General features: G+C 66.3%; 49 protein-coding genes and 1 tRNA gene (1 of these 50 running past the window's edge). 27 read left to right on the top strand and 23 right to left on the bottom strand.

Annotated features, from left to right (window positions below; translation table 11 throughout):
• A protein-coding gene (locus NNY25_RS00250) for an ATP-binding cassette domain-containing protein (RefSeq protein WP_265569354.1) crosses the window boundary here: on the bottom strand, positions 1–253 show its start. It extends 1397 nt beyond the left edge of the window; 253 of the gene's 1650 nt are visible here — the first part of the coding sequence; the start codon lies at positions 251–253; its stop codon lies off the left edge, out of view.
• Positions 250–540, bottom strand: a complete 291-nt coding sequence (locus NNY25_RS00245; protein WP_265569353.1) for a PqqD family protein — start codon at positions 538–540, stop codon at positions 250–252. The genes NNY25_RS00250 and NNY25_RS00245 overlap by 4 nt, the downstream gene beginning before the upstream one ends.
• A 47-nt stretch (positions 541–587) precedes the next feature.
• Here NNY25_RS00245 and NNY25_RS00240 point away from each other — a divergent pair, with 47 nt between their 5' ends.
• Positions 588–1466, top strand: a complete 879-nt coding sequence (locus NNY25_RS00240; protein ID WP_265569352.1) for a hypothetical protein — start codon at positions 588–590, stop codon at positions 1464–1466.
• Between the two features lie 66 nt (positions 1467–1532).
• On the opposite strand, the gene ykgO is transcribed toward NNY25_RS00240, so the two are convergent.
• Both ykgO and NNY25_RS00230 read right to left on the bottom strand, forming a co-directional pair.
• A complete protein-coding gene (gene ykgO, locus NNY25_RS00235; RefSeq protein ID WP_265569351.1) occupies positions 1533–1658 on the bottom strand; it encodes a type B 50S ribosomal protein L36 in 126 nt (41 codons plus the stop codon).
• A 108-nt stretch (positions 1659–1766) separates the two neighbouring features.
• Positions 1767–3425 carry a M20/M25/M40 family metallo-hydrolase gene (locus NNY25_RS00230; RefSeq protein WP_265569350.1) on the bottom strand — a complete coding sequence of 553 codons (1659 nt, stop codon included), beginning with the start codon at positions 3423–3425 and terminating at the stop codon, positions 1767–1769.
• A gap of 191 nt (positions 3426–3616) precedes the next feature.
• Here NNY25_RS00230 and NNY25_RS00225 point away from each other — a divergent pair, with 191 nt between their 5' ends.
• Together NNY25_RS00225 and gpmA are read left to right on the top strand one after the other, a co-directional pair.
• Entirely contained in the window at positions 3617–4759 is a 1143-nt protein-coding gene (locus NNY25_RS00225; protein WP_265569349.1) for a M14 family metallopeptidase, read from the top strand.
• 8 nt (positions 4760–4767) lie between these two features.
• Complete coding sequence (gene gpmA / locus NNY25_RS00220) at positions 4768–5454, top strand: 2,3-diphosphoglycerate-dependent phosphoglycerate mutase (RefSeq protein WP_265569348.1); 687 nt, start codon at positions 4768–4770, stop codon at positions 5452–5454.
• Here the strand turns inward: gpmA and NNY25_RS00215 are convergent.
• Positions 5451–5996, bottom strand: a complete 546-nt coding sequence (locus NNY25_RS00215; protein ID WP_265569347.1) for a GGDEF domain-containing protein — start codon at positions 5994–5996, stop codon at positions 5451–5453. The genes gpmA and NNY25_RS00215 overlap by 4 nt on opposite strands.
• Before the next feature lie 143 nt (positions 5997–6139).
• Between NNY25_RS00215 and purE the strand changes: the two genes are divergently transcribed.
• Both purE and NNY25_RS00205 read left to right on the top strand, forming a co-directional pair.
• On the top strand, positions 6140–6619 hold the full coding sequence (gene purE / locus NNY25_RS00210; RefSeq protein ID WP_265569346.1) for a 5-(carboxyamino)imidazole ribonucleotide mutase: 480 nt from the start codon (positions 6140–6142) through the stop codon (positions 6617–6619).
• Positions 6616–7674: a 5-(carboxyamino)imidazole ribonucleotide synthase gene (locus NNY25_RS00205; RefSeq protein ID WP_265569345.1), complete on the top strand. Its 1059-nt coding sequence runs from the start codon at positions 6616–6618 to the stop codon at positions 7672–7674. The genes purE and NNY25_RS00205 overlap by 4 nt, the downstream gene beginning before the upstream one ends.
• A gap of 117 nt (positions 7675–7791) precedes the next feature.
• On the opposite strand, the gene NNY25_RS00200 is transcribed toward NNY25_RS00205, so the two are convergent.
• Positions 7792–8556 carry a DUF1206 domain-containing protein gene (locus tag NNY25_RS00200; RefSeq protein WP_265569344.1) on the bottom strand — a complete coding sequence of 255 codons (765 nt, stop codon included), beginning with the start codon at positions 8554–8556 and terminating at the stop codon, positions 7792–7794.
• A gap of 142 nt (positions 8557–8698) precedes the next feature.
• Between NNY25_RS00200 and lepA the strand changes: the two genes are divergently transcribed.
• On the top strand, positions 8699–10522 hold the full coding sequence (gene lepA / locus NNY25_RS00195) for a translation elongation factor 4 (RefSeq protein ID WP_265569343.1): 1824 nt from the start codon (positions 8699–8701) through the stop codon (positions 10520–10522).
• A 164-nt stretch (positions 10523–10686) separates the two neighbouring features.
• On the opposite strand, the gene NNY25_RS00190 is transcribed toward lepA, so the two are convergent.
• A complete protein-coding gene (locus NNY25_RS00190; RefSeq protein ID WP_265569342.1) occupies positions 10687–12660 on the bottom strand; it encodes an ATP-binding protein in 1974 nt (657 codons plus the stop codon).
• Positions 12661–12933: 273 nt separating this feature from the next.
• Positions 12934–13851, bottom strand: a complete 918-nt coding sequence (locus NNY25_RS00185; RefSeq protein WP_265569341.1) for a hypothetical protein — start codon at positions 13849–13851, stop codon at positions 12934–12936.
• Positions 13852–13956: 105 nt separating this feature from the next.
• On the opposite strand from NNY25_RS00185, the gene NNY25_RS00180 reads away from it, so the two are divergent.
• The 4 genes from NNY25_RS00180 (at position 13957) to NNY25_RS00165 (ending at position 18676) form a co-directional block, all read left to right on the top strand.
• On the top strand, positions 13957–15360 hold the full coding sequence (locus NNY25_RS00180) for a sulfatase-like hydrolase/transferase (protein ID WP_265569340.1): 1404 nt from the start codon (positions 13957–13959) through the stop codon (positions 15358–15360).
• Positions 15357–16961 carry a hypothetical protein gene (locus NNY25_RS00175; protein ID WP_265569339.1) on the top strand — a complete coding sequence of 535 codons (1605 nt, stop codon included), beginning with the start codon at positions 15357–15359 and terminating at the stop codon, positions 16959–16961. Before NNY25_RS00180 ends, NNY25_RS00175 begins: the two co-directional genes overlap by 4 nt.
• Positions 16962–17031: 70 nt before the next feature.
• Entirely contained in the window at positions 17032–17274 is a 243-nt protein-coding gene (locus tag NNY25_RS00170; protein WP_265569338.1) for a hypothetical protein, read from the top strand.
• Positions 17275–17284: 10 nt separating this feature from the next.
• A complete protein-coding gene (locus NNY25_RS00165; protein WP_265569337.1) occupies positions 17285–18676 on the top strand; it encodes a class I SAM-dependent methyltransferase in 1392 nt (463 codons plus the stop codon).
• On the opposite strand, the gene NNY25_RS00160 is transcribed toward NNY25_RS00165, so the two are convergent.
• Positions 18673–19461, bottom strand: a complete 789-nt coding sequence (locus NNY25_RS00160; protein WP_265569336.1) for a cyclase family protein — start codon at positions 19459–19461, stop codon at positions 18673–18675. The genes NNY25_RS00165 and NNY25_RS00160 overlap by 4 nt on opposite strands.
• 127 nt (positions 19462–19588) lie before the next feature.
• Between NNY25_RS00160 and NNY25_RS00155 the strand changes: the two genes are divergently transcribed.
• Positions 19589–21952, top strand: a complete 2364-nt coding sequence (locus NNY25_RS00155) for a PAS domain-containing protein (RefSeq protein WP_265569335.1) — start codon at positions 19589–19591, stop codon at positions 21950–21952.
• Positions 21953–21956: 4 nt separating this feature from the next.
• On the opposite strand, the gene NNY25_RS00150 is transcribed toward NNY25_RS00155, so the two are convergent.
• From NNY25_RS00150 to NNY25_RS00140, 3 genes are all read right to left on the bottom strand, one after another.
• A complete protein-coding gene (locus NNY25_RS00150; protein WP_265569334.1) occupies positions 21957–23939 on the bottom strand; it encodes a TIR domain-containing protein in 1983 nt (660 codons plus the stop codon).
• 68 nt (positions 23940–24007) lie between these two features.
• Complete coding sequence (locus NNY25_RS00145; protein ID WP_265569333.1) at positions 24008–26311, bottom strand: putative bifunctional diguanylate cyclase/phosphodiesterase; 2304 nt, start codon at positions 26309–26311, stop codon at positions 24008–24010.
• A gap of 110 nt (positions 26312–26421) precedes the next feature.
• Complete coding sequence (locus tag NNY25_RS00140) at positions 26422–28341, bottom strand: M1 family metallopeptidase (RefSeq protein ID WP_265569332.1); 1920 nt, start codon at positions 28339–28341, stop codon at positions 26422–26424.
• Between the two features lie 176 nt (positions 28342–28517).
• Between NNY25_RS00140 and NNY25_RS00135 the strand changes: the two genes are divergently transcribed.
• Together NNY25_RS00135 and NNY25_RS00130 are read left to right on the top strand one after the other, a co-directional pair.
• Positions 28518–29726 (top strand): sensor histidine kinase, encoded by a 1209-nt coding sequence (locus NNY25_RS00135; RefSeq protein ID WP_265569331.1) that lies wholly within the window; start codon positions 28518–28520, stop codon positions 29724–29726.
• Positions 29723–30523, top strand: a complete 801-nt coding sequence (locus NNY25_RS00130; protein ID WP_265569330.1) for a LytR/AlgR family response regulator transcription factor — start codon at positions 29723–29725, stop codon at positions 30521–30523. Before NNY25_RS00135 ends, NNY25_RS00130 begins: the two co-directional genes overlap by 4 nt.
• Here the strand turns inward: NNY25_RS00130 and NNY25_RS00125 are convergent.
• Positions 30520–31854, bottom strand: a complete 1335-nt coding sequence (locus NNY25_RS00125) for an MATE family efflux transporter (protein WP_265569329.1) — start codon at positions 31852–31854, stop codon at positions 30520–30522. The two genes, NNY25_RS00130 and NNY25_RS00125, sit on opposite strands and share 4 nt — an antisense overlap.
• 117 nt (positions 31855–31971) lie before the next feature.
• Between NNY25_RS00125 and NNY25_RS00120 the strand changes: the two genes are divergently transcribed.
• Positions 31972–33642, top strand: coding sequence for a dipeptidyl-peptidase 3 family protein (locus NNY25_RS00120; RefSeq protein WP_265569328.1), 1671 nt, complete (start codon positions 31972–31974; stop codon positions 33640–33642).
• A gap of 53 nt (positions 33643–33695) precedes the next feature.
• Positions 33696–34076, top strand: coding sequence for a VOC family protein (locus NNY25_RS00115; protein ID WP_265569327.1), 381 nt, complete (start codon positions 33696–33698; stop codon positions 34074–34076).
• On the opposite strand, the gene NNY25_RS00110 is transcribed toward NNY25_RS00115, so the two are convergent.
• Both NNY25_RS00110 and NNY25_RS00105 read right to left on the bottom strand, forming a co-directional pair.
• Positions 34077–35297 (bottom strand): ABC transporter permease, encoded by a 1221-nt coding sequence (locus NNY25_RS00110; RefSeq protein ID WP_265569326.1) that lies wholly within the window; start codon positions 35295–35297, stop codon positions 34077–34079.
• Positions 35294–36223: an ABC transporter ATP-binding protein gene (locus NNY25_RS00105; RefSeq protein WP_265569325.1), complete on the bottom strand. Its 930-nt coding sequence runs from the start codon at positions 36221–36223 to the stop codon at positions 35294–35296. Before NNY25_RS00105 ends, NNY25_RS00110 begins: the two co-directional genes overlap by 4 nt.
• Positions 36224–36252: 29 nt before the next feature.
• Between NNY25_RS00105 and queG the strand changes: the two genes are divergently transcribed.
• Positions 36253–37284 carry a tRNA epoxyqueuosine(34) reductase QueG gene (queG, locus tag NNY25_RS00100; RefSeq protein WP_265569324.1) on the top strand — a complete coding sequence of 344 codons (1032 nt, stop codon included), beginning with the start codon at positions 36253–36255 and terminating at the stop codon, positions 37282–37284.
• Here the strand turns inward: queG and NNY25_RS00095 are convergent.
• A complete protein-coding gene (locus tag NNY25_RS00095; RefSeq protein ID WP_265569323.1) occupies positions 37281–37628 on the bottom strand; it encodes a hypothetical protein in 348 nt (115 codons plus the stop codon). The two genes, queG and NNY25_RS00095, sit on opposite strands and share 4 nt — an antisense overlap.
• A 114-nt stretch (positions 37629–37742) precedes the next feature.
• Between NNY25_RS00095 and NNY25_RS00090 the strand changes: the two genes are divergently transcribed.
• Complete coding sequence (locus NNY25_RS00090; RefSeq protein WP_265569322.1) at positions 37743–38735, top strand: adenosine kinase; 993 nt, start codon at positions 37743–37745, stop codon at positions 38733–38735.
• A gap of 79 nt (positions 38736–38814) precedes the next feature.
• Here the strand turns inward: NNY25_RS00090 and NNY25_RS00085 are convergent, their stop codons facing one another.
• The 3 genes from NNY25_RS00085 to NNY25_RS00075 form a co-directional block, all read right to left on the bottom strand.
• On the bottom strand, positions 38815–40395 hold the full coding sequence (locus NNY25_RS00085; RefSeq protein WP_265569321.1) for an amino acid permease: 1581 nt from the start codon (positions 40393–40395) through the stop codon (positions 38815–38817).
• A 91-nt stretch (positions 40396–40486) separates the two neighbouring features.
• Positions 40487–40864 (bottom strand): histidine triad nucleotide-binding protein, encoded by a 378-nt coding sequence (locus tag NNY25_RS00080; protein WP_265569320.1) that lies wholly within the window; start codon positions 40862–40864, stop codon positions 40487–40489.
• On the bottom strand, positions 40830–41201 hold the full coding sequence (locus NNY25_RS00075) for a cupin domain-containing protein (RefSeq protein WP_265569319.1): 372 nt from the start codon (positions 41199–41201) through the stop codon (positions 40830–40832). The genes NNY25_RS00080 and NNY25_RS00075 overlap by 35 nt, the downstream gene beginning before the upstream one ends.
• A 78-nt stretch (positions 41202–41279) precedes the next feature.
• Between NNY25_RS00075 and NNY25_RS00070 the strand changes: the two genes are divergently transcribed.
• The 4 genes from NNY25_RS00070 to NNY25_RS00055 all read left to right on the top strand — a co-directional run bounded on the left by NNY25_RS00070 (position 41280) and on the right by NNY25_RS00055 (position 44507).
• Complete coding sequence (locus tag NNY25_RS00070; protein ID WP_265569318.1) at positions 41280–41768, top strand: SspB family protein; 489 nt, start codon at positions 41280–41282, stop codon at positions 41766–41768.
• 79 nt (positions 41769–41847) lie between these two features.
• Positions 41848–43242 carry a class II fumarate hydratase gene (gene fumC, locus NNY25_RS00065; protein ID WP_265569317.1) on the top strand — a complete coding sequence of 465 codons (1395 nt, stop codon included), beginning with the start codon at positions 41848–41850 and terminating at the stop codon, positions 43240–43242.
• Between the two features lie 25 nt (positions 43243–43267).
• A complete protein-coding gene (locus NNY25_RS00060; protein ID WP_265569316.1) occupies positions 43268–43804 on the top strand; it encodes a DUF4142 domain-containing protein in 537 nt (178 codons plus the stop codon).
• Positions 43805–43976: 172 nt separating this feature from the next.
• Positions 43977–44507, top strand: a complete 531-nt coding sequence (locus NNY25_RS00055) for a DUF4142 domain-containing protein (RefSeq protein WP_265569315.1) — start codon at positions 43977–43979, stop codon at positions 44505–44507.
• A gap of 3 nt (positions 44508–44510) precedes the next feature.
• On the opposite strand, the gene NNY25_RS00050 is transcribed toward NNY25_RS00055, so the two are convergent.
• Positions 44511–45083 (bottom strand): DUF2585 family protein, encoded by a 573-nt coding sequence (locus tag NNY25_RS00050; RefSeq protein WP_265569314.1) that lies wholly within the window; start codon positions 45081–45083, stop codon positions 44511–44513.
• Positions 45084–45148: 65 nt separating this feature from the next.
• Between NNY25_RS00050 and NNY25_RS00045 the strand changes: the two genes are divergently transcribed.
• The gene (locus NNY25_RS00045; RefSeq protein ID WP_265569313.1) at positions 45149–46117 is read left to right on the top strand and encodes a magnesium transporter CorA family protein; all 969 of its coding nucleotides are present in this window, start codon (positions 45149–45151) and stop codon (positions 46115–46117) included.
• Here the strand turns inward: NNY25_RS00045 and NNY25_RS00040 are convergent.
• Positions 46114–46290 (bottom strand): hypothetical protein, encoded by a 177-nt coding sequence (locus NNY25_RS00040; RefSeq protein WP_265569312.1) that lies wholly within the window; start codon positions 46288–46290, stop codon positions 46114–46116. The genes NNY25_RS00045 and NNY25_RS00040 overlap by 4 nt on opposite strands.
• Before the next feature lie 223 nt (positions 46291–46513).
• Between NNY25_RS00040 and acnA the strand changes: the two genes are divergently transcribed.
• Positions 46514–49186 carry an aconitate hydratase AcnA gene (acnA, locus tag NNY25_RS00035; RefSeq protein WP_265569311.1) on the top strand — a complete coding sequence of 891 codons (2673 nt, stop codon included), beginning with the start codon at positions 46514–46516 and terminating at the stop codon, positions 49184–49186.
• A gap of 3 nt (positions 49187–49189) precedes the next feature.
• A complete protein-coding gene (locus NNY25_RS00030) occupies positions 49190–49603 on the top strand; it encodes a rhodanese-like domain-containing protein (RefSeq protein WP_265569310.1) in 414 nt (137 codons plus the stop codon).
• Here the strand turns inward: NNY25_RS00030 and ygfZ are convergent.
• Entirely contained in the window at positions 49600–50298 is a 699-nt protein-coding gene (gene ygfZ / locus NNY25_RS00025) for a CAF17-like 4Fe-4S cluster assembly/insertion protein YgfZ (RefSeq protein ID WP_265569309.1), read from the bottom strand. The two genes, NNY25_RS00030 and ygfZ, sit on opposite strands and share 4 nt — an antisense overlap.
• Before the next feature lie 45 nt (positions 50299–50343).
• Here ygfZ and pyrC point away from each other — a divergent pair, with 45 nt between their 5' ends.
• The gene (gene pyrC / locus NNY25_RS00020) at positions 50344–51387 is read left to right on the top strand and encodes a dihydroorotase (protein WP_265569308.1); all 1044 of its coding nucleotides are present in this window, start codon (positions 50344–50346) and stop codon (positions 51385–51387) included.
• Here pyrC and NNY25_RS00015 read toward each other — a convergent pair.
• Entirely contained in the window at positions 51384–52148 is a 765-nt protein-coding gene (locus tag NNY25_RS00015; protein WP_265569307.1) for a Crp/Fnr family transcriptional regulator, read from the bottom strand. The two genes, pyrC and NNY25_RS00015, sit on opposite strands and share 4 nt — an antisense overlap.
• 135 nt (positions 52149–52283) lie before the next feature.
• Here NNY25_RS00015 and NNY25_RS00010 point away from each other — a divergent pair.
• Positions 52284–52376, top strand: a tRNA-Ser gene (locus tag NNY25_RS00010).
• Positions 52377–52839: 463 nt separating this feature from the next.
• A partial coding sequence (locus NNY25_RS00005; protein WP_265569306.1) for a beta strand repeat-containing protein occupies positions 52840–57671 on the top strand: 4832 nt, incomplete at its 3' end.

Raw genomic sequence — 57671 nt, 5'->3', positions numbered from 1 at the left:
AGCGCAGCCCCATGGCGGCGAGGAAGAAAAATGCGGCGACGAACAGCGCGCGCTCGGGCGCGTCGAAAAATTTGGGCGCGAATGGCATCCAGGTCGGGGGCGGCGCCTCGCCTGCGGCGAGCGCGACGAGGGGCACGAGGAGGAGGATGCCGAGCCCTTCCACCAGCGCACCTGCGAGCAGCAGTGCGAACAGCAGCGGCGCAGCGCGGGTGCGCGCGAGAAAATCGGCGAGAAGCTCCCTCACGTCTTTCATGGCACGAGGTCGAGCAAACCCGCTTCGACCAGCTCGGCGACGAAAGGGAAGACGTCGGCGCGTGCCTCGTCCGGGGTCGCGTCATAGTCCTCGACCAGCTTCTCGATCAGCGTGGCGAGCGTGATCGGCTGCGCGGCAAGGCGCCAGATGTCGGTCCCGACCCGGTCGAGTCCGAGGCAGGTGCCGCGCTTGACGTCGAGTGCAAGCAGCTCGCCATCGATTTCCCCGCTGGGCAGGGTCTTTCGCTGGACGATGCGGCTGGTGTCGTCGAGGAGCGGCGCGGACATGACCCAAGGGGCTAGCCTCCTTGCGGGCGGCGGTGCAAGGAAGATGGATGCCGCTGACCCGCGCCTTCGGCCTCGTGATCGACAGCGACCTTGCGCTTCCCGAGCTGCCGCCGGGCGAAGGCCAGCCCGATGTCGTGGTGCGCACGAAGCGCGCATCGGCGCTGGCGCGGCCCGATTTCTACAACGTCGCGCGCGAAGGCGATACGCTGGTCGCCGAACTCGATGGCATTCGCTTCGAAGTCGAGGGCGGCGAGGCAGTGACCATCCATGCGCCGCCGGGCCGCGCGGGAGACGAGATCCGCGCCTGGCTGCTCGGCACTGTGTCGGCGGCACTGATCGTCCAGCGCGGCAGGTTGCCGCTTCATGCCAATGCGGTCGCGCTCGATGGCGGGGCGGCGGCCTTCGTCGGGCCGAGCGGGGCCGGCAAGTCGACCTTGGCCGCGATGCTGGCGGCGCGGGGGCACGATATCCTGTGCGACGATATCTGTGCGATCGACCCGGCAGGCCCCGCGGTCCATCGCGGTATTCCGAGGGTGAAATTGTGGGACGCGGCGGTCGACGCGCTGGGCGTCGATCGCGGAACCCTCGAACCGGTGGTCGCGGGCGAGGGCAAGTGGCAGATGCCGCTGGCGAAGGGCGAGGCGATGCGTCCGCCGCCGCCCTTGCAATTGAAGCGCATCTACCTGCTCGAGGTCGGGGAAGCGCGGATCGAGAAGGTCACGGGCGCCGAGGCCGCACGGCTGGTGCTCGACAATGCCTATCGCTGGGAGGTCGCCAACCAGTGGCATGGCGGCGACGCGTGGATCTTCGAACGCTGCCTCGATCTCGCGCGGCAGGCAGACGTCTACCGATTCGCACGCCCGCTCGATTTCGCGCGCTCCGGGGAGGCGCTCGACCTTCTCGAGGCGCACCTCGCACGCGGATGACGGGCACGAAAAAGGCGCGCCCTCGAAAGGACGCGCCCGTTTCACGCAACCGTGTGCCCGGGGCTGTTAGCCCTGGCGCGCCTTAAAGCGACGGTTGGTCTTGTTGATCACGTAAACGCGACCGCGGCGACGGATGACCCGGCAATCGCGGTGGCGCGACTTGAGCGACTTGAGAGAATTACGAACTTTCATGGCCGGAGCACCTTGCCTCGGAAAAAATGGGTTTCAAATGTCGGGGTTACCGAATCCGGCGCTCAACTAGGAAGAGGGCGCGCCAAAGTCAAGTCGCCACGCCTCGCGTCACGGCCTTTTCGCGCGCGCGGCGCCCGGGGCGAGCATCTCGCTCATCGGGCTGTCGGCGTACCAGAGGGGGCGACCGTTCGCATCGGCCAGCATGTTCGCGATTCGGTAGTTGATCGTCGCGAAGCGCGCCAGCATGTCCCATTTGATGGGCAGCGACAGGTCGTCGCACTGCTTGTGGTAGCAGCGCGAGAAGAAGTCGGCCCAGATTTCCTGACCGCCATTGCCGTAGCCGGTGAAAAGCAGCGTGGCGGGGATCCCCTTGCGCGCGAACTGGTAATGATCCGAGCGCGTAAAGATCGACTGCTCGGGCATCGGGTCGGGTGACAGGCTCACGCCCAGCGTCCCCGCCGCGGCGGCGATCGTCTCGGACAGCGTGTTGTGCTCCGTCCCGAACGCGACGATGTCGCCGAAATCGTAGAGCGGCACCGGCATGTCGGAACTGATCACGCCGATAATGTCCTCGACCGGCACGGTGGGATTGTCCGCGAAATAGCCCGCGCCGAGCAGGCCCTTTTCCTCCGCGGTGACCGCCATGAACAGCATCGAGCGCTGCTGCGGCCCTTCGCCTTCGACGAACATCCGCGCCGCCTCGAGCATCCCCGCGACGCCCGCCGCATTGTCGAGCGCGCCGTTGTAGACCTTGTCCTTCGTCTCCTTGTCGCCGAGACGCCCGTAACCGCCGTGCCCGTGGTCGCCCTCGCTGGTGCCGAGATGGTCGAGGTGGGCGACGATCGCGACATGCTCGTCGGCGAGGGCGGGATCGGTTCCGGGAAGACGCGCGACGACGTTCGGGCTGGTGAAGTCGTCCCAGGTGCTGACCGCGTGCGCCTTGAGCGTACCGGGCAGGGCGAAGCGGGGCAGTTGCGCCGCGTCGCCGCGCGCGAGGTCGTACAGCTTGTCGAGCGACACGTCGCTTCCCTCGAAGAGCGTTTCGGCTCCCTCGGGCGAGATCGAGACGCGCAGCTTGAGCCCGTCGGCGAGCGCGCCGGTGCTGCCGTCGGGCGAGATCCAGCTCGACGAGGGGTAGGTTTCGCCCATCTCGTAGAATCGGCGCGCGCGGTCGGCGGCCGAGGTCGAGACCGCGATGTAGCCGATCGCCCCGTGCGCCGCGGCCATGTCGCTGCGCGACTTGTCGAGGTGCGACTTGATGTCGGCGGGAAGCCCGGGAGGCGCCCCCTCCAGCACCACGACGATCTTGCCCTTCACGTCGAGCCCTTCATAGTCGTCGATCCCGAGCGAGGGCGCATCGAGCCCGTAGCCCGCGAAGACCAGCTCGCCTTCCATCGTGACGTCCGTGGCGCTGAGGCTCGGGCGCGGGCGCAGGAGGTTCGCGGGTAGCGTGCGCGCCTTGCCGCCGCGGGTCAGGACGACCGACGACTGCTCGGGGACGAGCGTCGCCGCGCGCAGCGTCACCTGCTGGAAATAGGTCCCCTCGTCACCCGCCGGTTCGAGCCCGAGCGCCTTGAACCGCGACGCGACGTAGAGCGCCGCGATCTCGTGTCCACGGGTCCCCGCCTCGCGGCCTTCGAGCAGGTCGTTGGCGAGGAACTCGACGTCGGCGCGCACGCGGTCGATAGACGCGACATCGGGCTCGGCGGCGAGCAGCGGGGTGGCGGACAGCGCCAGCGCGCACCCGGCAGTCAGGCGAAATTTCATGGGTCAGGGGTACTCCGAAAAGGGCGACAGGGACGCCCGTCTTGTATCGCCCTCGTCAATAATGCGAAGCCAGACCGAAGGACAGGGGGTTCGACGAGCGGGCTCGGGGCGTCGACCGGGGGGTTTCCACTTGCAGCGCCCGCGACTATCAGGACGCCACACACGACAATGCACACAGGGTTCCAGGTTCCATGAGCATCACCATTTCCAGCGCGTTCGACGCCGGCAACATCCGTCTCGTCTCGATCCAGGGAGACGAAGTCGAACTGGAAATCGTCAAGGATCACAAGTCGGACTTCCACCAGTGGTTCTACTTCCGCCTCGCCGGCGCCCAGGGCCGCGACGTGACGCTGAAGATCACCAATGCGGGGTCGGCCGCCTATCCCGACGGCTGGCCCGGCTATCGCGCGCTGATGACAGTCGACCGCGAGGAATGGGTACGCGTCGATGCGACGAGCTACGAGGACGGCGTTCTCACCATCCGCCTCGTGCCCGAGACGGACAGCATCTACCTTGCCTATTTCGTGCCCTACTCGATGGAGCGGCATCACGACCTCGTGGCCACTGTCGCCTCGCTGCCGGGTGTCGAATATCGCAGCCTCGGCAAGACCCTCGACGGGCAGGACATGGACTGCCTCACCATCGGCGAAGGCCCGCTCACCGTGTGGCTCTATGCCCGCCAGCATCCTGGCGAGAGCATGGCCGAGTGGTGGATGGAAGGCGCGCTCGAAAAGCTCACCGATCCCGACGATCCGGTGAGCCGCGCGCTGCGCCGCGACTGCACCTTCCACGTCATGCCCAACATGAACCCGGACGGCTCGCGCCGCGGGCACCTTCGGACCAACGCGGCGGGGGTCAACCTCAACCGCGTATGGCACGAGCCCAACGAGACCGAGTGCCCGGAAGTCCTCTACGTGCGTAATCGCATGGACGAAACCGGCGTCGATTTCGCGATGGACGTGCACGGCGACGAGGCAATCCCGGCCAACTTCCTTGCGGGCTTCGAGGGTATTCCCTCGTGGAACGAGGCGCAGGCTGCCCTGTTCGACAAGTTCGGCGAGACGCTCGAGGCGCTCTCGCCCGATTTCCAGACCGAGAAGGGCTACGAGATCGCCAAGCCGGGCGAGGCGAACCTTTCCATGTCGACCACCCAGGTCGCCGAGCGTTACGGCGCGATCGCGATGACGCTGGAAATGCCCTTCAAGGACAATGAGGACCTGCCCGACCCGATCTACGGCTGGTCGACCGAGCGCTGCAAGTATCTCGCCTACAGCTGCATGGACGCGCTCCACGCGCTGGTCCCCGACCTCCAGGCCCGCAAGAAGAAGGGCTGAACTACGCGATGCCGACCCTCGTCCTCGTCCGCCATGGCCAGTCGCAGTGGAACCTCGAGAACCGTTTCACCGGCTGGTGGGACGTCGACCTGACGGACAAGGGGATCGCCGAGGCGCGCTCGGCGGGCGCGGCATTGAAGGCGGCGGGCCACGAGTTCGACCGCTGTTTCACCTCGCTCCAGACGCGCGCGATCCGCACGCTCCACCTGATGCTCCATGAAATGGGTTCGCTGTGGCTGCCCGTGACCAAGGACTGGCACCTCAACGAGCGGCACTATGGCGGGCTGACCGGGCTCGACAAGCAGCAGATGATCGACAAGGTCGGGGCCGAACAGGTCAAGATCTGGCGCCGTTCGTTCGACACGCCGCCGCCGCCGCTCGAGAAGGGCAGCGAGTTCGATCTCTCGTCCGACCGCCGCTATGCCGGGGTCGACGTGCCTTCCACCGAGAGCCTCAAGGACACGATCGCGCGGGTCCTGCCGTTCTTCGAAGCGGAAATCGCGCCGGCGCTCCGGCGGGGCGAGCGGGTGATCGTCTCGGCGCACGGCAACAGCCTGCGCGCCCTCGTCAAGCACCTCTCGAACATCGGCGACGACGACATCGTCAACTTCGAGATCCCGACCGGCAAGCCGATCGTCTACAAGCTGGATGACGAGTTGAACGCGCTCGGTCGCGCCTACCTGGGCGAGGGCTAGGCCGCCCGCTTCTTCGCGTACATCGCCGCGTCGGCGCGCGCGAGCGCCTCGTTGGGACGGTCGCCCTTCTCGATCGGCGCGATGCCGATCGCGACCGACAGCGGCACCGGCTGACCCTCGTGGATCAACCCGTCGCCCGCAATTTCGTCGACCAGCCGCTGCGCGCTCGCGCACGCGTCCTCGGCATCGACATGGGTCAGAAGGACAACGAATTCGTCGCCGCCGAGCCGCGCTACCGTGTCGCCCGGACGCGTCCCCTCGACCAGTCGCCGGGCGACGTGGATCAGCGCGGCATCGCCTGCACCGTGGCCGAATCCGTCATTGATCATCTTGAGATTGTCGACGTCGACGTAGAGCAGCGCCGCGCCAACGCCATGCCGCTCGTTGGCGGCGATCGCCGCTTCGAGCGCGCGATCGAGGCCGCGCCGGTTGGGAAGGTCGACCAGACTGTCCGAATGGGCGAGATGATCGAGTTCGGCGACGCGGGTTTCGAGCCGCGCCACTTCCTGCCTGAGCCGCGCGATCTCCTCTTCGAGCTCCACGCGCTCCCCCCTCATTGTCTCGTCGCTCACGAATCACGGCATACCGCAAATTGAACGGCTGAGAAACATGGCAGCATGGCTTCAAGTTGCGTGGGCCCCCCGCTTTCGCCTACACGGCCCGTTCAACAGGCGAGGGGAATTTCATGGCCGCGAAGGTCGGGATCATTATGGGCAGCCAGTCGGACTGGGAAACGATGCGCCATGCCGCCGACGCGCTCGACGCGCTGGGCGTCGCGCATGAAGTGAAGATCGTGTCCGCGCACCGGACGCCCGACCGGCTGTTTTCCTATGCCGAGGAGGCGAAGGGACGCGGGCTCCACGTCATCATCGCGGGTGCAGGCGGCGCGGCGCACCTGCCGGGCATGGTCGCTTCGAAAACTCCGCTGCCGGTGCTCGGCGTGCCGGTCCGGTCCAAGGCGTTGAACGGCCTCGACAGCCTCCTGTCGATCGCGCAGATGCCCGGCGGCATTCCCGTCGGAACACTGGCCATCGGCGAGGCGGGCGCGAAGAATGCGGGGCTGCTCGCGGCCGCGATCCTCGCCACCACCGACGACGCGCTCGCGGCGCGGCTCGACGTGTGGCGTGCCGCCCAGACCGACAGCGTCGCGGAGACCCCGCGATGAGCCTCGCGCCAGGCTCGACGATCGGCATCGTCGGCGGCGGCCAGCTCGGACGCATGCTGTGCCAGGCGGCGAGCCAGCTTGGCTATCGCACGCACGTCTACGCGCCCGACCCGGCGCCGCCCGCGTCCGCGGTGGCGTCGATGTACGTATGCGCGGCCTACGACAATCACGATGCGCTCGCCGCGTTCGCGGCCGAATGCGACGTCGTCACCTACGAATTCGAGAATTTGCCGGTCGGCCCGCTCGAAGCGATGGGAGACAAGATGCGGCCCACGACCCGCTCGCTTGCCATCGCGCAGGACCGCGCGCACGAGAAGAGCTTCGTCGAGGAGCAGGGCGGGCGCGTCGCCGGTTGGCGCCAGATCGACAGCGTCGCGGACCTCGCCGACGCGGTCGAGGCGCTGGGGCTCCCGCTCGTGATCAAGAGCCGACGGCTGGGCTATGACGGCAAAGGCCAGGCCTGGCTGCGCGATGTCGACCATCTCGAGGATGCCTGGGATGCGATCGGGCGCGAACCGGCGATCGCCGAGCAGGCGATCGACTTCCAGGCGGAGTTCTCGGTGCTCGTGGCGCGCACCGCGAACGACGAGCTCAAGGTCTGGAACTGTCCGCGCAACATCCATGACGGCGGCATCCTGCGGCGCTCCGAAGTGCCGGCCGGCAAGCCGATCGACGAACAGGCGGCAGCCGCGGTGGACCTCGCCTGCGACCTTGCCTCAGCGATGGGGCATGTCGGGGTGATGGCCGTCGAATTCTTCGCGACGGCGGAAGGGCCGCTGGTCAACGAGATCGCGCCGCGCGTCCACAATAGCGGGCACTGGACGATCGAGGGATCGGTCACGAGCCAGTTCGAACAGCATATCCGCTGCATCGCGGGCCTGCCGCTCGGCGATACCTCGCTCGCCGCGCCGCGCGTGACGATGGACAACCTCATCGGCAATGACGTCGAGCGGTGGGAGGAATTGCTCGCAGAGCCCGGCGCGCATCTGCACCTCTACGGCAAGCGCGAAGCACGGGCCGGACGCAAGATGGGGCACGTCACCCGGCTTGGATGACGCGCCCCAACGCGTGACGAACGGTTGTTCCCCCGTTGGCCGCCGGGTGCGGTTATGAGCGGGCCGTCGCTCTGACGCGTCGGCTTCGACGAACGGTCGGGAAGCGCCGACGAACGGTCAGTGGCCGGGCCTGACATCTTCGTCGGGGACCGTCCGGTATTTCGCCTCGACCAGGCTGAACAGGCCGAACAGGATGAGGCCGACGCACAGCGCGGTGTAGAGCAGCCCGGTATCGCGCATGGTATCCAGCGTCTCGCCAAGGCCCTTCACTTCCTCGCCGCTGCCGAGCCCACCTTGGAAAACGTACCAGCCGGTCACCAGCAAGGTGATTCCCCGCGCGACATAGCCGCCGAGGCCCGCCCACTCGACACCGGGCGGCGTGCTGCCGACGAGCTTGCTCATATACTCCTTGGTCGCGGCTTTCTTGATTTGGAACGCGCCGGCAACGAGGAGGCCGAGGCCGAGACCGATAATGAGGAAATCGCCGCCCGCCTGGCTGACTGCCTCTGCCGCTTCCTCCTTGGACGTGCCGCCACCGTCGCTGCCGAACAGTTGCTTGAGCGCCAGGTAGGCCAGGATCCAGTAGCTCAGCCCGCCGACCGCAATGAAGGCGCGCTTGGCCTTGCCGGTCGCATCGTCGTCGTGATTTTCGAGATTCTTGGCCGCGTCATAGAGCTTGAACAGGCCGTAGCCGAACGCACCGACGGCAATGATCGCGAGGAGAAGCGTTCCCGAGGTCATGGTCTCGACGGTCTCGAACAGGTCCGACCCGCTTTTCGCCCGTGGCGACGTCAGCGCGACATAGCCGACGAGAATGAAGATCAGGCCGCGCGCGACATATCCGAGCCGGGCCCAGGTTCCCAGTTGCGTGGCCTTGGACATGCGCTGCTCCTTTTCCCTGTTCGCCTAGAGACGGGCGAAGTGAGCGGCTGGTTCCGGTAAATGGCTGACAGTGCGCGCGTTCCCTGCTAGCGGGCGGCTCGAACGCCCCGGTCGTGTGGGCGATATGTCCAATGTTGGCGAAATGAGCACCAAACTTTCTCGAATCCGGAATTTCTCGATTATCGCCCATATCGACCACGGGAAGTCGACGCTGGCGGACCGCTTGATCCAGACCACGGGCGGCCTGACCGCGCGCGAGATGCGCGAGCAGGTGCTCGACAACATGGACATCGAGAAGGAGCGCGGGATCACCATCAAGTCGCAGACGGTGCGGCTGAACTGGGTCGCTCAGGATGGGGAGACTTACGAGCTCAACTTGATGGATACGCCGGGTCACGTCGACTTCGCGTACGAGGTCTCGCGTTCGCTCGCAGCTTGCGAGGGCGCGCTGCTGGTGGTGGACGCGGCGCAGGGGGTCGAGGCGCAGACGCTCGCGAACGTCTACCAGTCGATCGAGCACGACCACGAGATCGTGCCGGTGATCAACAAGATCGACCTGCCCTCGGCCGACCCCGACAAGGTCAAGCTGGAGATCGAGGAAGTGATCGGGCTCGACGCGGAAAGCGCGGTCGAGGCGAGCGCGAAGTCGGGGATCGGCATCGAGGACATCCTCCAGGCGATCGTCGACCGCATCCCGCCTCCCAAGGGCGACCGCGACGCGCCCCTGAAGGCCATGCTCGTCGACAGCTGGTACGACCCCTATCTGGGCGTCGTCATCCTGGTGCGTGTCCAGGACGGCGTCCTCAAGAAGGGCCAGCAGATCAAGTTCATGAACGCGGGCACGCAGCACCTCGTCGACCGCGTCGGCTGCTTCACCCCCAAGCGCGTGGAGCTTTCCGAGCTGGGCCCGGGCGAAATCGGCTTCATCACCGCGCAGATCAAGGAAGTCAGCCAGACCGCGGTCGGCGACACGATCACCACGGTGAAGAACCCGACCGCAACCCCGCTGCCGGGCTTCAAGGAAGTCCAGCCGGTCGTGTTCTGCGGCCTGTTCCCGGTCGACGCCGCGGACTTCGAGAAATTGCGCGACAGCCTCTACAAATTGCGGCTCAACGACGCCTCGTTCAGCTTCGAGATGGAAACGTCGGCGGCCCTGGGCTTCGGCTTCCGCTGCGGCTTCCTCGGCCTGTTGCACCTCGAGATCATCCAGGAGCGGCTGACCCGCGAATACGACCTCGACCTCATCACCACCGCGCCGAGCGTGGTCTACCGGATGGACCTCGCGCACACCAAGACGGACGACGCGAAGGTGATCGAGCTGCACAACCCCGCGGACATGCCAGACGTCAACCGCATCAACTTCATCGAGGAGCCGTGGATCAAGGCGACGATCTACACCCCCGACGAGTATCTCGGCGGCATCCTCAAGCTGTGCCAGGATCGGCGCGGGGTGCAGAAAGAACTGACCTATGTCGGCGGGCGCGCGCAGGTGGTGTACGAGCTGCCCTTGAACGAAGTGGTGTTCGATTTCTACGACCGGCTGAAGTCGATTTCGAAGGGCTATGCGAGCTTCGATTACGAGCAGATCGGCTATCGCGAGGGCGACCTCGTCAAGATGAGCATCCTGGTCAACGAGGAGCCGGTCGACGCGCTCTCGATGATCGTCCACCGCGGCACCGCCGAGGAACGCGGGCGCGGCATGTGCGAGCGGCTGAAAGAGCTGATCCCGAGGCACCTCTTCAAGATCCCAATCCAGGCGGCGATCGGCGGCAAGATCATCGCGCGCGAAACGATCAGCGCGATGCGCAAGGACGTGACGGCCAAGTGCTACGGCGGCGACGCGACGCGCAAGCGCAAGCTTCTGGAGAAGCAGAAGAAGGGCAAGGCCAAGATGCGCGAGTACGGGAACGTCTCGATCCCGCAGGAGGCGTTTATCGCCGCCCTGAAGATGGGTGATGAGAGCTAAGGCGCGCCGAGGCTAGCGAAGCGATTGCGCCAGCAATCGTGAGTTAGTCCTAAGAGCGCGCCCCAGCCGGCCGGCGGATCGGGCGCTAGTCGCCCGAACCCGTTCGACGACGGCAGGCCGCCCTGCCGTCTACTACTTTTTGGAAAATCCCGACTGATGGTGTGCTAATCTTTGTACTTGGTTTTCTGCCGAGCTTCTTCGTCGGCGGGATTTTGAATGAACCGCAAAAGATCGCTCAAGATGCAGACCTCGAAAGCTAAAGTTTGTGATCCGCTGGCGTAGGCCTGATGAGTGGCCGCGTAAACCTGCCTGCCTGACCCCTCGTCGCCGACAAGTAGAGAGTTCAGAAAAAACTTCTCACTGAATTGCTTGGTGGCCTGCCAGCAAACTACCAGATTTATGTGGTTAGCGAACTTAACTTCATTGGCGAATTCACGTACCAAAGCATCAAGGTCGTATTTGTACTCTAGGACCCGCGGTTCTGAATTGTGGGGGAAACCGTAACTGCTGTTTACACCCAACGGATTTGTCGATTTCGAATATCGAAATGTCTCGTCTGCGTAGTCGAGGATGTAAAGCGAGTCATATCGGTCGCTCTGCGATGTAGCCAAAAAGTCTATGCCCTTAATTACTCCAAGACCAATCAGCTGGTGATACAGGGCAATCACATCCTGTTCTTGCTGCGGTTCTGATAGCAGCGTTACTCTTCCAGACGCGGTCTTTAAGGAGAGAGGAGACTTGTCCCGTAAAATTTCTTGTGACTTTTTCCACTCGTGCAGCTCCTTGTCGGGAGTTACAATTGTGGCGCCGGTATCTGGTTTGAGATGTTGCAGATATCTCTTGAACACCGTCACACACCGCACCGCCAGAATTTCGGCAAGCTCTTTCAGTTCTGGCTGGAAAACTTTCCGTCCCATGTCGGGGCTGCCGTCGGTAAAATGCACGATGACGTGAGAGTTTGCCTGATAGCCAATCGTGCTCGTGAGTGGGATGATTGAGAGATCGCCTTGAACCATGAAATCCGACGCCATTTGAAGGCCCCCATGGATTACACGAACACCTGGCCTCAGTTTCAAAGTCTGTTCGTTGAACTCATTCCAGAGCTTTGCAGACCGAAAAAAGGAAGCGTAAACGACTACATTGTGTCGTTCGATAAGACTACGGTGTTCGTCAGTTAGACTCGATGATGCAAAAGCGCCTTCTGGATCCAATATAGCTTGCTTTGGATAGATTTCCCACAACGCGTCAAGTCGCTTAAGTTCGGCCGGCAAGCGGGAGAACTTTTCTTCGGAACTACCTTGAATCTTTGAAAGTCCGGCTTCAATGTCTTTAACCGTTGCGACCTTGTCCGCAACAGGCATCTCATGAGGGTAATAGTATTCAGGCTTCGTGACATCTTTCTTTGAAGTGTCGCCATTGGCATCACGAACCTGAATATGGACCTCTGGGGAGAATGCGTCCGTGTGTAAGTAGACGCCACCGAGCGGTGTCTTAATTCGAAGTAAATCCAGCCACTGTTCGGCGGTTCGAGCTCCGATCCAGTCTAGCTTTCCGGGTTTTTCTCCGGCTATGCCAGTGATCAGAATTTCGACACTCGTACCATCTTCGTCGTTCCCCAATTCCGGGACGTTGAATTTCTCTTCTTCAAATACTGGCCGAGGAATACTGTCACTCTGATCTTGCGCCCATTGACGACCTTGCCGCATGATAGCCGCGACTTCAATTCCTTCGTTTCGAGTATGCACACGAAGAAACGAGAAGCCGTATGCCAGGAAAGTCGCGCCGACGCCTTTCTGGCCGCGACAATCTTTTGGGCGCTTAAAACTCACATTCGGTTTAAGGAAGTATTTGAACTCATCGGAGGAAAGTCCGGTGCCGTTGTCTACAACGCGGATTTTCCCAGCTTCGATATCTATGTAAATCCAAACTTTCGGCGTGAAAGAATCTCCTAAGTCGCGGAATTTATTCTCAGTCGCATCAAGTGCGTTCTGTATTAATTCCGAGAAGCCATCGTAATATCCAGTATACGACTTTAGGATGTTATTGATAATCCTCTTATTCGCTTCAGCGATTAACTTTTCGCTCTCCTCGTTTGAGAATGAAAGTGGATCTAGTCCGTCAATGCCGATTGATGTCATAATGATGCCCCTTCTCCCGATTTCTTATGTCGAGAGAGCAAGTGGTGGCAACCTGCTTTATGAAGATGTCGCCCAAGATTGCTTTTAGCCTACAATTTTCCTCGCTAGAGGTCCTTAATCCAAACCCCATCCGGCCTTGGTCGGCAGGGCGGCCTGCCTTCCCGTCGGACGGGTTCGCTAGCGCGACCCGCTGGCCGAGCTTTCGCGACTCTCGGACCAAGGGCGCTCCGCTGCGCTCGCCACCCTTGGCCTCGGCGCTCCAGCGCTACAGCGCTACAGCCGCTTCAACCAAACCCCGCCGGGCCCGCATACGAACCCCCGCTCCACCAGCTCCTCCGCGCTGCAGTCGCGATAGTCCTTGGGCGAGCGCTCGCCGGTGATCTGGGCGGCCTGGGCCTGTTCGATCGCCACCGCCGGATGGTCGGGGGCGGGGAGGGCCCTGGGTTCCCGCACCTGCTGCGTCTGCCGCTTCGCGTCCGGCTCCCCGTCCACCGTCACCTCTGCGTTCGCCAGCGCGACGACCATGTCGGGGGTGCGCAGGCTCGCCGTGGCGGGGGGCGGGGTGTTGCCCGCGGCGACCTCGTCCCAGTCGACGCGGCCGCATAACGTCTCCCACGCGGCGCGGCTGGCCGGGTCGTCGGCGATCCCCTCGAGGAACAGGCGGCGCGCGGCGGCGAGGCGCTGGGCGATGACGCGGCGGGCGTCGGCGAGCTGCTCGCGGCGGTCCTCGGCGTCGGGCTCGTCCCACCCCGCGCCCCCATTCGCGTCCTCGACCCGGCGGTCGTAGCTGATCGCGTCGACGACGTCCGCGTCGTGCGCGGCGCGTTCGCGATGGCCCGCGGCCAGCTCGCGCATCTTGCCGGCGAGGCCCGCCGCGAGCCGCTCGTCATAAAGGTCGAGCGCATTGTCCCACGCCTCGGCGAACCCCCGGCCGCCGGGCGTCTTGCGCAACCGCTGGGCGCCGTTGGCAAAGCGGCCGATGACCCGCGCGGCGGGCTTGACGTTGCCGAGCGTGGCGAGCGCGGCGATGAAGGCGCGCTGGTGGGCGGGGGTCCAGTTGTTGACGTGGCGGCGCACCGGGACCGGCTCGAAGTCGAGAAGGCCGGCAAGCTCGGCGAAGAGCGGGTCGCCGGCATAGCCCTCGGCGCGGCACTGGTCGCACAGGACCGGGATGGGGGGTTGGTTCTTCATGATCGACGCGAGTAACCTATCTGGTACGCAGTAGGAAAATGGTTTGTGGGCGGCGCGGCGCGGGCGGGGATTGCGCAGGGGCGCGAGGGGTTCCATGACAGATCGATGACAGGGTGGGATCCCGATCGCTCGCCGGTGGGCACGCGCTTTGCGTGGGTGCTGGCGGCGAACGCGATGGTGCTGCTGGGGCATTTCGCGACCTTCCTGCGCTATCGCGACTATCCGATGTGGCGAGCGGAGAGCCTGATCGTGGCGGGGCTGCTGGTGGCGTCGGCGGCGGCGGTGGCGTGGTTCTATGCGCGCGGGCCTCGGATGCTGCGGCTGGCGTGGGTGCTGCTGCTGGGGATCGCGATCGTCGACTTCGCCCAGCCCGAGAACGGCTGGTGGCTGCTGCTGGCGCTGGTCGCGGTGGCGGTGCACGAGAAGTTTGGGCTGGCGCTGTTCAAGTTCGCGACCGTGATGTTCGCGAGCGTGCTGCTGTTCGCGCTGGCGGGCTGGTCGGCGACGACGCGGCCGATGGAGAGCGCGGGCGCGATGAAGGCGGGCGACCGCTCACAGCGCGCGATCGTCCACTTCATCCTCGACGAGCAGGCGGGGCCCGACGGGCTCGCGCTGCTCGAGCCGAGCGCACCGGGGATCGCGCAGAAACTCGCGCCGTGGCGGGCGATGGGGTTCGCGATCGCGCCGCATCCGCGCAGCGACTATTCGCGGACCAAGGAGAGCATTCCGCAGCTGATGCGGCTGGGCGCGGCGCGCGACCTGACCGAGACGATGGCGGCGCCGGGGCGCAGCGTGCGGGTCGTGCAGTCGACCTTCTTCGATCTTTGCGCCGAGGCGCGGGCGGTCGACCGGTGCGACACGTACGGGTTCGACCGGCTCGACCTGGTGGCGGGGATGGAGGCGCCGCTGGGACACCGCGCGGCGTTCCTCGGCGGGAGCTTCCTCAAGCTGGCGCATAGCGGGCGCTGGGTGACGGGGCTGGTGCGCGACGGGCCGGCCTGGCCGGGGGCGCTGGCGCCCTATCGCGACCTCGTCACGCGGCCGCGCGCGAACACCGTCAACGCGAAGCGGGCGGCGGGCTGGCTCGAGGAAGAGCTGGCGCGGCTGCAGCCAGGCGAGGCGTGGGTGGTGCACCTGCTGCTGCCGCATTTTCCCTATGCGCTGCGCGAGGACTGCACGACGCGGCCGATCGCGCAGTGGCTGTCGGAGGACAGCGCGGTGCCGATCGAAATGCGCGCGCGCGCCTATTCGGCGCAGCTCGAGTGCACCAACCGCGTGATGGCGCGGCTGGTCGCGGCGATCGAGGCCAGCCCGGCGGGCCGCGACACGGTAATCCTCGCCTATGGCGATCACGGGGCGCGGATCCGCGGCGACCACAAGAGCCTTGCCGAACAGGAAGTGTCGATGCGCGCGCCGCTGGTCGCGGTGCGCGGGGTGGCGCTGCCCGAGGGCGAGAACCTCGCCGAGCTGGTCGCGGCCGCGACCGCCGAAGCGAGCGCACCGCGTTGAGCGAGGGCAAGACGACGGCGGCCGAGCGGGACGAGGGCCTGTTCCGGCTCGCCCTGAGCGCGGCGGTGGCCGGCTCGCTGGCGAGCCTTCTCAACCTGCTTCTCTATCACCGCTACCCGCTGCTGACGCCCGAAGTCGCGATGGTCACTTGCGTGCTGCTGGCGGCAAGCCTTGCCTTCGCGGCGGTCACCTCGAAGGTCCGCTTCGCTGTCCAGGCGCTGCTGGCGGGACTGCTCGTCTTCCTTCTCGCCGACTGGGCGGCGGACGAGTGGAAAGTGGCCGCAGCGATCGGCGTGGTGGCGGCCATCGCCTATTTCAGGATGGGCAAGGGCCTGTTCCGTTTCCTGGCCACCGCGGCGGTGGTGATCGGGCTGACCAGCCTGTTCGGCCTTACCGAGCGGCGCGATCCCGCGACCGTGACGACGCGCAAGGTCCCCGCCCCCGATCTCGCACGGCCGCTGATCGTGCACATCATCCTCGACGAGCAGGAGGGGCTGCGCGGGATGGCGGCGATGGACGGCGCGCCGGGACTGGCACACGAGGTCGACCGGCGGCTGCGCGGGGCCGGGTTCACGACCTTCGCCAACGCGCACGTGCGCTATCACCTGTCGGTCAACTCGATGCCCTCGATGCTCAATTTCGGGTTGCCCGACAGCGGACACGGAGACAGCCCGGACGGCGGCGCGACCGGCCCGGCGCGCTACCTGGCCCGCCTGTCCGACCAGGGATATCCGGTCCACTTCGTCCAGAGCAGCTACATCGACTTCTGCAGCGACAATCCGGTGGCGAGCTGCCGCACCTACTGGCGCGACGACCTCGCCGGGCTGCGCGAGGTCGACCTCGACGCGACGAGCCGTGCGCGCGCAATCCTCGTCAGCATCGGCCGCTCGATGCGCTCGGTGCTCTACACGGCCGCGCTCTGGGACGTCTATGCGGTGGGCAGATGGAAGCTGGTCGACGCCTCGCACCGCATCCAGCTGGTCAATCGCGGCGACGCCGGCGCGATCAACTCGCTGCTCGAGCTTCAACGGCTGCAGGCGCGGATCGAGGCCGAAGGACGTCCCGGCGAGGCCTATGTCGCCCACCTGCTGCTGCCCCATTTCCCGTTTGCACTCGGTCGGGATTGCCGCGTCCTCCCGTTCGGCGAGTGGCGGATCAGCTGGAAGCGCCATGCGGTGGCCGAACGCCAGCGCGCCTATGGCGAGCAAGTGCGCTGTGTCATGACGCAGATCGAACGCCTGTACGCCGCCGCCCGCCGCGTCGCGGGCGACGATGTGGTCATGATCGTCCACGGCGATCACGGGTCGCGGATCGGGCGTCGCCTGCCCAGCGGAGGCGTTCGCCGTGCCAGCGAGCAGGAGAAACTGCACAACTTCTCGACCCTGTTCGCGGTCGCGCTGCCCGGTCAGGAGCCCGCGCGGCGCGAGGAAATCGTGGCGGTCGAAACACTGCTCGACCGCCTGTCGGCGACGCGGTTCGCCTCGCTGGAGGTGGTCGAGAGCGAGACGGGCGCGACGATAGAGGACAAGCGGGCCAACGGCGCGCGCCTCGACGCGACGTCGCTCGATTGGACACTGGAAGGGACGGCCGCTTCCGAGTAAGCTCTCCGCGATGCCCGAGTTTCGGAGCAGCGTGAAGGGCGGGGGCCCGCACAGCAGGGGACGGTTCACGATGAAGTTTGCGCGTTATTTGGCCGCCGTGGCGATCCTGGGGAGCGTGGCAAGCCCGGCGTTCGCCTATCTCGACGGGGCAACGGCCAGCATCGTCCTTCAGGCGATCATCGGATTCTTCGCGGCCTGGGGCCTCTATTCGCGCCGCGCGATCGGCTGGGTGAAGGGCCTGTTCGGGATCAAGCAGCCCGAACTCGAGATCGACGAGAGCGTCGAGGCCGAACCCGACACCAAGGCCGAATAGGATCTCGCCGATGAGCGAAGGGGGACGTGTCGCCGGGTCCTTTCGTGACCGGGCAGGACAGGTGCACCTCGTCGACGGGCGCGTGCTGCGCTCGGTCGCCGCGGGCAAGGCGGCAAAGGCCTACGAGGAGGCGCGCGACGCAGGGCTGTATGCGCGGCTGGTCAAGAAGGGGTTGCTGGTCGGGCTCGAGGAGGTCGAGGCACCTTCCGGCCTGGCGGACGACGGCGTCGCTTACTGGCTCGAACATCCCCGCCTGCCGTTTATCTCGCATCCTTACGAATGGCCGTTCGCGCTGTGGAAGAAGGCAGCGCTGACCCAGCTGCGCGTCCACCTCGAGGCGCTCAAGGACGGCTTCACCCTGTCCGATGCGACCGCCTACAATATCCAGTTCGACGGGGTGCGCCCGCTGTTCATCGACCATCTCTCGATCCAGCCCTACCGCGAGGGCGAGGCATGGATCGGGCACTACCAGTTCGTGTCGCAATTCCTCGGGCCGCTGCTGATGTGGGTCAAGCTCGGGGTCGCGCCCAACCACTGGATGCGCGGCAACCTCGAAGGCATCGCGCCCGAGGACCTGGCGAAGCTGCTGCCGTGGAAGTCGAAGCTGTCGCCAACCGTGCTGGCGCACGTCGTCGGGCTCGCCTCGCTTCAGAAGCGGCGAATGGCGACCAGCCACGAAGAGGCGCGCGAAGCGAGGAAGGACGCCAGGCTCCCCAAGGCGCGTTTCGTCGCCATCCTCGAAGGGCTCAAAGCCTATATCGAGGGATTGCAGCCGCCGGGCGGAGAGAGCGTCTGGGGCGATTATGCCGACAATACGAGCTATTCGGGCGAAGAACGGCGGGCCAAGGCCGCCTTCATCGGCAAGCTTGCCGCAGACACCAGGGGCCTGACCTTCGACATCGGGTGCAACAGCGGCGACTATTCCCTCGCGGCGATCGAGGCGGGAGCGGACCGCGTGATCGGGTTCGACTTCGACCATAATGCGCTCAATCTCGCGGTCAGCCGCGCGCAGGCGGGCAAGATCGCTTTCACCCCGCTGTGGCTCGATGCCGCCAATCCCTCGCCCGACCAGGGCTGGGCCCAGCGCGAGCGCGAAGGGTTCGCCAGGCGCGTGCGCGGGGACGCGATGGTGGCGCTTGCGGTCGTCCACCACATCGCCATCGGCCGCAACGTGCCGCTCGACGAAGTGGTCGGCTGGCTCATGGACATGGCGCCCGCTGGCATCATCGAGTTTCCCGACAAGGAAGACGCGATGGTGAAGACGCTGCTGGCGATGCGCGAGGATATTTTCGACGACTATACGGAAAGCGATTTCCGCAAGGCGGTCGAAAAGCGCGGGAAGATCGTCGACGAGCTACGGCTGGTCGGCGGGCACCGGCTGCTGGTGCGCTACCAGCGCTAGCGCGGCACGAAGGCGATGATCCGCAAGGGGGCACCGCTCCCTTCGGCGATCTTGGCGGGGAGCGCGACGATGGTGGCGCCGCGCGCGGGCAGCGCGCTCATGTCGCCGACATTCTCGAAGCCCGGGATGCCCGCCGCGGAGAGGATGCGGTGGGCGATGAAATCCTTCGACTGGCCGTAATCGAGGCTGGGCGTGTCGAGGCCGATGGCGGCGACGCCACGCGTGACGAGAAGATGCGCGACGTCTTCGGAAAGGCCTGGAAAGTGGAGCTTGGCGACCGCCGCCTCGCCCCGCTCGGCAGTGCCGAGATATCGTACCGCGTCAGGCCACAGCGACGCGCGGCCCGTGTCGAACAGGACGATGGTGCCGGGGTGGAGCCGGCCATGCTTCTTCTCCCAGCGCGCGATGTCGGCGGTCGAGAAGCGATAGTCGGGATCGCGACTGGCCTCGCGCACGTCGATCACGGCGGCCGGCCCGACCAGCCTTTCGAGCGGGACCCGGTCGGCGGTGATGCCGCCTTCGTGGAAGTGGATCGGCGCGTCCATATGGGTGCCGCCATGCTCCGACGTCTCGACATTGTAGGCGCTGTAATACCAGCCGCCGGGCGTGCGTCCGACGGAGACCGGTTCGTGGCGGAACGGGTCGGCGGTCGGCCAGAACAGCGTGTCGTCGCCAAGGCTGTGGGTGAGGTCGACCCAGCGGCCAGCGGCGAACGGGTCGGCGGGTGGGCCCGACGCGCAGGCGGCAAGGGTCAGCGAAGCGGCGAGGATGGCGGCGCGGTGCATGGCGATACTCCTGACGGGTCGAGTCGATCCTAGCAGGAAGCGCCCCGAATCCCGATTCGCTATGTCGGCTTCCCGACTTATCCACAGAGGTCGTGACAAATCCGGTGAATCGAGTCTTAATGTGGTCATGGCTAGCTGGGGGGACCGCGAGTCGCCGAGTGGAATCGGTGAGGCCATCAGGCCGGCGGCGCCGGGGGACGAGACGCCTTCCGCGCACGACCTCGATTCACCGCCCGACTTCTCCCTGCTCCTGTCGGTCGCCGACGCGCTGCCCGTGATGGTCGCCTATTGCGACACGAACGAGCGCTACCGCTTCGTCAACAAGCCGATCGCCGACTGGTTCGAGCGCGAGCGCGGCGACATCCTCGGCAAGAGCGTACGCGAGGTGATGGGCGAGCAGGCCTATGCGGCGCGCGGGCACCACCTGCAGGCGGCACTTGCGGGCGAGAAGCAGTGGTTCGCGGCCGAGTTCGAACATCCCACGCGCGGCATGTTGACGACCCAGGCGCGTTACACGCCGCACCTCGAGAATGGGGCGGTGGTGGGCGTCGTGATGGTCGTCCAGGACATTACCGAGCAGCGCGCCGCCGAACAGGCGCTACGCGAGAGCGAGGCGCGCTTCCGCCGGATCGCCGACAGCGCGCCGATCCCGATCTGGGTGAGCCGCCGCGACGGGACGTGCGATTTTATCAACGAGGCTTTTGCGGACATGTTCGGCCTGTCGCCCGAAGAGGCGCGGGCGGCAGGCTGGCATGACCAGATTTCGGACGAGGACCGCGAGGACGTGCGCGCGCTGGTGTCGGCGGCGAGCAACGAAGCCAGTCCTTACGACTTCGTCGCGCGGTTCGAGGTGGCCGGCGGCGAGACGCGATGGCTGCAGGTCGACGCGCGGCCGCGGATCGACGCGGAAGGGCGGCTGGTCGGCTATATCGGGGTCGCCAACGACGTGACCGTCGCGCGGCGCGACGAGCAGCGGCTGCGCGCCTATGCCGCCGACAGCGACCTTCGCCTGCGCGCCATCTTCAATTCGGTCCAGACGGTGATCGTGCTGATGGACGAGAAGGGCACCGTGCTGGAGACCAACGCGCGCCACACCGACTGGCGCCCGCACGGCGACGAGGGCGAGATCGGCAAGCCGATCTGGGAAACCCCGACGATGGACGCCTATCCCGACCATGTCGCCGAACTCAAGCGGCTGGTGGCGCGCGCAGCGAGCGGCGAGACGGTGTCGCACGACGTGACGCTCGAAGCGCCCGGACGGCCGGTGAGCCATCTCTCCACGACCATCCAGCCTGTTCACGACGAGGACGGCAAGCTGCATTACCTGCTGCTGGAATCGCGCGACGTGACCCAGCTGAGGCAGGCGCAGGACCAGCTGCGGCAGGCGCAGAAGATGGAAGCGCTGGGCCAGCTGACAGGCGGCATCGCGCACGATTTCAACAACCTCCTGACGGTGGTCGTGGGCGGGCTCGACATGATCGCCAAGCGGATCGAGGACGAGAAGCTGCTGCGCTACGCGACCAATGCGCTGGCCGCGGCGGAGCGCGGGGCGCGGCTGACGGGGCAGTTGCTCGCCTTCAGCCGGGTCCAGCGGCTCGAGGTTCGCCCGACTGACATCGGTGATCTCGTCGAGGAGATGCGTCCGCTGCTGCGCAACGTGCTGGGACCGGGCATCGAGAAGGAATACGACCTCCAGAATGCGGTGCCGTGGGTGATGGCTGATCCGACGCAGCTCGAGGTGGCGCTGCTCAACGTCGCGATCAACGCGCGCGACGCGATGCCCGAGGGCGGCACGCTGACCATCGCCATGAAGACCCGGAACATCGAGGACGATCCGGTGCTCGAGGATGGCGACTATGTCGAGCTGTCGGTGACCGACACCGGGCACGGGATGGACGAGGACGTGCTCGCGCGCGTGTTCGAGCCCTTCTTCACCACCAAGGAGGTCGGCAAGGGCACCGGGCTCGGCCTGTCGATGGTCTACGGGATGGCGCGCCAGTCGGGCGGCACCGCGCGGGTCGAGAGCCGGCCGGGCGAGGGCACGGTGGTGCGTCTCTATTTCCGCTGCGTCGAGGGACGCCACGGGCGCGACGACGAGCGCTCCGACATCAAGCAGCGCGCCGCGCCGAGCGACGGGCGCAGCGTGCTCGTCATCGACGACGACGAGGTGGTGCGCGCCTTCATCGTCGAGAGCCTCAAGGATTACGGCTTCTCGGTCCGCGAGGCCGTGTCGGGGCGTGACGGGCTCGACGCGTTTGCCGAGGCGCGGCCCGACATGGTGATCCTCGATTATATCATGCCCGGCATGTCGGGCGCCGAGGTGGCCGACGCGATCCTCGAGATGCGGCCCGAGCAGCCGATCCTGTTCGTGTCCGGGTACAGCGAGACCGATGCGATCCGCGCCGCCGCGCCCCACGCGGGTTTCCTGCCCAAGCCGTTCAAGGCGGAGACACTGGTCGAGGCGATCCGCGCCGTGTGCAGCGGCTGCTGAGCGCCTAGCCCTTCTTGCGTTTCGCGATCTTCGCCTGCAGGCCGAGCGGGTCGTAGGGCGGCCACTGCAAGCCGCCTTGCTTCAGCTGGCGCTTGAGGTTGGGCGTGGCGTCGAGGTCGAACGGCGCGCCGCACAAACAGTCGGATCCCAGCAGCACCAGCAGGAAGGGGCCGCTGGGCCGCGCATCCACTTCGGCCGCGACGCGGTTGGCGGTTTCGCGGTCGCCCGTCAGCGCGGCGACCCAGATTTTCGTGTAGACGTTGCCGCCTTCGGCAAAAGGCGGGATCGGCCGATCCTCGCCCGTAAAAGCATTGAGCATGGCGACGGTCGGCGGCTTGCGGAAATCCTCCTGATCGATTCGACCGGCCGCAACGCGGGCATCGGAGACGCGGTCTTGCATCAGCAGCGCGACGACGCGGTGAAACTCGATGACCGGTCCGGCGCCCCGAAGGTCGGCGTCGCGATCGAGTGCCACGAGCGCCTTGGCCCCGTCGCCCTTGGCGAGCCAGTATTTGCCAATGTCGTACCAGGTGCCGGAATCGAGAACCGCGCATTTTTCCTTGCGCAGGAACGTGTCGCCATATTCGTCCACGCGTCCGTAGGGGAGCGTCAGGTTGGGCGCCCACGAGGCTGGCGGGCAATCGAGCGCCTTGATCTGCTGGAGCTGGCGCTGGAGCCCGCTCCAATCGTCGCTTGTCGCCACGGCTACGAGTTGGGCGAGCGGCGCATGGCCGTCGGGATGCGCGCTTTCTGCCTGATTGGCGAGTTCGCGAATGCGGCGCTGTGCATCTGCGGCGGTCGGATCGCCGGGCCGGGAGGGAAACCCTTGGGCATAGCCAAGCACGACATGGCCCCAATGGTCGATCGCCGCGAGCGGGGCCTGCCACAAATTGGGCGCAAGATCGAAGGCGCGCGCGTAATGGACGTTGGCTTCCTCGAGATCCTCGTAGGTTCCGTCGGCATGCGCACGCTCGAAAATCTCGTTGCCCTTGGCGAGTTCGATATAGGCTTCCGGATTCTTGGCGCCGACCGCTTCCATCTGCGCCCGCTTGTCGCCGTCGAGGAGGACGTCCAGTGCGCCGGCGACCTTCTCGGCGATGTCGGCTTGCACCGAAAGCGCGTCGGCGACACTGCTGTCATAGGTGTCGGCCCACATGGTCGTGCCGTCCCTGGCATCGATCAACTGGGCGGAGACGCGCACTTTTTCGCCGCTGCGCCGGATCGATCCGGTGACGAGATAGGCGGCATTGAGCTGCGCGGCGATTTCGGCGGGCGGCACGTCCTTGCCGCGGAAGAAGGCGGTCGAGCTGGACGCCGCGGTGATCAGCTCGGGCAGGGTCGCGAGGCGATTGGTGAGTTCTTCGGTCAGGCCTTCGGCGAAGTAGGCGTCGTCGTCGCCATTCGACAGCGCGCGGAAGGGAAGGACCGCGATCACGGGACGGTCGTTCGACGCCTCGACGCGGCTCGCGGTGCCGCCGCCGATCATCATGTAGGCGGTGGCGGCCACGGCGACCAGGATGAGGAGGATCGCGGGCACCAGCCAGCGCGGGCGACCGCCGGCTGCAGCGACGCGCTCGGGCTGGACGGCCTGGCCATTGCCGAGACCGCGCTTGGCGAGCGCGCTCTCGAGCCGCTCGAGCGCGCCGGGACGCTCGGGCCAGTGGGAGAAATCGATCGCCTGCACCTGACGGAAGCCCAGCGGCGGCGGGTTGCCGTCGAGCGATATCGGCACGAGGCTGTGGGCGTCGCGGGCGTAACTGGCCTCGTCGCGCACCCAGTGGCTGTCTGCGGCGGCCGGCGACCAGCACACGACGACCGCCTTGGCCTCGGTCAGGGCCTTTTCGATATCCTTGGAAAATTCGTCGCCCCCATCGAGCTGGCGATCCCACCAGACGCTATGGCCGGCGGCCTCGAGCGCGGTCGCGATCTCGGACACGCGGTCGCGGTCCGCACTCGAATAGGAAAGGAAGATATCCGCCAACGCCATGACCCCCTTGCTTGATGGAGGTTGTGTCACGGCTAGGCGCGCTTGTCACGTGCGCGCTCGGACGGCGTTCAGCTCGCCTTGCGGTGGGCGTAGCTTTCGACCATCTGGCTGGCGCGCTCGTAGCTCAAGGGGCGGCCGAACAGGTAGCCCTGGATCGTGTCGACGCCCAGATCGCGCATGCGCTCGAAGTCCTCGGCCGTCTCGACACCTTCGGCGGTGACGTTCATGCGGAACGACTTGGCGAGCTGGACGATCGACTGGATGATCGCGACATTCTCCTCGCGGGTGCCGGCTTCTCGCACGAAGCTGCCGTCGATCTTGAGCTTGTGGAAAACGGCCTTGTTGAGATAGCCGATCGAGGAATAGCCGGTCCCGAAATCGTCGAGCGCGATGCCGACGCCAAGCTGGCGCAGGCGCTTCATCACGTCGAGCGTGGGGCCGTTGTCGCCGAGGAACACGCCCTCGGTCACTTCGAGTTCGAGGCGGTTGCCGGGCAGGCGGTGCCGCGCGAGCGCCTGGCTGACGATGTTCGGCAGCGCGGGCATCACGATCTGCTTGGGGCTGACGTTGACAGCCACCGTGATCGGCTCGGGCCACTTGGCGAGCGTGCGGCAGGCTTCCTCGATGACCCATTCGCCGATCTGCATCATCAGGCCGTTTTCCTCGGCGATGGGGATGAAGACGGGCGGCGGTACGAGCCCGCGGGTCGGGTGGTTCCAGCGGATGAGCGCTTCGAAGCCGACCAGCTTCTGGTCCTTGGCCGAGACGAGCGGCTGGTAGAGCAGGTGGAACTGGTTGGCGGTGACCGCATTGCGAAGATCGCTTTCGAGGCGGACGCGGTCCTCCTGTTCCGACTGGAGCTCGGACGAGAAATACTTGACGCAGCCGCGGCCCGCACCCTTGGCCTCGTAGAGCGCAAGGTCGGCCTTGAGGATGAGGTCGTCGACGGTCGCGCCGTCGATCGGGCCGAAGGCGCAGCCGATCGAGACGCCGATGCGGATCTCGATCTGGTCGATCATGTAGGGCTCGGCGATCGAGGCGACGATGCGCTCGGCGAGATGTTCGACATTGTTCCGCGACTGGCCGTCGTTGAGGATGATCGCGAATTCGTCGCCGCCCATGCGGCCGACATGGCCGCGGTCGCCGACCTCGTCGCATAGCCGCTTGGCGACCGCCTGGAGGACGGCGTCACCCTTGGGATGGCCGAACGTATCGTTGACCGGCTTGAATCCGTCGAGGTCGAGAAACATGATCGCGCACGGCACGTTCGACGTGGTCGCTTCGCGCAGCGCCTCGCCGAGAAGCTGGCGCACGCGGCCGCGGTTGGGCAGTCCCGACAGCACGTCCATGTTGGCGAGGTGGGTCAGGCGTTCCTGCTGGGCGCGCACCTCGGTGATGTCGGAGCCGACCCCGCGATAGCCGACGAACCGGCCCGCCGTGTCGATGATCGGGTCGCCCGCCATCGAGATCCAGCGCTTGCCGCGCGAGGTGTCGACTTCCATCTCGAGGTTGGTGAAGCTGTTCTTTTCGAGCAGCACCTTGCCCAGTTCGGCGCGGCCGCCGAGCAGGGAGGGCAGGCTGTGCCCGATGATCGCGTTCGAGGGCTTGCCGAGAAGCGCGACCATGCGGCTCGACAAATAGGCGACGCGGTTGTCCTCGTCGGACTGCCACAGCCAGCCCACGCCGCGTTTCTCGTATTCCTGGAGCAGCAGCCCGGCGCTTTCGTTGGCGGAGCCGACGTCGGCGTTGGTCTTGAGCTGATGGAACGCCCAGCGCGACACGGTCATCACGCCGATCACCGCCACGCCGAGCGTGAAGAGGATCGAGAGCATGTGTTCGAACGGCACCGCGTTGCGCGCGATGATGAGCGAATAGGACAGGGCCGCGGTGAAGGAGGCGAGCCAGACGGTGGCCGCGGTCGGCACCACGACGAGCCCGAGCCCGCCAATGCCGAGCCCCGCCATGATCGAGGCGAGGATGACCTGGTCGGGGCCCGTAAGCCCGGAGAAGGAATAGACGGGGAGCGACAGCCACACCGCGGCGCGCGCGCCGACTTCGCCGATCATCACCCAGGTCGGCACGCGGCGGCCCGAACGGCCGATATGGGTCACGGCCTGGCGACGCGCGACGAACATCGCGGCGAGGTTGACCCCGCCCACGGCGAGGATCCAGCCAGCCATGGTGGCGAGGTCGAGCGCGGCATGGAGCGAGGCAGCGACCAGCAGCGAGGCGACGATGTTGGCGGCGCAGAAGAAGGGCGCGAGCTGGGCGCGCGAAATCAGCTGGACGTCGCGCAGCGGACTGGAGCCGCTCTTGTCGTCCGCGCTGGACACGCCAAGCGCCGCGCCATCGGGAAGGCGCGCCGAAATCATGCGCTTATACCGGTCAGGTGCTTGATACATTGCCCATTCCGCGTCGAATCATGGCGGAACACTAGGGCAAAGAGCGTTACTTCCCGGTTAAGGCTTCGGCGAAAAACGCGCTATCCGGCATCCGGGAGCAGTCCCAAGAGGTCGAGATCGCGCGTCGTCATCGGGTGATAGAGCGGCCGCGCCTTGGGATAGACCCGTTCGGCGATCTCTCGGCCCCACGCCTTGTCCTCGGCCAGCGCCTCGATCAGCGGGCGCACGAACTTACGGCGGCCCTGGCTGGTGAGGAACTGTTCGAGGCGCGGCACGGCGGGATCGTAGCGGTTGGCGACGACCTTCTTGAGCCACAGGAAAAGCACTTCGTTGTTGCCGGTTCCGGTCAGGCCCAATGCCTTGTCGAGCGCGGCCATGCGCTCGGTGGTCTGCTCCTCCTCGATGCGGCCGAGGAAACGCAGGCGCTCGTCGGTGCTCCAGCCCTTCCAGGCCGCGGCATCGGGGGCGCCGCCTTCGTTGAACGCGGCGATCGCGGCGTCGACCTCGGCGAAGGCCTCGGTGTTGCCGGGCTCGAGATTGTCGGGAATGCCGGGCTTGTAGACCCATTCCTCGATCCCGAGAGCCTCGAAGGCCTCCTCGTCGTTGGCGAACAGCTTGTCCTTCACTTCCTCGATGAACATGCCCGAGGTGACGGGCGCGAAGGCATGGCGCTCGAACCAGCCCTTCATGAAGGCGTCGAACTTGTCGCGGCCGACCGCGGCCTCGAGCGTGCGCAGGAAGGCGGCGCCCTTGTCGTAGGGCACGCCGGTGAAGCCGTCGTCGGGGTGGCGCCCCTTGAGGTCGAGCGCGAGCGCGCTGTCGCCGGGCTTTTCCAGTCCGTCGATCTCGCTCTTCATGTCGTCGAGCGAGAGCTGCACCTTCTGGTCGTACTGCTCCTTGCCGTAGACCTTCTCGATGATGCGCTGTTCGGCCCACACGGTCATGCCCTCGTTGAGCCAGAAGTCCGACCAGGTGGCGTTGGTGGCGAGGTTGCCCGACCAGCTGTGCGCGAGTTCGTGCGCGATCAGGCTGACGAGGCTCTTGTCGCCCGCGATGAAGGTCGGGGTGAGGAAGGTCAGCGTCGGGTTCTCCATCCCGCCGAACGGGAAGGAGGGCGGCAGGACGAGCATGTCGTAGCGGTCCCACAGATAGGGGCCGAACAGGTCCTCGGCGGCGGTCACCATCTTTTCGGTGTCGGCGAGCTCGGCGGCCGCCTTGGGCAGCGTCTCGGGCTCGGCCCAGACGCCGGTACGCAGGCCGAGCGGACGGAATTCGAGGTTCCCGACCGCGAGCGCGATCAGGTAGGGTGGCACCGACTTGTCCATCTTGAAGCGGTAGATGGTGTGGCTGTCGCCGTCGGGGATCTTGTCGCCGGCCTTCGGCGCGCTCATCACCGCGACGAGCGGGTTGGGCACGCGGATCCGCGCTTCCCAGCTCTGGCGGATGCCGGGGCTGTCCTGCGTCGGGATCCAGCTGCGATTCTCGATCGCCTGCCCCTGGCTGAACAGGAAGGGATGCTTCTTGCCCGCGGTCTGCTGCGGGGTGAGGAACTGCAGCGCGCTGGCGTTTTCGGCGGAGGTGTAGTGGACCACGATCTTGCGCGCCTTGCCGATCTTGACGGTGAGCGGGGCGCCCAGCGATTCGTCGACCTCGCCGATGGCGAAATCGAGCGGCGCGCCCTTGGCGTCGGTCACCTTCTCGATTTCGAGGCCGCGATCGTCGAGAACGATCTCGGTCGCGTCGGGCTTGGCGTCGATGGCGAGCGTGGCGGTCCCCTTCACCCGCTGGCTTTGGAAGTCGACGTCGAGGTCGAGCGCGACATGGTAGACGCGCGCCTCGAGCGGCTTGGCGTAGCTGTGCGTGTCGACCGCGTCCTCACGGTCGAGGATCGGGGCGATCTCGACCTTGGGCGTGGGGGCCGGCGGCGGCGTCTCCTCGCCCCCGCGGCACGAGACCAGCGAGAGGGCTGCGGCGAAAACGGTCAGGACGCGGAAAGCCAATGGTCGAACTCCTCAATTGGGCGGCGATAGGGTCGCCGGGCGAGGAGCAGGCGGCTCGCCGCCCGGCACCCTCGATCCGTCGCGCGACCCTAGCGCCACGAACGCAGCATCGCCACCACTATGCGCGCGCGGTGCATGCGCTTATGTTACGCACATGAAAGGTCATTGCTCCATCCATGGCGAGTGAGCCTGTCTCCAGCCTGAAGGACCCGGTCGGGATCGAGAATGCGGCGCGCGGCGTCGCGTCGCTCAAGGCCAAGGTCGCGCGCCCCGATCCCCGCGGCACCGGCCCCGCGCGCCCGATCCTTGAGGGTGTCGGGCTCGAACAGCCCTTCTTCGCCGACAAGAACCGCGCCTTCTGGCTACTGCAGAGTTTCGGCTGGTCGGGCTTCTTCATCCTGCGCTCGCTGTCCGGCCTCGCCAATTCGATGGGCGCGATGTTCGTCGTGCACTGCCTGCTGCTGACCGCGACCGGCTATTCGCTGACGCTGCTGATGGCCTCGCTCTACAAGCGGCTGATCGCGATGCGCGTGACGCTGACCGCGATCGTGTCGCTGGCGACGGTCGCCATCGCCGCGGCGGTCTTCTCGTTCATCGAGACGTGGAGCCTGTCGACCTTCGTCAACCCGAACTTCCAGCCGGTCGGGGTCGCCTTCCTCGGCGCGATCATCCTCGACTTCTCGTTGCTCGCGGCCTGGTCGGCGCTCTATTACGGGATCAACTACTACCTGCTGCTGGAAGAACAGATCGACCAGCGCGCCAAGCTGGAGATGCAGGCATCGAGCGCGCAGCTGGCGATGCTGCGCTACCAGCTCAACCCGCATTTCCTGTTCAACACCCTGAATTCGATCTCGACGCTGGTGCTCTTGAAGCAGGTCGAGCGCGCCAACGCGATGCTCTCGCGCCTGTCCTCCTTCCTGCGCTACACGCTGGTCAACGAGCCGACCGCCAAGGTCCCGCTGGCCAAGGAAGTCGAGACCTTGAAGCTCTATCTCGAAATCGAGAAGATGCGCTTCGAGGAGCGGTTGAAGCCGCATTTCAGGATCGATGCCGACACGGTCAATGCGCGTCTGCCCTCGCTCTTGCTCCAGCCGCTGATCGAGAATGCGATCAAGTATGCGGTGACGCCCTCCGAAGAAGGCGCCGACATCTGGGTGACCGCACGGCGCGAGGGGCGGGCGGTGCGGATCGAGGTCGCCGACAGCGGCCCCGGGCCAGGCGGTCAGACAGGCGATGCGCTCTCGACCGGCGTCGGGCTCGCCAACATTCGCGAACGGCTGAGCCAGGCTTATGGCGCCGCACACGGTTTCTCGACCAGAACGAACGAACATGGGGGGTTCAGCGTTGTGGTTGAAATCCCCTACGAAACGGAAGACAATTCATGACCATCCGCACCATCCTCGTCGACGACGAACCGCTTGCAACCCAGGGCCTCCAGTTGAGGCTCGAGGCGCATGACGACGTCGAGGTGATCGCCACCGCGGCCAATGGACGCGAGGCGATCCGCGCGGTCAAGACGCACAAGCCCGACCTCGTCTTCCTCGACATCCAGATGCCGGGATTCGACGGGTTTTCGGTGATCAGCGGCCTGATGGAGGTCGAGCCGCCCTTGTTCGTGTTCGTCACCGCCTATTCCGAGCACGCGCTCAAGGCCTTCGAGGCGCAGGCGGTCGACTATCTGATGAAGCCGGTCGACGAGGACCGGCTCGCCGCGACGCTCGACAGGGTACGCGAGCGACTGTCGGAGAAGGGCGCCGCGCGCAAGGCGGAGAAGCTCCAGACCGCGCTCGAGGAACACGCCCCGGAGGCGGCCGAGACGATCACCGACGGTTCCGAACGCCCGGCGGCGAGCCGCTACGAGCAGGTCATCAACATCCGCGACCAGGGTCAGATCTTCCGGGTCGACGTCGGCGATATCGAGCGTATCGATGCGGCGGGCGACTATATGTGCATCCAGACCGGCGACAACACGCTGATCCTGCGCGAGACGATGAAGGACCTCGAGAAGAGGCTCGATCCGCGCCGCTTCCAGCGTGTTCACCGTTCGACCATCGTCAACCTCGACCAGGTCAAGCAGGTCCGCCCGCACACCAACGGCGAATGCTTCCTGGTGCTCGATTCAGGTGCCGAGGTGAAGGTCAGCCGCTCCTATCGCGACGTCGTCGCGCGCTTCGTCCACTAGCGCCGCTCGTCCGCGATGCCTTCGGCAAGGCGCGGGAGCATCAGCGCCTGCAGCGCGGCACGGGCGACGAGGAACAGGGCGAAACTGGCCCACAGGCCCTGGTTGCCCATGCTCCATGTCGCCCAGATCGCGAGCGCGTAGACGAGCGCGGCGCCGGCCATCGAGAGCAGCAGCGCGCGCGTCCAGCTGGCGCCGACGAAGACGCCGTCGAAGACGAAGCTGGCGACGCCTGCGAGCGGGATGAGGACCATCCACGGCGCGACCTTGAAGGCGGCGATCGCGACCGCGGGGGTGGCGGCGAAGCTGACGATGACGGGGCCGGCGGTCACCAGGAAGGCGGCGGCGAGCAGAAAGGCGACGGCGAAGCCGCGCCACAAGATCGCCTTGGTCACCCTGAGAAAGCCGACGCGGTCGTGCGCGCCGTAGCGCTCGCCGTTGAGGACCTGCGCGGCATTCTCGAACCCGTCGAGCAGCAGCGCCATGAAGACGAAAAGCTGGTAGAGGATGCCGTTGGCCGCGAGCGTGACCGCGCCGCGCTCTGCGCCGATGCGGGTCAGCGCGGCGCCCGCGATCATCAGGATGACGGTCCGAAGGAACAGGTCGCGGTTGATCGACAGGAAGGGCCTGAGCGAGGCCCATGCGATGACCGAGCGGTTGCGCAGGGCCGCGAGCACCTCTCCGCCCGCCGCGCCGCGCAGGACCAGCAGGGCGAGGAGCGCGAGCTTGGCATATTCGGCGGCGAAGCTCGACCAGCCGATGCCCGCGATGCCCATGTCGAGCCCGAGCACAAACCACAGGCCGAGCCCGACGTTGAGGAGGTTGTAGCCGATCTCGACCGCCATCGCGGTGCGCACCTGGCGGCGCCCGACGAGGAAGCCGACAAGGGCAAGGTTGGCCATCACGCCGGGCGCGGTGAAATAGCGGATGTCGGCATAGACGCGCGCGGCGGCGAGGACGTCGCCTTGCGCGCCGAGGGCGGAGAGCAGGAGCGGCTGGAGCACCGGCTTGGCGAGGAGAAGCGCGGCGGCGATGCCGAACCCGATGACGAGGCCGCGCACGAGCGTTTCGGCCTGCGCGTGGACACCGTGGCGCGTGCCGCCCTGCGCGACGAGGCCGGTAGTGCCGGTCTTGAGGAAATTCATGACCGTGAACAGCAGCGCGAACAGGCGCGCGCCGACGTCGACCGCGCCTTGCGTCGCGGCATCCTCGAGCCGCCCGACGATCCACATGTCGCCGATGCCGATCAGCGCGGTCGCGACATTGGTCAGCATCGCGGGGATTGCGATCGCCCAGATGATGCGCGTGTCGATACCGTGCCGGATGGTCGTCATGATCGCCCGCTTTCGCCCCGTCTGCGTCTTCGCTTGGCGCAGACGCACCGCGCCCGCAAGTCCGCCCGTCGAAATCCCGCTTGGGGGAAGCTGCAAGAGGCGCTACACCCCGCGCCCATGAAAAAGCATCTCTGGCTCAGCGCCGCCGCCGCCCTGTCCCTCAGCCTCCCGCTCGCCGCCTGCAACACGGGCGAGCAGCTCGAAGCGCCCGCGGAGGGCTCGGATGCTGCCGCGCTCGCCAAGCTGGCGAGCGTCGAGATGGAAACCGACACCAGCTTCCTCACCGACGAGGAAAAGCAGGTGGTCAACAAGCTGATCGAAGCCGCCAACCTGATGAGCGAGATCTACCTCCGCCAGGTCGATGCCGAGAACCCCGCCAAGCGCGAGGCGATCCTCGCTTCGAACGCGCCCGACAAGGACGCGCTGCTCGAGCGGTTCGACACCTATTTCGGCAGCTGGGACAGCCTCGAGGAGGACAAGCCCTTCTACGGTGACAAGGCGCGCCCGGTCGGCGCGGGCTTCTACCCGACCGACCTCACCAAGGCCGATCTCGACGCCTATATCGCCGCCCACCCCGACGAGGAAGAAGCGCTGCTGTCGCCCTACACGGTGGTCAAGCGCGACGGCGATCGCCTGGTCGCGGTGCCCTATTCCGAGGAATATGCCGAGTGGCTCGAGCCGGCCGCCAAGCTGCTCGAGGAAGCTGCCGAGATCACCACCAACCCGAGCCTCAAGAAGTTCCTGACGCTGCGCGCCGAGGCGTTCCGCACCGACGACTATTACGAGAGCGAGCTGGCGTGGATGGATTTGAAGGACACGCCGATCGAGGTCGCGATCGGGCCGTACGAAGTCTACACCGACACGCTCTATGCGCGGAAGACCGCGTTCGAGGCGTTCGTGACCCTGCGCGATCCCGAGGAATCGGCCGCCCTCGACGTCTACAAGGCGAAGCTGCGCGACATGGAGGCCAATCTCCCGGTCGACGAGAAGTACAAGAATTTCCGTCGCGGCTTCGAGAGCCCGATCAGCGTGGTCGAGCAGATCCACGGTGGCGGCGACAATGTGCCGGGCGTGCAGACGATCGCCTTTAACCTGCCCAATGACGAGCGGGTCCGCGAGGCCAAGGGCGCCAAGAAGGTGATCCTCGCCAACGTACTGGGCGCGAAATACGACCGCATCCTCGCGCCGATGGCCGAGCTGGTGCTGACCAAGGAAGACGCCGCGCAGGTTTCCAAGAAGTACATGACGATGGAGACGCTGTTCCACGAACTCTCGCACAGCCTCGGGCCGGGCACGATCACGGTCGACGGCAAGGAGACCACGGTCGACAAGGTCATGGCCGAGATGAGCTCGGGGCTCGAAGAGGCCAAGGCCGACGCGATGGGTGCCTGGAACATCCTCTACATGATGGACGAGGGGCTGCTGCCCGCCGAGGAGAAGGGCGCGCTGCGCCGTACCTATGTGGTCGGCCTGTTCCGCGCGATGCGCTTCGGCACCAACGAGGCGCACGGCAAGGGCGCGGCGATGCAGTACCGCATCCTGCGCGACCTCGGCGCGATCGAGTGGGACGCCAAGGCCAAGCGCTTCCACGTCGTCGACGAGAAGTTCGACGAGGCGCTCGCCGAGCTGGTTCGCCGGATCGTCGTTCTCCAGGGCGACGGCGACTATGACGGCGCGGTCAAGCTGTTCGAAGACTGGGGCGCCTACGATCCGGAAGCCGAGACCGTGACGGGGACGATGGGGGACATCCCGATCGACATCCGTCCGATCTACCCCGAGAACGTCTGACCCTGTCTCACCTCCCCCGCGTCTGCTACGGACGCGGGGGACAGGAGGGACTGATGGGCAGGATTACCGGACTGGGCGGCGTGTTCGTGAAGCGCGCCGATCCCGACAAGACCAGCGCCTGGTACAAGGACGTGCTTGGCATCGCGGGCGAATACGGGCCCGTGTTCCGCTGGAAGGACGAGCCGCAGGACGATCCCTTCTCGCTCCTATCCAGCTTTGCCGCGGATACGACCTATCTCGATCCCGGCACGCAGCCCTTCATGATCAATTTCCGCGTCGACGACCTCGACAGCTTCCAGAAGGAGCTGGAGGACAAGGGCGTCGAGATCCTCGGCCGCGCCGACGAGCCCTACGGCAAGTTCGCGTGGCTGCTCGATCCCGACGGGGTCAAGATCGAGCTGTGGGAGCAGATCGGGCCCGCGCCCGACGCCTGATCAGGCGGTCTTGCGCATCCAGGGCCAGCGGAACGGCTTGCCCGACTTGAGCACGCTCTTGCGGAACAGCTTGGCCGCAAGCTTGAGGATCAGCGCGACCCACAGCATTTGCCAGCCGAGCGCGACGAGATGGGGCCAGATGGCATCCTGCTCGGCGGCGCGCGCGATCATCGCGAAGGGCGAAGTGAAGGGGAAGACGGCGGCAGCGAGCGCCTCGATGCTGTCGGGCTTGCCCACGCCCGCTTGCGCGCCGAGCAAGAGCACGACCTGGAGCATGGTCACCGGCATCGACATGGTCTGCACTTCGCGCACGGTCGAGGCCTGCGCGCCGATGCCGAGAAAGGCCGCGCCGACGAGCAGGTAGCTCATCGAGAAATAGACCAGCAGCAGGACGAGGAAGAGCGGCCAGCCGACCGCGGGGGCGGGCGGTGCGGCGGCGAGCCCGCCATCGACGTAGATGGCGAAAGCGCCGATGCCGGCCGCGAACCACACCGCGATGCCTGTCAGCGAGATGGCGAGCATGGCGAACAATTTGCCGACGAAGATGGCATCGACCGGGACCGAGGAAGCTAGCACCTCGATCACCTTGTTCGATTTCTCCTCGAGCATCTGGGACAAAAGCATGCCGGCGAGCAGCAGGGTCAGGAAGAAGAGCAGGAACTGGCCCGCGCGCGCGGTCAGCATGCGGATCGAGACAAGCGAGCCCGCGCTTTCGTTGGTCGCGGTGAAGCCGAGCGGGGCGCCGCCGGGCGGCGCGGCGAGAGCGCTTTGCCGGGCGAGATCGACGAACGAGGCAAGCTGCTTGAGCGTGCGGCCCTCCTCGTCGACGTCACCGGTGAAATGCGGGGCGTCGAGCCCGCCTTCGAGGACGCCGAGGACGGGCGTGTCCTTGGCGGCGAGGAGCGCCTCGCGCTGGGTTTTCGCGTCGGCTTCGGGCAGGCGGTGCACGAGGCCGACCATCGGTCGCTCCTCGGCCAGCGGCGCGAGGCGGTCGCGCGCGGCGACGAGCGCGTCGTAATCGGCCTGGCTCGACACCACCGCGACCCGCGGCTGGTCGGCTTCCTTGACGATCTTGCCGCCAAGGTTGCCGAACATGAAGCCGAGCGCGAGCGGGAAGAGCGGGCCGAGCAGGAAGAAGAGAAAGGTCTTCGATAGGACGGTCGCGCTATAGTCGCGGCGCGCGATGACGAGCGCGGCGCGCAGCAGTTCGGGAAGCTTCACTTGCCTTCCTCCATTTCGGCGGCGGCGGCCTCGCCCGCGATCGCGACGAAGGCGTCGTGGAGGCCGGGGCGTTCGATCGACAAGGTCTCGATGCCCGCATCGCCCTCGATGAGGGCCTTCAATAGCGGTTCGGGGCCGCTGTCGGGCAGTTCGAAATGCCATTCCTCGCCGTCACGAGTGGCGGCGGCGGGAAGCGCGCTGCGCCACGGGCCGTCGGTGGCGCGGGTCTTGAGCCGGACGATCGGATTGAGCCGTTCGCGCGCCGCGGCGACCCCGCCCGAGAAAGCGAGCTTGCCCTTGGCGATGATCGCGACCTGCTCGCACAATCGCTCGGCGTGGGCGATGACGTGGGTCGAGAAGATGACGGTGGTGCCCGCGGCGGCCTGCGCGCGAATGAGGCCTTCGAGCTTGCCCTGGTTGATCGCGTCGAGGCCCGAGAAGGGCTCGTCGAGGATGATGAGCTTTGGATTGTGGACGATGGTGCCGAGCAGCTGGACGGTCTGCGCCATGCCCTTGGAAAGCGAGCGGATCGGCTTCATCGTCCAGTCGCCGAGCCCGTTCTCCTCGAGCAATTGCGTTGCACGGGTGCGGCCCGCATCGAGCGGAAGGCCACGCAGCGCGCCCATGAACGCGATCGCCTCGCGCGCGGTCATGGCCGGGTAGAGGCCGCGTTCCTCGGGAAGATAGCCGACGTCGTGCGCCGCTTCGAGCGGGCGGTCGTGGCCGAGGAGGCTGCGGCTTCCCTCGTCTGGATCGATGATGCCGAGCATCATGCGTAGCGTCGTCGTCTTGCCCGCGCCATTGGGCCCGAGGAAGCCGAAGATGCTGCCTTCGGGGACGGCGAGGCTGACCCCGTCCACAGCCCGTTTTCCATCGAAGGTCTTGACGAGATTGGTGGCCTCGGCGGCGAAGCGGCTTTCCTGCATGGGCCAATTTGGTAGAGGCTGGAGCCGAGATGACAAGCCTAGAGACCGCCATTCGCCGAAAAGCCGAGGAACTGGGCTTTTGCGCCTGCGGGTTCGCGCGCGCAGACGCAGCGGTAGGGGCGGGCGAGGACCTCTACGAATGGCTCGCCGAGGGACGGCATGGCGAGATGGGCTGGATGGAGGGGCGCAAGGAGCAGCGCGCGCACCCGCAGGGCCTCTGGCCGGAGGCGAAATCGGTGATCGCGCTGGCGATGAGCTATGCGCCGGCCGAGGACCCGTTGCGGCTGGCAGGCGAGGGGGATGTGGGGCGCATCTCGGTCTACGCGCAGGGGCGCGACTATCACGACGTCGTCAAGAAGAAGCTCAAGGCGATGGGGCGCTGGCTGGCCGAGGAAGCCAAGTGCCAGTTGAAGGTGTTCGTCGATACCGCGCCGGTGATGGAAAAGCCGCTGTCGGCGGCGGCGGGGATCGGCTGGCAGGGCAAGCATACGAACTTGCTCAACCGCACCCACGGCAACTGGCTGTTCCTCGGCGTCATCTACACCGACATGGAGTTGGAGCCCGACGTGCCGGCGAGCGAGCATTGCGGGAGCTGCACGCGCTGTATCGAGGCGTGCCCGACCGGCGCGATCACCGCGCCCGGGCGGATCGATGCGCGCGCCTGCATCTCCTACCTGACGATCGAGCTGCACGGGCCGATCCCGGAGCAATATCGCGCGGCGATGGGCAATCGCATCTACGGGTGCGACGACTGCCTTGCCGTGTGCCCGTGGAATTCGTTTGCGAAGGCCGCGCAGGCCAACGCGAAATTCCTGCCGCGCGAAGACCTCGTCGCGCCCAGGCTGGCGGAGTTGCTGGCGCTCGACGATGCGGCGTTCCGGGCGAAATTCTCGGGCTCGCCGATCAAGCGGATCGGGCGCGACCGGATGGTCAGGAACTGCCTGATCGCGGCCGGCAATAGCGGCGATGCGGCAATGCGCGCCCATGTCGCGCCGCACCTCGAGGATCCCGACCCGGTCGTCGCCGAGGCGGCGCGCTGGGCGATGGAGCGGCTGGCCTAGAGCGCGCGGTCGAGCGACAGGGCGCAGGTCTCGCGGTCGACGTCGCGGCCATAGACGTCGCGCGCATCGACATGGCGCACGGTCGCCTCGCGGCCGCCCTGGCCGGGATAGAGGTAGACGTCGAGCACGCACGCGCCGCGATATTGGAGCTTGAGCCCGTCGCCTTCGCGGATGGTGAGTTCGGGCTGGCCGAAGCGCTGGAGCACGGTGCCTGCGGTCAGCCCGATCAGCGCGCCGCCCCGCTGGACCTGCGGTGGGGCAGGCGGGGGCGGCGAGGTCGGGCGTTCGGCGGGGCCGGCACAGGCGGCAAGGGCGAGCGGCAGGGCGAGGAGAAGGCGGCGCATGCCAAGGGGATGGCGCGGCGCGCGGCGCGGCGCAAGCTTGCTCCTTCGCCGTCCGGCGGCTAGGGCGCGCGCTTTATCGCAATTCACGCTTCTCCTGACACCGGACCGACCTTCATGACCGACCCCCGCTACGACGTGCTCGCCATCGGCAATGCCATCGTCGACGTGATTTCCGACGCGACCGACGCGTTCCTCGAGAGCCACGGGCTCGACAAGGGATCGATGCGGCTGATCGACGAAGCCGAGGCGGAGAGCCTCTACGAGGCGATGGGGCCGGGGCGCGAGATCTCGGGCGGCTCGGCGGGCAATACCGCTGCGGGACTCGCGGCGCTGGGCTGCCGAACCGCGTTCGCGGGGCAAGTCGCCAGCGACCAGCTCGGCGCGATCTACAAGCACGACATCGAGGCGTCGGGCGTCGACTTCCTAGTCGAACCGCGCGGCGATGTCGGCGCGACCGCGCGCTGCCTGATCCTGGTCACCCCCGACGCGCAGCGGACGATGAACACGTTCCTCGGCGCGGCCAACCAGCTCCAGCCGGGCGTCATCGACGAGGCGGCGGTGGCCGATGCGGGCATCGTCTATCTCGAAGGCTACCTGTGGGACCTGCCCCACGCAAAGGAAGCGATGGAAAAGGCGATGGACGTCGCGCGCGCGGCGGGCCGCAAGGTCAGCTTCACCCTGTCCGACAGTTTCTGCATCGCGCGTCACCGCGCCGACTTCCTGCGGCTCATCGAGGAGGGCAAGATCGACATCCTGTTCGCCAACGAGGCGGAGATCGTCGAGCTGGCCAAGAAGGGCGATGTCGACGAAGCGGTCGAAGCGATCGGACCCAAGGTGCCGCTGCTGGTCGTCACGCGGTCCGAGAAGGGCGCGATCGCGGTCGAGGACGGTCACCGCGCGCGCGTCGCGGCCGAAAAGATCTCGCAGTTGGTCGACACCACGGGCGCGGGCGACCTGTTCGCCGCGGGGTTCCTCGCCGGCCAGGCCAAGGGTCTCGACCTCGAACAGAGCCTCAAGCTCGGCGCGATCGCGGCGGCCGAGGTGATCCAGCACTACGGCGCGCGGCCCGAAGCCGACCTCAGGGAACTGGCGTCCGCCATTCTGTGAACCGGCGCATGTCGTAAAGAAGAAGGGGCGACCCGCTTGCGTGCGGGCCGCCCCTTCTTCGTGTCGGCTTCAGATGTCCCTATTCGTCCGCAGGCGGATGGATCGGGATCATCGTCTCCTCGCCCGCGACGTCGTCGACCACTTCGACGATGCCCTTGCCGAGATGGCTGTTGCGACGGCTGTAGCCGAAATAGACCACGAACCCGATCAGCGACCAGATCGGCAGGACGAGCATCGCCGCCGACGGCAGGTTGAGGAACAGGAAGGCGCAACCGAACACGGTGGCCGGGCCGATCAGCCAGATCGCCGGGGTCTTGAAGTCGCGCTTGAAGTTGGGGCGCTGCTTCCTCAGCAGCATCACCGCGACCGCCACCATCAAGAAGGCGTAGAGCGTGCCCGCGTTGGCGATGTCGGCCAGCTGCCCGACCGGGAAGAAGGCCGCGCCGATCGCGACAAGGAGGCCGGTCATCAGCGTCACCTTGTACGGGGTCTTCCACTTCGGGTGGACCGCCGAGAGGCCTTCGGGAAGAAGGCCGTCGCGGCTCATCACGAAGAAGATGCGGGTCTGCGCAAACAGCAGCACCAGGATGACCGACGGCAGCGCGAGGAAGGCGGCGATGCCGAGCATGTTGCCGATCCCGGAGAAGCCGATCTGCCTGAGGACGTGCGCGAGCGCCTCGTCCGAACAGACCAGCGCGGCCGCGTGCTCGGGCATCGCGCACTGCAGCGCGAGTTCTTCCGAACCCGCCGGGAAGGGAATGCCGTTCGGCCCCATGATCGGCTGGCCGCCAATGGTGCCGATCGCGCCCGCCGCGACGAGGATGTAGAAGACCGTGCAGAACAATAGCGAGCCGACGAGCCCGATGGGCACGTTGCGCTGCGGGTTCTTGGTCTCTTCCGCCGCAGTCGAGACCGCGTCGAAACCGACATAGGCGAAGAAGATCGTTGCCGCCGCGCCGACCGCGCCGACCCCGGTGCCGAAACCACCGAACACGCCCGCGGGCAGGAACGGGTTGAACTTGTCGGGATCGAAATAGGCGCTGGTTAGAGTCAAGCCGATGAAGGCGGTGAGCGCGGTGACCTTGATCGCGACGAGCACGGCGTTGACCTTGGCGCTCTCGCTGGTGCCGATCATCAGCAGCCAGGTGATGAGCAGCGCGATGATCGCGGCGGGCAGGTTGATGAACCCGCCCTCGATGCCGCCCAGTGCGAGCGGGCCGCCGGCGAGCCATGTGGGCAATTGGACCCCCATAAACTCGTTGAGGATCGTGCCCGCGAAATAGCCCGACCAGCCGACCGAGACGGCCGCGCCGGCGATGGCATATTCGAGGATCAGCGCCCAGCCGACCGTCCAGGCGAGAAACTCGCCCATGGTCGCGTAGGAGTAGGTGTAGGCCGAGCCTGCGACCGGGATCATCGAGGCGATCTCGGCATAGCAGAGCGCCGCGACGACGCAGACGAGGCCGGCGATGACGAAGGCGAGCATGAGGCCGGGACCGGCCTTCTGCGCACCCGCGGCGGTCAGCACGAAGATGCCCGTTCCGATGATGCAACCGATGCCGAACAGCATCAGCTGGATCGCGCCGAGAGAACGATGCAGCGATTTCTTTTCCGCGGTGGCCAGGATGGCTTCCAGCGGCTTGACGCGCCCTAGGATCATGAGGGGCTCCCCTAACAAGAAAGCCGGTTCCCCCGGGGAACCGACCGTGAAAAGAAGGCGAGCCTAGCGCGCTCTGGCGCGCTTTCAATCCCTAACGTGCGAGCATCGGCCCGAGCGGTGCGCCGCCGAACAGGTGGACGTGGAGATGCGGGACCTCCTGTCCGCCGCGCTTGCCGATGTTGGCGAGCATCCGGTAGCCCTGTTCGACGCACCCGTTGTCGCGCGCGACCTTGCCCACGAAACGCGTGAAATCGAGGATTTCCGCATCGCTCGCCGTCGCCGAGAAGTCGTCCCAGCTGACGTAATGGCCCTTGGGGATGACGAGGATGTGGATCGGGGCAAGCGGGTTGATGTCGTGGAAAGCGAGGCTGTGTGCGGTCTCGTCGACCTTCGAACAGGGAATCTCGCCTTTCAGGATCTTGGCGAAGATATTGTCAGGATCGTACGGTTTCGTCGCGTCGATCGGCATGATGGTCCTGTCCTTCCCCTCCCGCGGGCCCGTAGAAGACGACCCAGACGGAAAAATCGTCGCTGAACTCGACGAAGCGATGATGCGCGCCGGCCTCGATGAAGATGACGTCGCCGGCATCGACTGCGATGACTTCGCCTTCCTTCTCGATGCAGCCCTTGCCCTGGCGCACGATGTAGATCTCGTCCTGCGGGTGGGGCGTCTGCATGTCGCGCCCGCGCGGTTCGAACAATTCGACCGACATGCTGCCGTGACCCATTCCCGCGAAGAACGGGTCGCGGGTCGCATCGAGACCGCGGCGGAAATGGTTGTAGGAGCGGTGCCAGTCGTTGCGCATCGCGCGACCATGGCGACATCGCGCGGCGCTGTCCATTGCCCCTTGACCCCGTGGGGTGCGGAGTTCATCCCGCAGGCCATGACCGACGATGCGCCCGAAAGCCTGATTCCCTACGACGAGATCGTCCAGGAGGCGCTGCGCGCAGTTGTCGGGCGGGTGTTGAGCGAAGTCGCGGCGACCGGCGAACTGCCCGGCACGCACCATTTCTACATCACTTTCCGCACAAAGGCGCCGGGGGTCGAGATCCCCAAGCACCTGTCCGAGCGCTTCCCGGAAGAGATGACCATCGTCATCCAGCACCGCTTCTGGGACCTCAAGGTGACCGATACCGGATTTTCGGTCGGCCTCAGCTTCGGCGGCGTACCCTCGACGCTGTTCATCCCGTTCGCCGCGGTGACCGATTTCGTCGATCCGGCGGTCGAGTTCAGCCTCAAGTTCCAGGCGAACGAGGAGGATGACGACGACTTGTTCGACGACGAGGACGAGGCCGGGGACGAGCCGCTCCGGGCCGAACCGATCGAGGACGGTTCGAACGTCGTGTCGGTCGACTTCACCAAGAAGAAGTAGCGAGCGCCCCCTCGACTCGCGCGCGCCGCCCGCCTAATCGGGCGCCGATCCTTTTTCCATTGGCTCGGGAGTGAATGACGTGGGCGAACCCACCCGTACCGAACATGACAGTTTCGGCCCCATCGAGGTGCCGGCGCAAAGCTATTGGGGCGCGCAGACCGAGCGCTCGATCGCCAACTTTCCCTTCGGCCCGCGCGAGCGCATGCCCAAGGAAATCGTCCATGCGCTGGGCGTGGTGAAGCAGGCGGCCGCGCGCACCAACGGGCGGCTCAAGAATCTCGACGCCGACCTGGCCGAAGCCATCCAGCAGGCGGCGGGCGAAGTCGCGCGCGGCGACCTCGACGACCAGTTCCCGCTGGTCATCTGGCAGACCGGCTCGGGCACCCAGTCGAACATGAATGCCAACGAGGTGATCGCGGGCCGCGCCAACGAGGCGCTGACCGGCAGGCGCGGTGGCAAGGAACCGGTGCACCCCAACGACCATGTCAATCGCGGCCAGTCGTCGAACGACACCTTTCCGACGGCGATGCACATTGCGGCTGCGGTCGCGGTCGAGCGTCGCCTGATCCCGGCGCTCAAGCGCATCCACAGGACGCTCGACCGGCAGGCGGTGGCGTGGGACCGGATCATCAAGATCGGGCGCACGCACTTGCAGGACGCGACGCCGTTGACGCTGGGCCAGGAATTTTCGGGCTACGCGCAGCAGATCGCCGACAATATCGAGCGGGTGAAGGCGGTGCAGCCGCGCCTCTACCGTCTCGCGCAGGGCGGCACTGCGGTCGGCACCGGGCTCAACGCGCCCGAGGGTTTTGCCGAGAAGTTCGCCAAGGAAGTCGCCAACCTCACCCAGCTGCCCTTCACCTCGGCGCCCAACAAGTTCGCCGAACTGGCCGCGCACGATACGCTGGTCGAGCTGTCGGGCGTGCTCAACACGATCGCGGTGTCGCTGTCGAAGATTGCCAACGACATCCGCCTGCTCGGCTCGGGACCGCGTTGCGGGCTGGGCGAACTCAAGCTGCCGGAGAACGAGCCGGGCAGCTCGATCATGCCGGGCAAGGTCAATCCGACACAGTGCGAGATGCTGACCATGGTCTCCGCGCAGGTGATGGGCAATCACATGGCCGTGACGGTCGGCGGGCTGCAGGGGCACATGGAACTGAACGTGTTCAAGCCGCTGATCGGGGCCAACGCGATCCGCTCGATCGACCTCCTGACGGTGGGCATGGAAAGCTTCACCGAGCGCTGTCTCGACGGGATGGAGCCCGACGAGGAGCGCATCGCCGAGCTGATGAACCGCTCGCTGATGCTGGTCACCGCGCTCGCGCCCGAGATCGGCTACGACAATGCGGCGACCATCGCCAAGCACGCTCATAAGAAGGGCATGACCTTGAAGGAAGCCGGGCTTGACCTCGAGCTGGTCGACGAGGAAACCTTCGACCGCGTGGTAAAGCCCGAGAAGATGATCGGCCGCTAAGGCCCCAGCAGCAGGAGAAACGAGGATGCGGCCATTCACGAGGAAAGGGCCGCTCCTCGCGGCCGCGGCGCTGGCGCTGATGGTGGCGGGCTGTTCGTCGAAACCGGCGCCGATGGTCGCGACCGCAGTGCCGTCGGCGGCGCTCGGCCCGACCACCGCGGCCGCGTTCGTGGCGATCGCCTCGTCGGCGGCGCTCTACGCGGTCAAGGCGGCCGAACTGGCCGAGGCGCGATCGGCGGATAGCGAGGTGCGCGCGCTGGCGACCCTCCAGCGTGAGAACGCGATGGGGATCGCGGGCCAGCTGAGCTTTGCGGGCCGGCGCCTGAACCTGCTGCCGAGCGCGGAACTGTTGCCCGAACACGAGGCCTTGTTGCGCAAGCTCCAGTACGCGTCCGATTTCGATCGCACCTATATCGAGCAGCAGCGCACGTTCGTTCCCGACGTGCTCGACCTCCACCGCACCTATGCCGCGCGGGGCGAGAGCCCGACCTTGCGCCCGGTTGCCGAACTGGGCGCCGACCTGCTCGAGAACCAGGTCGAGGCGATCGACGACGCCGACTGAAGCAGCGGCCGGGCGCGGCCACCCGCCGGGACGCCGAGCGAAGGGAAAGCGCTGCCCGAAAGGGCGGTGCTTTTTTGCGTTGTAACCAGGGACTTACTCCGATATATCCCAAATCGGGACATTTAGCCGGACAGGAATGAACCTGTCCGGTTAACTAGGGGGTAGGGAAATCTTGGTAAACGCAAAGTTTCTGGGCGCGACGGTCGCGCTGGGCCTCTTGGCCTCTATCGCGCCGGGCAATCCCGCCGCTCCCATCGTCCCTCAGGCGGCAGCGAGCCAGTCGGGTGCGACCCTGTCGGCGGCGCTGTTCGTCAACGTGGCAGCGTCCTCTGCGCTCTATTCGGTCAAGGCTGCGGATATCGCCCGCGCCCGGTCGCGCGATCGCGACGTGCGCGCGCTTGCCAAATTGCAGCGCCGCAACGCGCTCGGCATCGCGGGCCAGCTGAGCTTTGCGGGCCGGCGGCTCAACCTGTTGCCGCGCGCCGAACTGCTTCCCGAACACAAGGCAATGCTGCGCTCGCTGCGTTCGACGCCGACGTTCGACCACACCTATCTCCAGCAGCAGCGCGGCTTCGTGCCCGACGCGCTCGACTTCCATCGTACCTACGCACGCCGGGGCGACAGCCCCACGCTGCGGCCTGTGGCCCAGATGGGCGCCCAGCTGCTGGAAGGCCAGGTCCGCGCGATCGACCGCACCGACTAGGGGCTAGAAGAGCGAGCCGCCCGACTGCCAGTCGAGCACCCATTGCTGCGGCGCGATCAGCATCAGGCTCGAGAAGAACAGGTTGTTGCGGATCGCGATCGCGGCCGCGACCTCGGCGATGACGATGAAGGCGATGCTGGCCCACAGCGGCAACTTGCGCGCGAGCAGGAATCCCAGCGACATGAAGGCAAGGTCGGCCATCGAGTTGACGACGCTGTCGCCATAATAGCCGACCTCGATGGTGACCGAACGATAGCGCTCGAGCACCGTCGGCGAATTCTCGACGATCTCCCACAGGCCCTCCAGCATCACCGCCCACAAGAAGCGATGCTCGACCGGGCGCTTCCTCGCGACCAGCCAGAATAGGCCAAAGAAGAGGAAGCCGTGGATCATGTGGCTGGGAGCATACCAGTCGGCGATCATCTGGCTCGTCTTGGGGCTCGACGCTCCGCCCGCCCATAGCTCGATCGTTCCGCAGGTGCAGGTCAGCGGCTGGCCCATGCCTAGCAGCACCGCCGCGGTGGCGGCGGCAAGAAGCAGGGCGACGAGCAGGTAGGGGAGGCGAACGCGGACCATGGCGTTCGGGCTATCCGCGATATTGGCGCTTGCCAAGCGGCTTTGCGCGTCCCAGCACTGGCGCCATGTTGCGCTGCTTCCTGATCGACGGTGAGCCCGCCAGCGATACGGGCTGCGACGAGGAGGCTCTCGCGCGGGCGCAATGGATCGACTGCCTCGACGCGACCGACGAAGAACGCGCGCGGGTCGCGGCGGCGGTCGGACGCAGCCTGCCGAGTCTCGAGGACCTAGCCGAGATCGAGCCGTCGAGCCGCCTCTACGAGGAGGACGGCACGCTGTTCCTCACCTTGTCGGTGCTGTTCGGGGTCGATGCGCGCCAGCCCCAGTCGGGCCCGGTCGGCTTTCTCCTGTCGGGCGACCGGCTGGTGACGATCCGCGCGGTCGACCCCAAGCCGTTCGCCACCTTCCTCAACCGCCTACACGCCGAACCCGAGGCCTATGCGGGGCCGGCGGGCGTGATGGTCGGGCTGATCGACGCGATGGTCGACAGGCTCGCCGATCAGCTCGAGACCGCGAGCGAGGAGATCGAGGCGGTCAGCCGCCGTATCTTCGAACATGACAGCGACGCGCGCTCGCCCGAGCTCAAGCTGGAGGCGCTGATCCTGCGGATCGGGCGAGTCCAGCAACTGCTCTCCAAGGTGCGCGAAACGTCGATCTCGACCGGGCGACTGCTGAGTTTCTTCGGCGCGCGCCGGCGCATCCGCGAGGACGGGGAACTGGCGGAAGAAGTGCGGGCGCTGGCGGGCGACCTCAAGGCGCTCGACGAGCACACCAACTTCCTGTCCGACAACATCACCTTCCTGCTCGATGCCGCGCTCGGGCTGATCGGGGTGCAGCAGAACGTCGTGATGAAGATCTTCTCGGTGGTCGCGGTAGTGCTGATGCCGCCGACGCTGGTCGCGGGGATTTACGGCATGAACTTTCGCCACATGCCCGAACTCGACTGGCCGTGGGGATATCCGCTCGCGATCGGACTGATGCTGGCGAGCGCGATCCTGCCGTACCGGTACGCGCGCTCGCGAGGCTGGCTCTAATGTTTCGTGATCGGCAGGCCTTCGCGCTGCCGCTTGATCCGCGCCAGCGCCTCGTAGGCGAGTGCGAGATGGCCGGCGACGCGCGCGGCGCGTCCGCCATTCTTGTGATCGGCGGCCCCCCTGGCCTCCTTGGCCCGCCGCTCGAAATAGGAGCTGTCACGGCCTGTCATCATGGTCGGCGACCATAGCAGAAAAGTTGCGCGAGGTTAAGGTTCACTCCCTCCGTTCGTCGCATCCTCCCGCGCACCGGGCGAAGAATCGCGGAACGCGGAGGCGTGCTCGCCCTTTGTCAATTCGAGCCGAGGCTGCTAGGGGCGCGCACGCCGCCCGGATTCCCTCGGGCGCACCCGATATTTCCGCTTCGTACCCGTATCAGATGAAGGACTAGAACAGGCGATGATCCGCACCGGTCAAGACAGTCTCGGCACCCGCACCACCCTCGACGTCGGCGGCAGGAAAATCGCCTATTATTCGCTCGCCAAGGCGGGCGAGAAGATGGGCGACGTGTCGCGTCTTCCCTTCTCGATGAAGGTGCTGCTGGAGAACATGCTTCGCTTCGAGGACGGGGTGACGGTCACCACCGACGACGTCCAGGCGATCGTCGACTGGCAGAAGGACAAGCGCATCAACCGCGAGATCCAGTATCGCCCCGCGCGCGTTCTGATGCAGGACTTCACGGGTGTCCCCGCGGTGGTCGATCTCGCCGCGATGCGCGACGGCATCAAGGCGCTCGGCGGCGATCCGCAGAAGATCAATCCGCAGGTTCCCGTCCACCTCGTCATCGACCACTCGGTGATGGTCGACGAGTTCGGCACACCGGTCGCCTTCGAAGCCAATGTCGAGCGCGAGTACGAGCGCAACAAGGAGCGCTACGAGTTCCTCAAGTGGGGATCGAAGGCGTTCGACAATTTCAAGGTCGTGCCGCCGGGCACGGGCATCTGCCACCAGGTCAATCTCGAGCATATCGCCAAGGCGATCTGGTCGGACGAGGACCAGGGCGGCGAAACCGTCGCCTATCCCGACACGCTCGTCGGCACCGACAGCCACACGACGATGGTCAACGGCCTGGGCGTGCTCGGCTGGGGCGTCGGCGGGATCGAGGCCGAAGCCGCGATGCTCGGCCAGCCCATCTCGATGCTGGTCCCCGAGGTGGTCGGTTTCCGCCTCGACGGCGCGCTCAAGGAAGGCATGACCGCGACCGATCTCGTGCTGACCGTCACGCAGATGCTGCGCGAGCGCGGCGTCGTCGGCCGCTTCGTCGAATTCTACGGCCCGGGCCTCGACGCCCTGAGCCTCGCCGACCGTGCGACCATCGCCAACATGGCGCCCGAATATGGCGCGACCTGCGGCTTCTTCCCGATCGACGAGCGCACGCTCGACTATCTCCGCCTGACCGGACGCGGCGACGACGTCCCGCTGGTCGAGGCCTACGCCAAGGCGCAGGGTATGTGGCGCGACGCCGCGGCCCCCGAGCCGGTGTTCACCGACACGCTCGAACTCGACATGTCGAGCGTCATGCCGAGCCTCGCCGGCCCCAAGCGCCCGCAGGATCGCGTGCTGCTTTCCGACATGGCGAGCGAGTTCAACAAGCTCATCGACACGCAGTACGAGGGCGGCACCGGCCAGGTCGCGGTCGAGGGCGCGGACTATACGGTCGGCGACGGCGACGTCGTGATCGCCGCGATCACCAGCTGCACCAATACCTCCAACCCGAGCGTGCTGGTCGCCGCTGGTCTCGTCGCCAAGAAGGCGCGCGAACTCGGCCTGACCCGCAAGCCGTGGGTCAAGACTTCGCTCGCCCCGGGCAGCCAGGTCGTCACCGACTATCTCGACGCCGCCGGCCTCAGCGACGATCTCGACGCGATCGGGTTCAACCTCGTCGGCTATGGCTGCACCACCTGCATCGGCAACTCGGGTCCGCTTCCGGGGCCGATCTCGAAGGCGATCAACGACAACAACCTCGTCGCCTGCTCGGTGCTGTCGGGCAACCGCAACTTCGAGGGCCGCGTCAGCCAGGACGTGCGCGCCAACTATCTCGCCTCGCCGCCGCTGGTGGTCGCCTATGCGCTGCTCGGCAACACGCGCGAGGACATCACCACCTGTGTCATCGGCCAGGACAAGGACGGCAACGACGTCTACCTGAAGGACATCTGGCCTTCGAACGACGAGGTGCGCGCGCTGGTCGATGCGCACGTCCATTCGGAAATGTTCTCGGCGCGCTATGCCGACGTCTACAAGGGCGACGATCGCTGGCAGGACATCGCGGTCACCGGCGGCGACACCTATGACTGGCCGGCCGGTTCGACCTACATCCAGAACCCGCCCTACTTTCAGGGCATGGCGATGGAGCCGGGCGCGCTGACCGATATCGCCGACGCGCGCATGCTCGCTTTGTTCGGCGACAGCATCACCACCGACCACATCTCGCCTGCGGGCGCGATCAAGGCGGACAGTCCGGCGGGCCGTTACCTGCTCGACCACCAGGTCCCGCGCGCGGAGTTCAATAGCTACGGCGCGCGCCGCGGCAACCACGAGGTGATGATGCGCGGCACCTTCGCCAACATCCGCATCAAGAACCGCATGCTCGACGGGGTCGAAGGCGGCTTCACCAAGGGCCCCAACGGCGAGCAGATGGCGATCTACGACGCCGCCATGGCCTACCAGAACAACGCCACTCCGCTAGTCGTGATCGGCGGCAAGGAATATGGCACCGGCTCGTCGCGCGACTGGGCGGCGAAGGGCACGATCCTCCTGGGCGTCAAGGCGGTCATCGTCGAAAGCTTCGAGCGCATCCACCGCTCCAACCTCGTCGGCATGGGCGTGCTTCCGCTCCAGTTCCAGGACGGCGAGAGCGCGGGGACCTTCGGATTTGACGGGTCGGAGAGCTTCTCGATCGCGGGGCTGGCCGATCTCGAGCCGCGTCAGGACGTCGAAGTGGTCGCCAAGCGCGCTAACGGCGAGGAAGTCCGCTTCACCGCGCGCTGCCGCATCGACACCTATAACGAGCTCGAATATTTCCGGAATTCGGGCATCCTGCACTACGTGCTGCGCAATCTCGCAAAGGCCTGATCGATGATCCGTCTGCTGCCGCTCGCTCTTCTCGCCTCCCTCGCTTCGTGCGGGGACCGTGAAGGGCGCGCGGCGGCAGCCACGGTCGAGACCGCGCAGCCGGCGGCGGTCAGCGTCGCGACCATCGCGCCGACCGAGCTGGCGGCGCTGCTGGAGGCGGGCGACACGAAGCTCGTCGATGTGCGCACGCCCGAAGAGTTCGCCGAGGGCCATATCGAAGGCGCGGTCAACCTCCCGCTCGACACGTTCGACCCGGCGGCGCTCGATGGTGACCAGGTGGTCCTCTACTGCCACTCCGGACGGCGCTCGGCCGAGGCAGCAGCCAAACTGGCAGAGCATCGCGGCGAGGAAGTCGTCCACATGGACGGTGGGATCACCGCCTGGACCGACGCGGGCCTGCCGGTCGTCACTCCCTAGGCGGACAACGCCTTTTCCAGCCAGTCGGGAACGATCGCCTGTTCGGGCACCGCGTCCTTGCGCGCATGGACGACCGACAGGCCGAGGTCGGGATAGGCCGCGCGGGCCTTGTCGTGCGCGCCGTCGATGACGAACAGGCGGCGATTGACCTTCGAGCGCCAGTTCATGCGCGCGGTATTTTCCTGGCCGACGAAGCAGCCTTTCTTGAAGTCGACGCCATTGAGTTCGCCCGCATTGCATTCGAGCCAGAGGAGGTCGCCCAATTCCGCGCGGCCTTCGCATACGCCGAGGCGAAGGCGGTGTTCGTGCCAGCCGGTGGCGGCCTCGCCCGCCGGGGCGAGCCAGCGGCGGCCGAGGGCTTCGAGGCGGGGATCGGATACGCCTTCCTCGCCCTCTTGCGACCAGTGGACCGCGAGTGCGTCCTCCGGCGTGATCGCGATGTTGCGGCGCAGGCGGTAGAGGCCGAGGCGGGTGGCGAGGTCGCCGGCCGCGTCGGCTTCGCAGTCGAGCAGCAGGTCGTCGCCCTCGCGCCAGACGAGGAAGTCGAACAGGCACTTGCCCTGCGGGGTGAGGAGCGCCGCCCAGACGGGGAGGTCGCCCGCCACGTCGTTGGTGACGAGGCCTTGGAGGAAGTCGGTGACGCCGTCGCCCGACAGGCGAAGCAGCTTGCGGTCGGTGAGGGTGGTCGCGGCCATGGGGTTGAGCTAGGGAGCGCGCGACACTTTCGCAATGGGACGATCATGACCGCCGAGACGATGCGCCTCACCATCCGCCGCCCCGACGACTGGCACTTGCACTTGCGCGACGGCGCGATGATGGCGGGCGTGTTGCCTTACACGGCGCGTCAGTTCGCGCGCGCGATCGTGATGCCCAACCTTGCCCCGCCGGTGACAACGCCCGATGCCGCCGACGCCTATCGCCAGCGTATCCTTGACGCGCTGCCCGAGGGGATGGATTTCACCCCGCTGATGACCTGCTACCTGACCGACGAGACGGTGCCGGGCCAACTCGCCGACGGGTTCCAGCGCGGCAGCTTCGTCGCGGCCAAGCTCTATCCTGCGGGCGCGACGACCAATTCCGCGCACGGCGTGACCGACATCGCCAATATCCGCGCGGTGCTGGCCGAGATGGAAAAGCAGGGCATGGTGCTGTGCGTCCACGGCGAAGTGACGCGCGCCGACGTCGACGTGTTTGACCGCGAGGCCGTGTTCATCGAGGACGTGCTGATCCCGACGCTTGCCGATTTCCCGGGCCTCAAGGTCGTGTTCGAGCATATCACGACCAAGGATGCGGTCGATTTCGTGCTCGCGGCAGGGGACAATGTGGCGGCGACCATCACCCCGCAGCACCTGATGCTCAACCGCAACGCGCTGTTCGAGGGCGGGCTCAGGCCGCATGCCTACTGCCTTCCGGTGGTCAAGCGAGAGGAGCATCGCCGCGCGGTGCGCCGCGCCGCGACCGGGGGGAGCCCCAAATTCTTCCTCGGCACCGACAGCGCGCCGCACGCCCGCCACGCCAAGGAAAGTTCGTGCGGATGCGCGGGCATCTTCAACGCGCCGTTCGCGCTCGAGACCTATGCGACCGTGTTCGAGGAAGAGGGCGTGCTCGACCGGCTCGAGGCGTTCGCGAGCGTGCACGGCCCGGCGTTCTACGACCTACCGCTCAACGAGGGGACGGTGACGCTGGAGAAGGCGCCGGCGATGGTGCCCGACGCGGTGCAAGCGGGCGAGGAGACGCTGGTCCCATTCTGCGCGGGGATGACGCTGGGCTGGCGGCTCGCCTAGGCTTCGCAGGACGCGATCCAGCTCGACTCCTTGCTGCCGAGCACCTTGCGGAAATGCTTGTGGACGCTCGCGTAGCATTCGCACGAGCGGTGCTCGAGTTCCTCGCGATCCTTTACCGTGATGACGCCTCGGCGGTAGGAGATAAGCCCTTCGGCCTGGAGCTGGCGCGCGACCGCGTTGACCGTGGTGCGCTGGACGCCGAGCAGGCCGGCAAGCGCTTCCTGCGTCAGTTCGAGCCGGTCTCCCGAACGATCCTGCGCGGTCAACAGCCAGCGCGCGGCGCGGCATTCGATCGGGTGGAAGGCGTTGCACGCCACCGACTGCATCACCTGCGCGAGGAGATAGTCGGCGTAGCGGCAGTAGAGGTCGCGCATGAACAGGCTGTCGCGCTTCAGTTCCTCGACGATGTGCATCGGGATCTTGAGTGCGGTCCCCGCAACCTGGACCTCCGAGCGCGTATAGGCGGGAAGGTCGCCGCAGCTCACGATGCCGCCGATCGCGCCTTCCTGTCCGATCGAGGCGACCTCGACGCGGCGCTTGTCGTCGAGATCGACGAGCAGCGAGATCATGGTCGGCTTGTAGGGAAAGAAGGTATATTCGACATTGTCGCCGCTGGCGAAGAGGATGTCGCCGACCTCGAGCATGACGTGCTTGCCATGCGGCTCGAGCTTTTCGCGCAGCCTTTCCGGCATCATGGCGAGGAGCAGGTTTTCCGAGAAGCGGATGCCGTCGTCGAGTTCGACATCGGGGGAATAGGGCATGGGTGAACTCCCGCCAGAAACGGGAGCGAAGGACGCATCGCTCCCCTGTTGGCGTGTCAACGAGGGGAAAAGCCAAAAGCTCCCCATTGAACAAGGTGGAAAGCTTCGCTAAGTCGCGCCTCCTAGCCGGGCTCCGGAGACGTGGGTGAGTGGCTGAAACCACCGGTTTGCTAAACCGGCGTACGGGTAAATCCCGTACCGAGGGTTCGAATCCCTCCGTCTCCGCCAGTGCGCGCTTGTCCCCTTCTCGCGAATCGCCACGGGTCGCGCGGCCGCCGCGCAACGCTCGTCGTCGACCATTATCGCGCCTGCTTTTACCGCTATTTGACACTCGCTGCTTAGGACGACCTTCAGATCAGAAGCGGCCCCGCCAACACGGCGCCGCCATACGGCACGAACGGGCCCGGGAGGAAACTCCCGGGCCTTTTTGCAGGTGTTGCGCCAAAGTTACATCATGCGAGCGACATCCTGGGGCCGCGCGCGGCAGAATCCCGGACTTCGACGAAAAAGGATGCCGGATCAGCGGCTTAATCAATCGGTCGAAAAGAGGCGTCAGCTTAACGCAGGTTATTGCGAATTACGCCGCCCCGCACTATTCGTGGGAGCATGTAATGGCGACTTTTCCGTCCCTTTCGGAAATGCCGTGTGTATTTTTCGGGCCGAGATCACGGCCCAAACAGGGGAATTTTAAATGGCGACCAAGACGCGTAGCACGCTGCTCACGGGTGTTTCTCTGGCGGCGGTGGGCATCCTTGCCCCGACCCATGCTCTGGCACAGATCGTGGCGACCCACGCCCATCCCGATCCCGGTGTCTATACCGGCGTCAACACCAGCAACGACCTGGTGGTGGTCGGCGGGCTCGGCGGCACCGACACGGCGGCGGTCTATGTATGCGACAATGCCGACGCATTCTGCGGTGTCGTCGATACCAGCAACGCGGTGGCCAGCAGTCTCATCGTGCAGGTCGATAGCGGCACGAGCGGCGATCTCCAGATGATCCTCACCGACGTCGAGTTGGGCGCGATCGCGGGCACGGTGTCCGATGTCGCGACTGCGAACGCCGCCATCGGCTGGGCCATCGACCAGGGCTATGTGGCGACGACCGCGTCGGCCGTCGCCAATGTCGCGCTCGACGTGAATGGCAATGCGCTGATCCATGCGCTGGCGAGTGCGAACAACACCGAAGGCACCGCCGACGCGTACGCCGAAGTGGACGGCATCAACGAGTGGGCCTACGGGCAGGGCGATCTCAACGCCGATCTCCATGTCGGGCCGGCCACCGCATCGGGCACGACCGATGCCAGCCTCGCGTTCGTGGCGACCGCGATCGCCAACGGAACGAACCTGGCGGACGCCGACGCGAATGTCGATTTCGGCATCTATGTCGGCGTGACCGCAGTGGGCGCCGGCGAGACGAGCGGCCATGCGGGCATTCTCAACGACGGGACGCTCACGATCGGTGCGGCCGCCATCGCGAATGCCGACAGCGAAGCCTATGCGTCGGCAGTCATCGGCTACGGCATCGATAACGAAGCCCGTTACAGCCTGATGGACCACGGCGAAGTGTCGATCGTCAACAACGGCACGATGAACTTCTCGGCGCTCGCGACCGCAGACGGCGGGACCGCACGCGCCGATGGGCATGTCAATAGCGCCATGTACCAGCTCGCCGCCGGCGTGGACGACGCCGACGCTTCGCTCGTCAATGCCGGTTCGATCGACGTGAACGTCCAGGCGGACGCCGAGGCTGGCAACAAGGGCGCGTGGGCCTACGCCGACGCGGACATCGATCACCTCCTCTACCAGGACGTCACCTCGATCGGTTCGGGCAACGCGCTGATCGACAATGACGGGACGATCGCGGCGCACGTCAGCGCGTTCGCGGAAGGCTCTGACGCGCAGGCTTATGCTCAGCAGTCGTTCGGCTTGAACGACGCGCTGATCCGGCAGGACGTCGAGGCCGCGACTGCGGCCGGCACGATCGCCAACAGCGGCACGATCAGCGCCGTCTTCGTCGCCGAAGCCATCGGCGGTTCCTACGCGCGCGCTTCGGCAGATGCGTGGGGCGTTGCGGTCCAGAATATCGACGGCGGCAGCGCCGCGTCGGCCAACATGACCAATGACGGCACGATCGCCGTCGTCGCCGACGCCGATGCGATCGTCGGGACGGCCGACGACCTGCGTTCGGGCGATGCGCGGGCCGATGCACGCGCCTGGGCCCTGTGGCAGCAGGTCGACGGGCCGGTCGCCAACGGCACGTTCGTCAACAATGGCGTGATCTCGGTCCACGCGATGGCCGACGCCGCGGCGGACGGGGCCATCACGGGCGACGTCTTCGCTGGCGGCGTGTACCAGGAAGTGAACGGCTCGACCGTCGCGGCGGTCATGTCGAACAACAGCATGATCGACATCTATGCGATGATGCACGCTTCGGGCGCGCATGCTGTTGCCGATGCGTCGGTCACGGCCGGCATGTCGCAGGTCGCCGAAGGCACCAGCATCGATGCCGACATGGTCAACAACGGCACCATCCAGATGAGCGCGATCGCCGAGGCGACCGGTTCGCTGACGACGCTGACGGGGCCGTTGACCGCGCCGGTGACGATCACCTACGGCGATGCGTCGGCCTATGCCATCGGCTCCAATGCGTTCCATCAGTACGCGGACGGTTCGGCCGTCGACGCGTCGATGGTCAACAACGGCATGATCAGCCTGAACGTCGATGGCGACGCGAAGGCGGCGTACATCGCCTACGTCGAAGCTTACGGCTCGGCCATCGTCGACCAGTATGTCAACGCGACGTCGGGCCATGCGGTCATCAGCAACGCCGGCACGATCATGGGCTCGGCGAACGCCAGCGCGATCGGCTCGGGCGCGTCGGCCTACGCCTCGATCGTCGCGATCGACCAGTATGCCGAGGGCAGCCTGCTCGATGTCAGCCTCGCCAATGGCGGGATGATCGACATCGCGGCGGCGGCGTTCGCTTCGGCCACCGAGGGCTACCGCGAGGCGGTCGCGTACGCGACTGCGGCGCGCCAGTACATCAACGGCAGCGAGGTCAACGGCGCCGTCGTCAATAGCGGGACGGTGCTGGTCGATGCCATGGCCACCCTTAACGCGCCTGACGGCTTTGCCGAGGCGACGGCCATCGGCCTTCTCCAGTATTTGTCCGCTTCGACGGCTGCTGCCCAGATGACCAACGCCGGCATCGTCTCTCTCGAGGCGATCGCGAAGGCCTCGGGCACGGGTGTCATGGCGGACGCCGAGGCGAGCGATGCGCTGTACCAGCACATCGATGCCGACAACGCGTCGGGCGTGATGTACAACAGCGGCTCGGTCTACATGCACGCGAGTGCATCGGCGAACGGCTTGGACGTCATGGCCTATGCCGATGCGAACGACGCCATGAACCAGCTGATTCACGGCGGTGCAGCAGCATTCGCGTCGCTCACCAACAGCGGTTCGGTGACTGCGATGGCTAGCGCGCATGCGGTCGGTGTCGGCACGTCCGAAGTCGGCACGGGCACCACCGCGACCACCATTACCTTCGGGAACGCCTGGGCCTATGCCGATGCGCAGCAGGGCATCTACCAGGAGGCTTCGGCAGCAGGAACGGCGTCGGCCTTCCTGTCCAATTCGGGCGGCGTATTCGCATCTGCCTTCGCCGATGCGTCGGCGGGCGACTACGCCTTCGCGTCCGCAGACGCGACGGGCATCGAACAGGAAGTGTACTCCTATGGCAGCATGGCCGTGGGCGAACTCTATAATGGCGGCCTCGTCTGGGCGAGCGCGACTGCCAATGCACTGGGCGGTGATGTCGCGCGCTTGTACGCGGACGCCGAGGGCATCAACCAGAATGTGGACGGCGGAAGCGGAGGTTCGGCAAGTGCCTACCTCAGCAACAGCGGCACCGTGCTGGCGATCGCGTCCGGTCACGCCACGGGCACGTCCTATGTGGATGCCAATGCCTACGCGCGCGGAATCGACCAGCGCGCCTTTGGCGACCTGTCCGCCGTCGCGGTGATGACCAACAGCGGCTATATCGAAGCGGCGGCCAATGCGTTCGGCTCGCACAGCGGATCCGAAGGCTATGTCGAAGCCTACGCGACCGGTGCCGTCCAGGAAGTGGGGCCGTACTGGTTCTCCAGCGCAACGGGCGACTACGCGATGGATTTCGCCAATAGCGGTACGATTTCCGCGCTTGCGACGGCGTCGCTGGTCGGCGGCGGCAGGGCGTTCGCCGGCGGTTATGGCTATGTCGGCCGCCTCTACGACGGTACGTTCGGGTTCGACAATGACGGCCTGATCAACGTGGCGGCGCAGGCGGTCGCGACCTCGGGCGGCGCAGGTGCCTACGCAACGGGCGTGCAGATCAATGCGCTCGGCACCACGATCGACTTCGGGACCCTGACCGGCACGTCGGACGACGTGGTCATTCCGGCGACCCTGTCGGGCGATCTTGTCAACACGGGCAACATCACGGTCGCGGCGGTCGCCTCGGGCGTGCTGACGTCGGACACGACGCCGGTGCTCACGACCTCGGGTCCGGGGACGGCGATCGCGTCGACCCTGACGACCTACACGGCACTTTCGTTTGCCAGTGCGGTCGGCGTGCACCTCGACGGTGCGCTGGTCGATGCGAGCGTCACCAACTCGGGCACGATCATGGTCGATGCCTGGACGGCGAACGGCGATGCGGCCGATGTCGGCGGCCTGGCGAATGCCTATGGCGTGCTGGTCACGGGCGCCGCAGAAGGTGCGACCCCGACGACCGAGACGTTCGTGTTCACGAACGACGGCGGGATGATCCAGTCGCGTGTGTCGGGTGACGGGGGTGCGACCTTCGCGCGCGGCTTTGCGGTGGACGTCAGCGATGCGCCCAACGCGTCGATCCTCAACCTCTACGGCGAGGGCGACATTTACGGGCACATCCACCTGCAGGACGGCGACACGGTCAATGTCGAGATGGGCGAGACCAGCTTCGACGGTCTGTTCAACCCCGACATGGAGCTGGTCGGCGACCTCGTCATCGGCAATGGCGGCGCGCTGTTCCTGCGCGACGATCCGCACCGTACCGACAACATGTACGACGGCCCCTCGGGCGGCTGGCTCGACACGCTCACGATCGAGGCCGACGGCACGATCATCTACGAGCTGCCGACCTGGTCGGACGCGGCGACGGCGGAGGCGAGCTACTCGCAGCTGTTCGTCAACACGGCCAACCTCGACGGGACGCTGCTGATCCGCCCGAACAGCGAGAACGGCCTGTATGACGATGCGTACTTCTTCGACAACGTCATCAAGACCACCAACGATGCGGATGCCTCGTCGCGCAACGGCATGTTCGACACGTGCGCGATCGACAGCGGCATCACCCTGTTCCTCGAACTGGAGTGCATCTACGATACCTCGGGCAACGTCGACCTGGGTCTGGAGCGCGTCCGCTTCGACGACTTCGACTTCGACACGCAGAACCAGCTGAGCACGGCGGGCGCGATCGAGTGCTTCTACGGCCTCGATCT

It is taken from the genome of Sphingomicrobium nitratireducens (genome assembly GCF_026157035.1).
Lineage (GTDB): Bacteria > Pseudomonadota > Alphaproteobacteria > Sphingomonadales > Sphingomonadaceae > Sphingomicrobium > Sphingomicrobium nitratireducens.
Note: the sequence above shows the minus strand (reverse complement) of the source record. Positions and strands in the feature narration are given on the sequence as shown.

Coding starts and splice junctions, on each gene's coding strand:
- NNY25_RS00075 (WP_265569319.1), bottom strand. CDS start 41,201: ATGCGCAACGACTGGCACCGCTCCTACAACCATTTCCGCCGCGGTCTC.
- purE (WP_265569346.1), top strand. CDS start 6,140: ATGGCCGCGAAGGTCGGGATCATTATGGGCAGCCAGTCGGACTGGGAA.
- NNY25_RS00165 (WP_265569337.1), top strand. CDS start 17,285: ATGAGCGAAGGGGGACGTGTCGCCGGGTCCTTTCGTGACCGGGCAGGA.
- NNY25_RS00170 (WP_265569338.1), top strand. CDS start 17,032: ATGAAGTTTGCGCGTTATTTGGCCGCCGTGGCGATCCTGGGGAGCGTG.
- NNY25_RS00030 (WP_265569310.1), top strand. CDS start 49,190: ATGATCCGTCTGCTGCCGCTCGCTCTTCTCGCCTCCCTCGCTTCGTGC.
- gpmA (WP_265569348.1), top strand. CDS start 4,768: ATGCCGACCCTCGTCCTCGTCCGCCATGGCCAGTCGCAGTGGAACCTC.
- queG (WP_265569324.1), top strand. CDS start 36,253: ATGACAAGCCTAGAGACCGCCATTCGCCGAAAAGCCGAGGAACTGGGC.
- NNY25_RS00240 (WP_265569352.1), top strand. CDS start 588: ATGCCGCTGACCCGCGCCTTCGGCCTCGTGATCGACAGCGACCTTGCG.
- NNY25_RS00155 (WP_265569335.1), top strand. CDS start 19,589: ATGGCTAGCTGGGGGGACCGCGAGTCGCCGAGTGGAATCGGTGAGGCC.
- NNY25_RS00145 (WP_265569333.1), bottom strand. CDS start 26,311: ATGATTTCGGCGCGCCTTCCCGATGGCGCGGCGCTTGGCGTGTCCAGC.
- NNY25_RS00245 (WP_265569353.1), bottom strand. CDS start 540: ATGTCCGCGCCGCTCCTCGACGACACCAGCCGCATCGTCCAGCGAAAG.
- lepA (WP_265569343.1), top strand. CDS start 8,699: ATGAGCACCAAACTTTCTCGAATCCGGAATTTCTCGATTATCGCCCAT.
- NNY25_RS00080 (WP_265569320.1), bottom strand. CDS start 40,864: ATGCCGATCGACGCGACGAAACCGTACGATCCTGACAATATCTTCGCC.
- NNY25_RS00180 (WP_265569340.1), top strand. CDS start 13,957: ATGACAGGGTGGGATCCCGATCGCTCGCCGGTGGGCACGCGCTTTGCG.
- NNY25_RS00185 (WP_265569341.1), bottom strand. CDS start 13,851: ATGAAGAACCAACCCCCCATCCCGGTCCTGTGCGACCAGTGCCGCGCC.
- NNY25_RS00050 (WP_265569314.1), bottom strand. CDS start 45,083: ATGGTCCGCGTTCGCCTCCCCTACCTGCTCGTCGCCCTGCTTCTTGCC.
- ykgO (WP_265569351.1), bottom strand. CDS start 1,658: ATGAAAGTTCGTAATTCTCTCAAGTCGCTCAAGTCGCGCCACCGCGAT.
- NNY25_RS00045 (WP_265569313.1), top strand. CDS start 45,149: ATGTTGCGCTGCTTCCTGATCGACGGTGAGCCCGCCAGCGATACGGGC.
- NNY25_RS00120 (WP_265569328.1), top strand. CDS start 31,972: ATGAAAAAGCATCTCTGGCTCAGCGCCGCCGCCGCCCTGTCCCTCAGC.
- pyrC (WP_265569308.1), top strand. CDS start 50,344: ATGACCGCCGAGACGATGCGCCTCACCATCCGCCGCCCCGACGACTGG.
- NNY25_RS00160 (WP_265569336.1), bottom strand. CDS start 19,461: ATGCACCGCGCCGCCATCCTCGCCGCTTCGCTGACCCTTGCCGCCTGC.
- NNY25_RS00090 (WP_265569322.1), top strand. CDS start 37,743: ATGACCGACCCCCGCTACGACGTGCTCGCCATCGGCAATGCCATCGTC.
- NNY25_RS00060 (WP_265569316.1), top strand. CDS start 43,268: ATGCGGCCATTCACGAGGAAAGGGCCGCTCCTCGCGGCCGCGGCGCTG.
- NNY25_RS00095 (WP_265569323.1), bottom strand. CDS start 37,628: ATGCGCCGCCTTCTCCTCGCCCTGCCGCTCGCCCTTGCCGCCTGTGCC.
- NNY25_RS00115 (WP_265569327.1), top strand. CDS start 33,696: ATGGGCAGGATTACCGGACTGGGCGGCGTGTTCGTGAAGCGCGCCGAT.
- NNY25_RS00105 (WP_265569325.1), bottom strand. CDS start 36,223: ATGCAGGAAAGCCGCTTCGCCGCCGAGGCCACCAATCTCGTCAAGACC.
- ygfZ (WP_265569309.1), bottom strand. CDS start 50,298: ATGGCCGCGACCACCCTCACCGACCGCAAGCTGCTTCGCCTGTCGGGC.
- NNY25_RS00225 (WP_265569349.1), top strand. CDS start 3,617: ATGAGCATCACCATTTCCAGCGCGTTCGACGCCGGCAACATCCGTCTC.
- acnA (WP_265569311.1), top strand. CDS start 46,514: ATGATCCGCACCGGTCAAGACAGTCTCGGCACCCGCACCACCCTCGAC.
- NNY25_RS00190 (WP_265569342.1), bottom strand. CDS start 12,660: ATGACATCAATCGGCATTGACGGACTAGATCCACTTTCATTCTCAAAC.
- NNY25_RS00230 (WP_265569350.1), bottom strand. CDS start 3,425: ATGAAATTTCGCCTGACTGCCGGGTGCGCGCTGGCGCTGTCCGCCACC.
- NNY25_RS00150 (WP_265569334.1), bottom strand. CDS start 23,939: ATGGCGTTGGCGGATATCTTCCTTTCCTATTCGAGTGCGGACCGCGAC.
- NNY25_RS00070 (WP_265569318.1), top strand. CDS start 41,280: ATGACCGACGATGCGCCCGAAAGCCTGATTCCCTACGACGAGATCGTC.
- NNY25_RS00205 (WP_265569345.1), top strand. CDS start 6,616: ATGAGCCTCGCGCCAGGCTCGACGATCGGCATCGTCGGCGGCGGCCAG.
- NNY25_RS00125 (WP_265569329.1), bottom strand. CDS start 31,854: ATGACGACCATCCGGCACGGTATCGACACGCGCATCATCTGGGCGATC.
- NNY25_RS00135 (WP_265569331.1), top strand. CDS start 28,518: ATGGCGAGTGAGCCTGTCTCCAGCCTGAAGGACCCGGTCGGGATCGAG.
- NNY25_RS00040 (WP_265569312.1), bottom strand. CDS start 46,290: ATGATGACAGGCCGTGACAGCTCCTATTTCGAGCGGCGGGCCAAGGAG.
- NNY25_RS00085 (WP_265569321.1), bottom strand. CDS start 40,395: ATGATCCTAGGGCGCGTCAAGCCGCTGGAAGCCATCCTGGCCACCGCG.
- NNY25_RS00130 (WP_265569330.1), top strand. CDS start 29,723: ATGACCATCCGCACCATCCTCGTCGACGACGAACCGCTTGCAACCCAG.
- NNY25_RS00015 (WP_265569307.1), bottom strand. CDS start 52,148: ATGCCCTATTCCCCCGATGTCGAACTCGACGACGGCATCCGCTTCTCG.
- NNY25_RS00200 (WP_265569344.1), bottom strand. CDS start 8,556: ATGTCCAAGGCCACGCAACTGGGAACCTGGGCCCGGCTCGGATATGTC.